At 33.3% G+C, this 57,671-nt stretch carries 50 protein-coding genes (1 of these 50 running past the window's edge); 41 read left to right on the forward strand and 9 right to left on the reverse strand.

All coding sequences use genetic code 11. From position 1 onward, the window contains the following. From rlmD to CAB05_RS17295, 6 genes are all read left to right on the forward strand, one after another. On the forward strand, positions 1-1,068 hold the 3' portion of the coding sequence (gene rlmD / locus CAB05_RS17270; RefSeq protein WP_088002131.1) for a 23S rRNA (uracil(1939)-C(5))-methyltransferase RlmD. Its footprint begins 312 nt before the window's first position; only the last 1,068 of its 1,380 coding nucleotides appear in the window; its start codon lies beyond the left edge, outside the window; the stop codon is at positions 1,066-1,068. A gap of 298 nt (positions 1,069-1,366) precedes the next feature. Beyond that, the gene (locus CAB05_RS17275) at positions 1,367-2,350 is read left to right on the forward strand and encodes a tRNA dihydrouridine synthase (protein ID WP_088002133.1); all 984 of its coding nucleotides are present in this window, start codon (positions 1,367-1,369) and stop codon (positions 2,348-2,350) included. 266 nt (positions 2,351-2,616) lie between these two features. Then, positions 2,617-3,300 carry a response regulator transcription factor gene (locus tag CAB05_RS17280; RefSeq protein WP_096777895.1) on the forward strand — a complete coding sequence of 228 codons (684 nt, stop codon included), beginning with the start codon at positions 2,617-2,619 and terminating at the stop codon, positions 3,298-3,300. 910 nt (positions 3,301-4,210) lie between these two features. Beyond that, entirely contained in the window at positions 4,211-5,278 is a 1,068-nt protein-coding gene (locus tag CAB05_RS17285; RefSeq protein ID WP_088002136.1) for an ATP-binding protein, read from the forward strand. Positions 5,279-5,522: 244 nt separating this feature from the next. Then, positions 5,523-6,218 carry a Na-translocating system protein MpsC family protein gene (locus CAB05_RS17290; protein ID WP_088002138.1) on the forward strand — a complete coding sequence of 232 codons (696 nt, stop codon included), beginning with the start codon at positions 5,523-5,525 and terminating at the stop codon, positions 6,216-6,218. Positions 6,219-6,300: 82 nt separating this feature from the next. Continuing rightward, complete coding sequence (locus CAB05_RS17295) at positions 6,301-6,996, forward strand: Na-translocating system protein MpsC family protein (protein ID WP_235821552.1); 696 nt, start codon at positions 6,301-6,303, stop codon at positions 6,994-6,996. Between the two features lie 275 nt (positions 6,997-7,271). On the opposite strand, the gene CAB05_RS17300 is transcribed toward CAB05_RS17295, so the two are convergent. After that, entirely contained in the window at positions 7,272-8,714 is a 1,443-nt protein-coding gene (locus CAB05_RS17300) for a DHA2 family efflux MFS transporter permease subunit (RefSeq protein ID WP_371870409.1), read from the reverse strand. Positions 8,715-8,993: 279 nt separating this feature from the next. Here CAB05_RS17300 and CAB05_RS17305 point away from each other — a divergent pair, with 279 nt between their 5' ends. From CAB05_RS17305 to CAB05_RS17325, 5 genes are all read left to right on the forward strand, one after another. Next, positions 8,994-9,599, forward strand: a complete 606-nt coding sequence (locus CAB05_RS17305) for a TetR/AcrR family transcriptional regulator (protein WP_088002142.1) — start codon at positions 8,994-8,996, stop codon at positions 9,597-9,599. Between the two features lie 211 nt (positions 9,600-9,810). Next, the gene (locus tag CAB05_RS17310) at positions 9,811-10,200 is read left to right on the forward strand and encodes a hypothetical protein (RefSeq protein WP_088002144.1); all 390 of its coding nucleotides are present in this window, start codon (positions 9,811-9,813) and stop codon (positions 10,198-10,200) included. Positions 10,201-10,627: 427 nt separating this feature from the next. After that, positions 10,628-11,359: an SIMPL domain-containing protein gene (locus tag CAB05_RS17315; RefSeq protein WP_088002146.1), complete on the forward strand. Its 732-nt coding sequence runs from the start codon at positions 10,628-10,630 to the stop codon at positions 11,357-11,359. Positions 11,360-11,688: 329 nt separating this feature from the next. Next, positions 11,689-12,552 (forward strand): PGAP1-like alpha/beta domain-containing protein, encoded by an 864-nt coding sequence (locus CAB05_RS17320; protein WP_088002148.1) that lies wholly within the window; start codon positions 11,689-11,691, stop codon positions 12,550-12,552. Between the two features lie 509 nt (positions 12,553-13,061). Beyond that, complete coding sequence (locus CAB05_RS17325) at positions 13,062-13,667, forward strand: TVP38/TMEM64 family protein (RefSeq protein ID WP_088002150.1); 606 nt, start codon at positions 13,062-13,064, stop codon at positions 13,665-13,667. Positions 13,668-13,780: 113 nt separating this feature from the next. Here the strand turns inward: CAB05_RS17325 and CAB05_RS17330 are convergent, their stop codons facing one another. Next, positions 13,781-14,272 carry an Lrp/AsnC family transcriptional regulator gene (locus CAB05_RS17330; protein ID WP_371870408.1) on the reverse strand — a complete coding sequence of 164 codons (492 nt, stop codon included), beginning with the start codon at positions 14,270-14,272 and terminating at the stop codon, positions 13,781-13,783. A 236-nt stretch (positions 14,273-14,508) separates the two neighbouring features. On the opposite strand from CAB05_RS17330, the gene CAB05_RS17335 reads away from it, so the two are divergent. From CAB05_RS17335 to chbG, 10 genes are all read left to right on the forward strand, one after another. Further along, complete coding sequence (locus tag CAB05_RS17335; protein ID WP_142283126.1) at positions 14,509-15,408, forward strand: DMT family transporter; 900 nt, start codon at positions 14,509-14,511, stop codon at positions 15,406-15,408. 59 nt (positions 15,409-15,467) lie between these two features. Continuing rightward, positions 15,468-15,599: a cupin domain-containing protein gene (locus CAB05_RS22515; protein ID WP_371870406.1), complete on the forward strand. Its 132-nt coding sequence runs from the start codon at positions 15,468-15,470 to the stop codon at positions 15,597-15,599. Between the two features lie 65 nt (positions 15,600-15,664). After that, positions 15,665-16,372, forward strand: coding sequence for a M48 family metallopeptidase (locus CAB05_RS17340; RefSeq protein ID WP_088002156.1), 708 nt, complete (start codon positions 15,665-15,667; stop codon positions 16,370-16,372). Positions 16,373-16,860: 488 nt separating this feature from the next. Continuing rightward, the gene (gene abc-f / locus CAB05_RS17345) at positions 16,861-18,804 is read left to right on the forward strand and encodes a ribosomal protection-like ABC-F family protein (protein WP_088002158.1); all 1,944 of its coding nucleotides are present in this window, start codon (positions 16,861-16,863) and stop codon (positions 18,802-18,804) included. Positions 18,805-19,178: 374 nt separating this feature from the next. Beyond that, positions 19,179-20,108, forward strand: a complete 930-nt coding sequence (locus CAB05_RS17350) for a DMT family transporter (protein WP_308464612.1) — start codon at positions 19,179-19,181, stop codon at positions 20,106-20,108. Between the two features lie 287 nt (positions 20,109-20,395). Beyond that, positions 20,396-20,701 (forward strand): PTS sugar transporter subunit IIB, encoded by a 306-nt coding sequence (locus CAB05_RS17355; RefSeq protein WP_088002162.1) that lies wholly within the window; start codon positions 20,396-20,398, stop codon positions 20,699-20,701. Positions 20,702-20,722: 21 nt separating this feature from the next. Then, positions 20,723-22,039: a PTS cellobiose transporter subunit IIC gene (celB, locus tag CAB05_RS17360; RefSeq protein WP_088002164.1), complete on the forward strand. Its 1,317-nt coding sequence runs from the start codon at positions 20,723-20,725 to the stop codon at positions 22,037-22,039. Positions 22,040-22,261: 222 nt separating this feature from the next. Beyond that, positions 22,262-22,585 (forward strand): PTS sugar transporter subunit IIA, encoded by a 324-nt coding sequence (locus tag CAB05_RS17365; protein WP_088002166.1) that lies wholly within the window; start codon positions 22,262-22,264, stop codon positions 22,583-22,585. A 12-nt stretch (positions 22,586-22,597) separates the two neighbouring features. Then, entirely contained in the window at positions 22,598-23,929 is a 1,332-nt protein-coding gene (locus CAB05_RS17370; protein WP_088002168.1) for a 6-phospho-beta-glucosidase, read from the forward strand. After that, complete coding sequence (gene chbG, locus CAB05_RS17375) at positions 23,926-24,630, forward strand: chitin disaccharide deacetylase (protein ID WP_088002170.1); 705 nt, start codon at positions 23,926-23,928, stop codon at positions 24,628-24,630. The genes CAB05_RS17370 and chbG overlap by 4 nt, the downstream gene beginning before the upstream one ends. A gap of 153 nt (positions 24,631-24,783) precedes the next feature. Here the strand turns inward: chbG and CAB05_RS17380 are convergent, their stop codons facing one another. Beyond that, positions 24,784-27,810 carry an efflux RND transporter permease subunit gene (locus CAB05_RS17380; protein ID WP_088002172.1) on the reverse strand — a complete coding sequence of 1,009 codons (3,027 nt, stop codon included), beginning with the start codon at positions 27,808-27,810 and terminating at the stop codon, positions 24,784-24,786. A 281-nt stretch (positions 27,811-28,091) separates the two neighbouring features. On the opposite strand from CAB05_RS17380, the gene anmK reads away from it, so the two are divergent. From anmK to CAB05_RS17430, 10 genes are all read left to right on the forward strand, one after another. Further along, the gene (anmK, locus tag CAB05_RS17385) at positions 28,092-29,240 is read left to right on the forward strand and encodes an anhydro-N-acetylmuramic acid kinase AnmK (protein ID WP_088002174.1); all 1,149 of its coding nucleotides are present in this window, start codon (positions 28,092-28,094) and stop codon (positions 29,238-29,240) included. A gap of 38 nt (positions 29,241-29,278) precedes the next feature. Next, a complete protein-coding gene (locus CAB05_RS17390; RefSeq protein ID WP_088002176.1) occupies positions 29,279-30,379 on the forward strand; it encodes a DUF871 domain-containing protein in 1,101 nt (366 codons plus the stop codon). Between the two features lie 212 nt (positions 30,380-30,591). Then, positions 30,592-30,897, forward strand: a complete 306-nt coding sequence (locus CAB05_RS17395) for a PTS sugar transporter subunit IIB (RefSeq protein WP_088002178.1) — start codon at positions 30,592-30,594, stop codon at positions 30,895-30,897. A 36-nt stretch (positions 30,898-30,933) separates the two neighbouring features. Continuing rightward, positions 30,934-32,232: a PTS sugar transporter subunit IIC gene (locus CAB05_RS17400; RefSeq protein ID WP_088002180.1), complete on the forward strand. Its 1,299-nt coding sequence runs from the start codon at positions 30,934-30,936 to the stop codon at positions 32,230-32,232. Between the two features lie 211 nt (positions 32,233-32,443). Continuing rightward, positions 32,444-32,731 carry a hypothetical protein gene (locus CAB05_RS17405; protein WP_088002183.1) on the forward strand — a complete coding sequence of 96 codons (288 nt, stop codon included), beginning with the start codon at positions 32,444-32,446 and terminating at the stop codon, positions 32,729-32,731. A gap of 34 nt (positions 32,732-32,765) precedes the next feature. Beyond that, positions 32,766-34,085: a 6-phospho-beta-glucosidase gene (locus CAB05_RS17410; RefSeq protein ID WP_088002185.1), complete on the forward strand. Its 1,320-nt coding sequence runs from the start codon at positions 32,766-32,768 to the stop codon at positions 34,083-34,085. A gap of 45 nt (positions 34,086-34,130) precedes the next feature. Continuing rightward, positions 34,131-34,451: a PTS lactose/cellobiose transporter subunit IIA gene (locus CAB05_RS17415; RefSeq protein WP_088002188.1), complete on the forward strand. Its 321-nt coding sequence runs from the start codon at positions 34,131-34,133 to the stop codon at positions 34,449-34,451. 88 nt (positions 34,452-34,539) lie between these two features. Further along, positions 34,540-35,460 (forward strand): N-acetylglucosamine kinase, encoded by a 921-nt coding sequence (locus CAB05_RS17420; RefSeq protein ID WP_088002190.1) that lies wholly within the window; start codon positions 34,540-34,542, stop codon positions 35,458-35,460. A gap of 60 nt (positions 35,461-35,520) precedes the next feature. Further along, a complete protein-coding gene (murQ, locus tag CAB05_RS17425) occupies positions 35,521-36,405 on the forward strand; it encodes an N-acetylmuramic acid 6-phosphate etherase (RefSeq protein ID WP_088002192.1) in 885 nt (294 codons plus the stop codon). A 273-nt stretch (positions 36,406-36,678) separates the two neighbouring features. After that, the gene (locus CAB05_RS17430) at positions 36,679-37,539 is read left to right on the forward strand and encodes a MurR/RpiR family transcriptional regulator (RefSeq protein WP_088002194.1); all 861 of its coding nucleotides are present in this window, start codon (positions 36,679-36,681) and stop codon (positions 37,537-37,539) included. Between the two features lie 41 nt (positions 37,540-37,580). On the opposite strand, the gene CAB05_RS17435 is transcribed toward CAB05_RS17430, so the two are convergent. From CAB05_RS17435 to CAB05_RS17445, 3 genes are all read right to left on the reverse strand, one after another. Continuing rightward, complete coding sequence (locus CAB05_RS17435) at positions 37,581-38,918, reverse strand: (Fe-S)-binding protein (RefSeq protein ID WP_088002196.1); 1,338 nt, start codon at positions 38,916-38,918, stop codon at positions 37,581-37,583. After that, positions 38,915-40,327, reverse strand: a complete 1,413-nt coding sequence (glcD, locus tag CAB05_RS17440; protein ID WP_088002198.1) for a glycolate oxidase subunit GlcD — start codon at positions 40,325-40,327, stop codon at positions 38,915-38,917. Before glcD ends, CAB05_RS17435 begins: the two co-directional genes overlap by 4 nt. Before the next feature lie 86 nt (positions 40,328-40,413). After that, the gene (locus tag CAB05_RS17445; RefSeq protein WP_088002200.1) at positions 40,414-41,529 is read right to left on the reverse strand and encodes a CdaR family transcriptional regulator; all 1,116 of its coding nucleotides are present in this window, start codon (positions 41,527-41,529) and stop codon (positions 40,414-40,416) included. A gap of 343 nt (positions 41,530-41,872) precedes the next feature. Here CAB05_RS17445 and CAB05_RS17450 point away from each other — a divergent pair, with 343 nt between their 5' ends. Beyond that, on the forward strand, positions 41,873-43,585 hold the full coding sequence (locus tag CAB05_RS17450; protein WP_088002202.1) for an ABC transporter ATP-binding protein: 1,713 nt from the start codon (positions 41,873-41,875) through the stop codon (positions 43,583-43,585). Between the two features lie 92 nt (positions 43,586-43,677). On the opposite strand, the gene CAB05_RS17455 is transcribed toward CAB05_RS17450, so the two are convergent. Then, positions 43,678-44,457: a nitroreductase family protein gene (locus CAB05_RS17455; RefSeq protein WP_088002204.1), complete on the reverse strand. Its 780-nt coding sequence runs from the start codon at positions 44,455-44,457 to the stop codon at positions 43,678-43,680. A 689-nt stretch (positions 44,458-45,146) separates the two neighbouring features. Between CAB05_RS17455 and asnB the strand changes: the two genes are divergently transcribed. Beyond that, positions 45,147-47,054, forward strand: a complete 1,908-nt coding sequence (gene asnB, locus CAB05_RS17460) for an asparagine synthase (glutamine-hydrolyzing) (protein WP_088002206.1) — start codon at positions 45,147-45,149, stop codon at positions 47,052-47,054. A 187-nt stretch (positions 47,055-47,241) separates the two neighbouring features. Here the strand turns inward: asnB and CAB05_RS17465 are convergent, their stop codons facing one another. After that, positions 47,242-47,682 carry a YhfM domain-containing protein gene (locus CAB05_RS17465; protein ID WP_503487625.1) on the reverse strand — a complete coding sequence of 147 codons (441 nt, stop codon included), beginning with the start codon at positions 47,680-47,682 and terminating at the stop codon, positions 47,242-47,244. Positions 47,683-47,886: 204 nt separating this feature from the next. On the opposite strand from CAB05_RS17465, the gene CAB05_RS17470 reads away from it, so the two are divergent. The 5 genes from CAB05_RS17470 (at position 47,887) to CAB05_RS17495 (ending at position 53,397) form a co-directional block, all read left to right on the forward strand. Next, entirely contained in the window at positions 47,887-48,147 is a 261-nt protein-coding gene (locus CAB05_RS17470; RefSeq protein ID WP_088002208.1) for a hypothetical protein, read from the forward strand. Between the two features lie 376 nt (positions 48,148-48,523). Then, positions 48,524-48,979, forward strand: coding sequence for a helix-turn-helix domain-containing protein (locus CAB05_RS17475; protein ID WP_088002210.1), 456 nt, complete (start codon positions 48,524-48,526; stop codon positions 48,977-48,979). Between the two features lie 566 nt (positions 48,980-49,545). Beyond that, on the forward strand, positions 49,546-50,397 hold the full coding sequence (locus CAB05_RS22520; RefSeq protein ID WP_088002216.1) for a CPCC family cysteine-rich protein: 852 nt from the start codon (positions 49,546-49,548) through the stop codon (positions 50,395-50,397). 171 nt (positions 50,398-50,568) lie between these two features. Continuing rightward, positions 50,569-52,698, forward strand: coding sequence for a HelD family protein (locus tag CAB05_RS17490; protein WP_088002218.1), 2,130 nt, complete (start codon positions 50,569-50,571; stop codon positions 52,696-52,698). A 228-nt stretch (positions 52,699-52,926) separates the two neighbouring features. Further along, complete coding sequence (locus CAB05_RS17495) at positions 52,927-53,397, forward strand: DinB family protein (RefSeq protein WP_088002220.1); 471 nt, start codon at positions 52,927-52,929, stop codon at positions 53,395-53,397. Positions 53,398-53,566: 169 nt separating this feature from the next. Here CAB05_RS17495 and CAB05_RS17500 read toward each other — a convergent pair whose 3' ends face one another. Further along, positions 53,567-54,493, reverse strand: coding sequence for a bifunctional helix-turn-helix transcriptional regulator/GNAT family N-acetyltransferase (locus CAB05_RS17500; protein ID WP_088002223.1), 927 nt, complete (start codon positions 54,491-54,493; stop codon positions 53,567-53,569). A gap of 187 nt (positions 54,494-54,680) precedes the next feature. Between CAB05_RS17500 and CAB05_RS17505 the strand changes: the two genes are divergently transcribed. The 3 genes from CAB05_RS17505 (at position 54,681) to ypeB (ending at position 57,504) form a co-directional block, all read left to right on the forward strand. Then, a complete protein-coding gene (locus tag CAB05_RS17505; RefSeq protein WP_088002225.1) occupies positions 54,681-55,241 on the forward strand; it encodes a GNAT family N-acetyltransferase in 561 nt (186 codons plus the stop codon). Between the two features lie 196 nt (positions 55,242-55,437). Beyond that, the gene (gene sleB, locus CAB05_RS17510) at positions 55,438-56,151 is read left to right on the forward strand and encodes a spore cortex-lytic enzyme (protein WP_088002227.1); all 714 of its coding nucleotides are present in this window, start codon (positions 55,438-55,440) and stop codon (positions 56,149-56,151) included. A 12-nt stretch (positions 56,152-56,163) separates the two neighbouring features. Next, entirely contained in the window at positions 56,164-57,504 is a 1,341-nt protein-coding gene (ypeB, locus tag CAB05_RS17515; protein WP_088002229.1) for a germination protein YpeB, read from the forward strand. The last annotated feature ends 167 nt before the right edge of the window (positions 57,505-57,671 follow it).

The following is a 57,671-nucleotide window of genomic DNA, read 5'->3' on the forward strand; positions in this document are numbered from 1 at the left end:
ATCGTCGTTCAAGCGATGGAAAAGTACGCGAAGGATTTATTAGAAAAAACACCAATTAGAGAAACAATTGGCATGGATCATCCATGGAATTACCGTAACAAAAGCCAGCTTCAAACTGGACTGGAAAAAAACAAAATCATTGCTGGTTTGTATTCTCAAAACTCGCATAATGTTGTAGACATCGGCCATTGCCCAATTCAACATGAAGATTTAAATAAAGTAACTGGTAAAGTGAAGAAAATCTTAACGCGATTAAATATTCCGGTTTATAATGAACGAAAAAATAAAGGTGTAATACGTACAATTGTAGCTAGAGTTGGCTTACGTACTGGTCAAATTCAATTAGTTTTAGTTACTGGCGCAAAGGAATTTCCTCAAAAAGCTGAATTAATTAGTGAAATTAAAAAGAGAATGCCTGAAGTAACAAGCTTAATGCAAAATATTAACAATCAAATGACTTCAGTTATTTTTGGACGTGAAACTGTTTATTTAGCAGGAGAAGAAGTCATCGAAGAAAAACTTGGTGATCTATCATTCGAACTATCAGCTAGAGCATTTTTCCAGTTGAATCCAGAACAAACTGTAAAACTATACGATGAAGTGAAAAAAGCAGCGGCTTTAACCGGAACAGAAAAAGTAGTAGACGCTTATTGTGGCGTAGGAACAATTGGACTATGGCTAGCAAAAGACGCAAAAGAAATTCGTGGAATGGATATCACAAAAGAAGCCATCATTGATGCGAAACAAAATGCCTTAAGCCACGGCTTTACAAATACGCATTACGAAGCTGGACATGCAGAACAAGTTTTACCGAAATGGTTAAGAGAAGGATGGAAACCAGATGTAATCATAACTGATCCACCTAGAACTGGCTGTGATGAAGAATTTTTAAAGACGGTATTAAAGATACAACCTAAGAAATTCGTTTACGTATCATGTAATCCTTCAACATTAGCTAGAGATTTAAAGGTGTTAAGTTCAGCATATGAAGTGAAATATTTACAGCCTGTTGATATGTTTCCGCACACTAGTCATGTAGAATGTGTAGCTCAACTTGTTTTAAAGTAAGGCAGCAAGCCCTTATGGGCGCTGCCTTTTATTTCATTAATAAAGAATCTAGAAAATGATACTGTACCACTAATATTAGTAATAATGTGATTAACTAAAACGGTCAGCAACTTATGTTGGATCTAACGTTTTAAAACGTATGGGGAATGAAAGTGGAGGAAACACTTTCATTAATTGACAATCGATACACAACTAATCAATCAGTAAATAATAATTAAAAGCATAAATTTCTTACTTTATTACTTTTGAAATAAGGGGTTAACTTGGAATCCCAAAATGAGAGGATTGGAATGTAAATATGAGTAATAATTTTTGGCGTGATTTACCACGACCTTTTTTTGTACTGGCGCCAATGGAAGATGTAACGGATGTTGTTTTTCGACATGTAGTGAGTGAAGCAGCCAGACCTGATGTGTTTTTTACAGAGTTTACAAACAGTGAGAGTTATTGCCACCCAGAGGGGAAACAAAGCGTGCGCGGGCGTTTGACTTTTACAGAAGACGAACAACCAATGGTAGCCCATATATGGGGAGATAAGCCTGAATTCTTTAAGCAAATGAGTATTGGTATGGCGGAACTTGGATTTCGAGGATTGGATATCAATATGGGCTGTCCTGTACCTAATGTGGCACAGCATGGGAAGGGAAGCGGCCTGATTCGTCGTCCTGAACTTGCAGCTGAATTAATACAAGCAGCAAAAGCAGGTGGATTGCCTGTAAGTGTAAAGACAAGGCTTGGTTTCAGTGAGGTAAACGAATGGCGCGACTGGTTAACTCACATATTGAAACAAGACATTGCCAATCTTTCCATTCATCTGCGTACAAGAGATGAAATGAGCAAAGTGGATGCTCACTGGGAACTAATCCCGGAGATAAAGAAACTTCGTGACCAAGTGGCACCAAATACACTCTTGACGATCAATGGGGATATTCCTGACCGTCAAACTGGCTTAAAGCTTGCTGAACAATATGGTATAGATGGGGTTATGATTGGACGTGGTATTTTCCATAATCCATTTGCCTTTGAAAAGGAGCCAAAGGATCATAGTAGTAAGGAATTGCTCGATCTCTTAAGATTGCATCTAGATCTACATGATAAATATTCAAATTTGGTTCAGCGTTCGTTCAAGGCTCTTCATCGCTTTTTTAAGATATATGTCCGTGGATTTCGAGGGGCAAGTGAACTAAGAAATCAATTAATGAACACAGAATCAACAGACGAAGTACGTGCAATGTTGGATCACTTTGAGTCAAAGAATCTTGATGGCATAGAAGAACAGTAAGTAGAAATGGGCAATGAATCGATTTAAGATTCATTGCCCATTTTTCTTGTCTGTTAATGTTCTATTTATTTAATTGAGCTAAAATATGCGAAATTAGTTTTTCTGAAGAATAGGATAAGCCTTTAGTTTGCGAGTAAATGGCCCATATAATAGGTGTGATTAAGTAGAACTTAAAATATTCTTAATAATGATTAAATATATTTCAGTCCGTAAAGTATGTAAAATATATATTGTTACTTAAAAAATGTTTGGCTAGGGGGACAATAGTGTTATCGGATGTGGTCATTAATCAACTAAATAGACATAATATTGTTATTTTTGTAGAGAATTCACTATTTGTTTCGGGGATTCAAACAATTTTGGAAATCAATCATCTACACGCTCAAAAGATTAATATGGATGAACAGTGGTATAAACAGGATCTTTATAACTCCCTTTTGATTAGTCAAGTACCTTCGGATGAAATGGAAAAGAAAGTTCAAAAATTAATGCTTATTGATACATCGACAAAAATAATCATTATTAAAAATTCAATTAAATTTGAAGAGATTGAACGTTTTATTCATATAGGTATAAAAGGTATTAGCTTAAGTGATGTAGACGAAAAATATCTTGTTCACCTTGTGAAACGAGTTAAAGAAGGTCATATTATGATTGATGGTCGTTTTACAACTGAATTTTTTAAACAATATAGGCATTTTAAGGAGCTTAGTACTCAATTTAGTCCACCTGACGATACGTATTTAAAGGAATTATTAACAAATAGAGAGTTAGAAATTTTACATTTGCTTGTTAAAGGCTATTCAAATATACAAATTGGTGAAAATTTATTTATTTCAAATAAAACTGTAAAAAACCATGTAGCTAATATTTTACAGAAGTTACAAGTCAATGATCGATTAAATGCTGTGATTAAAGTATTGAAAAACAAATGGATCGGATTGAAATAAAAGCCTCGAATAATGAAACGAGCTGACTGTGACTCTAGGACCACTTATTTATAAGTGGTCTTTTTATTATGTAAGCACATGTATTGATAAACGAACGATGGCGCAAATTTGTTAAGTAGTACTTAAGACTTAAGTTAATTATTTTAAATAAAAAACATTTCGAATAAACGCAATAACAATCGATATAAATGATAGCCTAGTAAATTTTAATGTAACAGTTTACTACTTTTAAAAATATAAAACTACTTTCCTATAAATACATCGTAAGGAATGGTGTACAGATGACAGACCAAAATGACTACTTTTTTGAATGAGTCATTATTTGAAAATTTTTGAAATGACTTGGTTAATTTAAGAGCTTGAAGTTTTTGGATTGAAAAATCAAATGGAATAAGTGAAAGTGGCAAATAAAATAGTACATGAAGTTTAGTGAAAAAAGAATTGCTTATGTTGATTTGATGAAAGTTCTTCTATTAAATAGGAGAAAAATAATAATTTAGCACGTGTCGATTTATTTCTGAAATAATAGTTATGTGGAGTGTATGGAAGGAAAGGTAACCTTTATTAAACTTGTAACGTATTAATAAAATTGAATTGAATGCTAAAAAATTTGTTTTGAATGTACGCATCGATATACTATTGCTAAAATTCTAAAAATATAATATATTTAATATGGATATAGGGTTAATGCTCTATTCTAAATCAAAAAATGTATTAATAAATTCATATTTTTCGGTAACGAATTCTAGAATAGTATGCTAGATTTTAAAGCCACAGTAAGAAGTAGGATCACTCTGCTCTTATTGTGGCTTTTTTTATGTCAATTAAATAAAAAGAGGGGGGCTTCCTTATCGATACGCATGGAATCGACCGGAAAAGTGTTCTTTTAAAAGAATTTAGAGATACAAAAATGGATAAGGGCTTCTCCATCTTATCTAAAAATCATGATGCATATTTATTAATTGATTTACAAGGGAATATTGAATATGCCAGTGAAAATTGTGAACAACTTTTGGGCCATTCAAGTATAACCTTACAACAATCATCATTACATAAACTATTTGTAACAGAGTTTTTAGATCAAACACATACCTTTTTTAAATGTAGAGCTCAGGAGAAACTCGATAATTTTGATGCTCAGTTACAAGGAAAAGAAGGAAGGATCATTGACGTTAATATTACTGCTATGCCTATTTATTTTGAAAAGGATATGATCGGTTCGTATCTTGTCCTAAAAGATATTACGTTTGTAAAGAAACATAAACTTTCCATTGAACGGGAAAAAGAGTATCATACACTAATTAATAAATTATCTCGTTTGTCTGAAAAACACGCGATTGCTGGTCAGTTAGCTGCCGGAATTGCCCATGAGATAAGAAATCCAATTACAGCCATAAAAGGATTCTTACAATTATTAATGGGAGAAAACGATGGTAATAAATTATATTATGATATTATTTTTTCTGAGATTGATCGGATTGAAGTCATCTTAAAAGAATTAATGGTGCTTGCTAAACCTACAAAGCAAAAATATGAAAAAATACATCTTCAAGATATATTAGAGCATGTAATTACATTAATGGTTCCTCAAGCTAACTTAAACAATATTCAAATAGAAAAAGAGTTCAATTTTACAACTACGTGTATCCTAGGTGACAGTAATCAATTGAAGCAAGTTTTTATTAATTATATAAAAAATGCGATCGAGGCGATGCTTGACGGGGGAGTTTTGCGAATAAATGGAAGCATCATTGATGGTAGACAAGTTAATATCAGCATCATTGATCAAGGACCCGGCATTCCACTGGAGATTCTTAAACAAATAGGCCAGCCTTTTTTTTCAACAAAAGAAAATGGAACAGGGCTTGGAATGTTAGTCAGTAGACAGATAATAAAAGAACACAAGGGAGATATATACATAGAAAGCGATGCAAAAGGATCTTCCATCCATGTGAAATTGCCTGTATGTTCGTATTGAATCGTTAGTATTTCCTAATTTTTCATTTAAAATTGTTGTTATCCATGTATTATGGTGGTAATATATTACTTGTCTAATGTCTTGCTGTCATTAGTCATTTAATTCTGTAATTATGATGATTATAAATAAACGTTAAATAAATGTAATGGTAAATGGTGGAAACTATTTTTTTAGTCGTCTGAACTGTGGCCTAACTTCCTTTTTGTGAAGTTAGGCCTTTTTATTTTTTTTTAGGGGGATTTGAATGGTTGCAACACAAGAAGATTTGGTGTCTCTTAGCAGTATTTTTAGTAAAATCATAAAGCGTGGATTTGGAAAAGGTCCAGAAACTTGTTATGCGGTTTTAAGAGCAAACAGATTATATGTTTATATTGGTAACTTTATGACACCTTCTGAGGAAATTTTAACAAACAAACAAGAATATAACTTAGTAACGAAATACAGGTCCACAGTCATTACAAACTTGTCAGAAGAATTATTAAGGGAGGCATCAGACCTATTAGAAAATTCCTTTGAAACCCTGTATCAAGACTGGAACTATCATTCTAATTCAGGTATTTTACTATTAGTGAATAATAGTTATAATCCAGATGTTAAGATAGAAGACAGTTTTGAGAGAAAGTTATTTCAATTAGTTCGACAGGTGGGCTCAAAGTTTCATAAAATCCCAGTAGATCTTAAGGTCGTTAAGTATACTCAAAATATCTGTGCTATTGAATCGAAAGGCGTCATGAATCCACTAGATTATTTGCTAGTTGAGCAAGGGAAGTCTGAATTATTATTTACCAATGCTAGGGAAATAAAAAAAGGGTATTATCAGCATCGAGAATTATTTGAAGAAATGTTTAATCGGACAATAGAAGATTTATTTATGATGTGGGATTCTAATAGAAATAGAAGTTATTTAATATTCATATTTAACAAAGGATATACTAATTAAAGAAATAAAGATGATACTGCCTGGGCAAGCTAATGTTAGGCAGTATTTTTTTGTCTTTGTCGAAAGTGAGGTTGAAGCACTGATGTCAATGCCACTGCAACAAAAGCTAATGGAAATAAGTAGCTTAACAAGTAAATTATTAAGGAAAAATTTTGGGCGAGGACCTGTATCATGTTTTGCTTTTGCAAATTACAGGTTTCTTGTTTTTTACATACGTGGATTTATGTCTCCATTAGAATCTACTTTGCTTGAGCACGGAAATGGTGATAATGTTGATATTTCGCGATCTATCGTCATGAATACGGTAATTAATCAATTAAAGGGGATTCTTGAATTGGAATTTGAACAGGATATTGCATCCTTCTATCATGATTGGAACTATTCTCAAAATACAGGTATGATCACTGTCGAATTTGAAAACGAAATTACTCAGATTGTTGACCCGAATCAAGGTACTAATATTGAAATGAAACCTTTAATTGATGAAGTTGATAGAATTAGTATATTAGTACAAAAAAAACCTGAAAAAACAGAAGCCTACTTTATTTCACCTAAAATCTATTTAGTAAAACGAGATGGAATTTTAGTGCGAATTGAAAAAGCGTTGATTGCAAAGGGGTTTGAACAGACTTTGATGGTCACTAAGGATGAACTTGAAAAGTCATATCTACACCGTGATGGTCGCTTTGAAGAGATTTTTAGAGACTCAGTTGTAGATATTTTTGTGGATTGGGACTTTAATGAGGATAAAAGCATTATTTGTTTTGTTCTAAAGTAATGCACAAAAGAGTATAAAGCGAAATGCAGTAAAAAGGAATTCTATTAATATACTCACCATAAATTTTGGCTGAAATGCTCTAACTCGACTCTGCAAATACTCAGGATATGCTAATTGTAATGTACTTTTGCTGCCTAATTTAATCGGGGCATAGATAGCTTCATTTAATGAAAGTTCTCCTGATTTTTTTATGTGTCATAATCTCAAGCAATTTATTTTTGTCTAAACAAAGAGCCGCCTAATATAGGCGGCTCTTTGTACATAATATTTATCTGTTACATTCTCGCAGACTCTTTTAAAGTTACGTTGTTAGACTCAACTTCAGAAGCCTTTTGTTTGCGCTTGATAAAGAATGATAGTAATAAACTCACTATTCCAATTAACAGAATCACAAAGTATGCGTCATTAATTCCTTGGATAGCAGCTTCCATAATCATATGCTGTTGAGTTTCCCCTGGAGCTCCTCCAGCGGAAATTAAGTCTTTAAGATGATCTTTCGTACTATTTGTCATGACAGTAACTAGTAGAGCAGTACCTACAGCGCCAGCTACTTGTCTTATTGTGTTTGAAATAGCTGTGCCGTGTGCATTAAGGCTAGCTGGCAATTGATTTAACCCAGCAGTTTGTAAAGGCATTAGGAACATAGCCATCCCAATTCGACGAAGTGTTGACATTAAAATTAGAAAAGTATAACTAGTCGAGTCCGTCAAATCAATAAAGCCATAAGTTGAGACGATAATGATCGCAATACCGATAATGGTAAGCCATTTTGCCCCAAATCGATCGAAGAGCTTACCAACTACGGGACTGAGTAAGCCCATTAGAAGTGCTCCAGGAAACATAAGTAAACCAGACTCTAATGCAGTAAAACCACGTGCATTTTGAAGATACAGTGGAAGTAACATCATATCTGCATACATCATCATAGTGACACCAATATTTATAATGGTCGTCAAGGTAAACATATTAAATTTAAAAGCACGTAGATCAAGTAGTGGATTTTGAGAAACTAGTTGTCGCCAAGTAAATAGGACCAGCGAAATGATTCCAACAACTAGTGAAATAACCACCTCATTACTTGACCAACCAGCGTTGCCAGCTTGGCTAAAGCCGTACATTAAAGTACCAAATCCAATTGTTGAAAGAATTACACTAATAAAGTCTACCTTGGATTGGACGGTTTCCGAAACATTTTTCAGATAAATAAAACCACAAAGGATAACAATAACGGCAAAAGGAATCATACCATAAAACATTGCTTGCCAAGGGAATGTTTCAAGAACATAACCAGTTAGAGTTGGTCCTATTGCAGGGGCAAAAATAATAGCTAGACCAACCATGCCCATAGCGGATCCTCTCTTCTCAGCAGGGAAGATCGATAAAACAACATTCATGAGTAGCGGCATAATGATACCAGCACCAGCTGCTTGAATTAAACGCCCAGTTAGTAATACTGGAAAATTGGTAGCAATTGCTGAAACAATCGTTCCAACAAGAAAAATAATCATCGAACTTTGGAATAATTGACGAGTGGTAAATCTTTGCATTAAGTATGCTGTGATAGGAATTAATACCCCATTTACCAACATATAACCCGTTGTAAGCCACTGGGCTGTTGAAGCTTTAATGTCAAAATCATTCATTAATTCTGGAATGGCAACACTCATGATTGTTTGATTAAACGTTGCAAGGAAAGCACCTATGATCATAACAAACATGATGGGACCTTTTTTGATAGAGTGGTTAATCGTTGCACTCTTACTCAATTTCATTCATCCTTTCATGTCTATCCTAGATAGATTTAATTTACACTATGTTGTATAATTAACATTGTATAAATGAGATTATAATGACAATTGAACGTGATGACAATCTACAAAAAAAGTTGAAATGTAATTTACTTTACATAAATTAGTTCTCTGTTGTTTATCAGTGGAAAATACGACGTTACATTTTGAAATGTAGTATAGCAATTGTTAAGAAAGGAATGAAGAGATATGATCGAAAATAAAAAGTCTCCAACAGACCCTCGTATACTGCGTACACGACAATTAATTAAAAATGCACTTGTTGAGCTACTTGGCGAAATGGATATAAAAAAAATAACAGTTAATCGATTAGCAGAGCGAGCAACCATCAATCGCGTTACCTTTTATCTTCATTATCGCGATATTCCAGATATGTTGGAAAAAATGGCGGACGATATGATTGAGGAATTTTCAATGGTTATTAAAAATACGCCCGCAGTGGGGCATACATCATCTGGAGAGGGAAATTGGAAAATACTCGAAAATATACTTGAGCATATAGCAAAAAACGGAAATTTCTATAAGATCATTCTTGCCTCAAAGCAAATCCCGATATTTAGAGATCGTCTATTGTCGTTCTTAAAGGACATGATTGTTACGAAGATTGATGAAAGTAAAAGTCACCCATATCTTCTATCCCAAGGTATTAAAGTAGACATTTTGATTTGGTACAATTCCTCAGCTTTAATTGGTACGATTATTTCTTGGCTACAAAATGACATGCCTTATACTCCAGCGTTTCTGACCCAGCAATTTTCTTTACTTCACCTTAGGGGACTGAATAGGGAAAGTTAATAAACCTGTAAATGATTCCGTTATTGTTATAGAAACATTAGAAATAGAATAGAAATAATGAAACCAAATCTTAAAGTGATTTGGTTTTTTAGTTTGCTGATCTAATTGGGTTTGTTTATATGTAGTGCTTATCTATCTTGAACTTTTTAAACTTTGATTTTAAAGGAGAAAGGAAATTTATATAAAATCTACTATACAAGGGAGTGTGAATATGAAAAGGTATAAAGTCATTCTAACTGGAATCATCTGTTCTTTAAGTTTATTTAGTTGTGACGATACGGAAACAAAAACTGTAACCACTAAAAATCCAAATGCAGAAGAAATTTTACGACTTGATCGACACGCTGACATATTTCAATGGAAAGAGGTAATTTATCAAACCAATATTGATTGGGTAAATGAACTTAAATTGACAAAGAACAAATCAGTAGGAAAAATTACCTCAGTATCTACAAACGCTACAAATAAATCATTTAAAAATGGAATGGCAAACAACTTACCAATTGGAGCAAAAATATATAGCGCTAAAGAGAGAGAAGATATATTGATTGTTGAATTCAATGGAAGAGTCAGTTATTACTTAGCTCTTGTGGAAGGTTAGAATGTAAAAAGGAATTGTATTAAATGGAAAATAAAAGTCTTGTTTTATATATAGTGGGAATATAATACTTTCTTCTTTATGAATACGGTTTTTCTAATTTTAAAATAGATAGTTTTTCAAGAAGTCAATTGGAACGGAAGGTGCTCGACTCCTGTGGGAGTAGCAGGACAACTGAGACCCCACAGGCGCATTGCGCCTAGGAGGCTCAGCGCACGCTCCACGGAAAGCGAGCATCCTGGAGTGGAAATTGACAAACTTCCTTACCGAAAAGCATTACGAGATAGTTCTGACTGTTTATGCTCAAAAAAGAAAGTTCTAGTCTCTCTAGTGAGATGGAATTTTTTTTTGCGTAATGATATTCACCTAAAAATAATACAGGGCATACAATAATTGGGCACAGAAACATAGATGTATTTTATAAGAGGAAGTGATTAACATTTATTCATCTGTAAACTCAATTCCAAGAAATATGGGATATTCTTATTCAATCCCTCAATATCAAAGAGTTTATCCGACTCGTCATAATAATAGTGTAAATAACTCAATTAGAGTAACTGGAAAGGGAGAAGTTACTGTAAAGCCTAACCAGTCGTCTCTATTATTAGGTGTTATAGTCGATGATATGAAAGTACAAAATGCCCAACAACAGAATGCGGTCATTTCTAATCAAATCATTGAAGCACTAAAAAACATAGGGATTAATCAGCAGGATATTGAAACTTATTCATATTCCATCGATCGTATCGTTGATTTTCAAGATTCACAAGAAATATTCCGTGGATATCGTGTAAGCCATATTTTCAAGGTTATTGTTAAAGACATCGCTAGTGTAGGAAAAGTGATTGATGTTGCAACAGAAAATGGGGCAAATGTTGTGAGGAATGTATCTTTTGAAGTTTCAGACCCAGAACCTTACTATGTTGAGGCTCTACAAAAAGCCACATTAAATGCAAAAAGCAAAGCGGAAAGTATCGCTAAGTCACTAGGTTTAACCATCAATAGCGTTCCGGAATGGATAGTTGAAGAAAGTGTTCAATTACTGAGACCACAATACTCAATGCAAACAGCTGTATTGAGTGCATCGACGACTCCGATTCAGGAAGGTCAAATCAAAATTTCTGCATCGGTTCAAGCGTTGTTTAATTATATAAGTTTCTAGTGGAGATATTTTTCAAATCTAAACAGTTTGCTAGTTTCAGAAATGACTCTCTAATTATCGTTTTAAATGAGAAAAGGGAAGGATGAACTCAGCTACCCAAACCTTTTCTCTTATATTGTGATTTTAAATTTATGTTTTTAAAAAGAAGGAAACACTTCGAAAAAAGAGAACTCAATTTGAATATAGAGCGACGTGAGGTAGCCTCTAATAATGTAATGTCGTCCTCGTCTAAAACAATTATGACGTTTCTATTTCCTAATCATATAAATATTGAAAAGGGCTGATCAGTTAAAAGTGTGGACAAGTATAAGCATAATAGGGGGGAAGAAATGTTCAAGAAGCTGGGAATCGCAATTATTCATGGAATGGGGAATCAGAAGCAGGACTTCGCTGATGAAATGATCGTCTTAATTAAGAATAAATTCGCCCGAAAATTAGAATGTATCATATCAGACCCTTCCTCCTATCTAGTATTTCAACCTATACAATGGTCATCTGTCTTTGAGGAGAGGGAGGAGAAACTGTATAAAAATGTGGTTTTGGCGAACGATCTAGATTTTAAAGGACTAAGAAAGTTCACTATACAATATGTAGGTGATGTTATTGCATACCAACAAGTAGAGACCTCTAGACAAAACTATGAAAGAGTACATGAATTAATTGGTAAACATTTAAATATTATCTCAAGTAAAGCTGGAAATGATGTTCCTTTATGCGTCATTTCACATAGCTTAGGATCAGTTATTGCAAGTAATTATTTCTATGATCTGCAATATAAAAGAAATAGTGTATCGTGCATTGTCAATAAATCCTCACCTTTGGAAAAAGGACAAACTTTAACCTTATTTTATTCTTTGGGGACTGCGCTGCCACTTTGGAGTTTGCGATATCATAATTTTAACCGCCCGATCAATATTCCTTCAAGAGAGCTTCAACAATACTATCCTGGTTTGAAGGGTGAGTGGATTAATTTTTATGATAAAGATGATGTGTTAGGATATCCTTTAAGAGACGTCGATCAAACTTATCGTGACGCTGTTACTGAAGATAGACAAGTTAATATTGGTGGACTATTGACTAGTTGGAATCCATTTTGCCATACAGGATATTTTAAAGATATGGTAGTTATTGAAGAAATTGTAGAAGGATTAGTCCGAACCTGGAAACAGGTTAATAATATGGAGAAGAATTGATTTACTATATAAAACATGCTATTTATCCAAAGATAAAATAGTAATTTTGGTGACGGATTCGGTTCAGGTGAGAATCAATAGTAGATACTTTGGAGATGTCATTCGCATCTCTTTTTTTTGTATTGCTGTTTCATTCTGCAGGAGATCTTTCAGACGTGTTTAAATGATTGAACCTATTTATCCGACACATTTATATGAATGTGTTTAGTAAACAATAAATCTAGCAAATTTGATTATTGAACAGAAAAGGATACAATTGTAAAATTTGTAATGTAATAAAAAAGGGGTGTCTTTTTTTTTGCAAAAAAGATGGAAAAATTTGTTCGGAAAATAACTATCATTCCTTTCGCAAGATGTCGATTCTAATAACAATGTGGTTCTTTTTATATAAAAGAAAATTTTCGAGAAGAGCATAAAAAAAGAAAATGAGAAATATCATTATCTTGGAATTTACTAGTTTAGTAACGAAAAGTAATCATTAATATGGATTCAGTGAAGGGAGAACCTAAATGAAATTGCATATTGGCGAGTGGATATCATTTCATCAATTACAACATTTCGTACGGATACATGAAAACCTAGGTGTTCTAATCGCTTTTCTGATTCCATTTGTGGATTCTTTTTTGGGAATTATTCCACTTGGAGCAATATGCGCCACTAACGTTAATGTTTTTGGGTTTTGGACGGGATTTTTAGCAACTTACGTGGGTAGTGTTTTAGGTACTACTGGAATGTATTTCTTATTAAAAAAGACTGGTGCAAAGTGGATTGATCGCTTTATTCCTCAGAAAAAGAAAGAAAATGCTAGCATGGGATGGTTGAATAATAGTGGATTTGGTCCAGTATTCCTCTGGTTTTGTATCCCATTTTGTCCTTCTTTTATCACTAATATTTTTGCATCCATGTCTAAAATCAGACCGATTTTCTATATATCTGGTTTTACTATGGGTAAACTGGTTGCGTTGTTGCTCATTAGTTTCATTGGGCAAGATTTACATGATTTCATTGAAGAACCTATGGAAACGATTTTAGTTTTGGTTGCTATTTTAATTCTTTGGTTTGTTGGTAAAAAGGTTGAAAAGAAATTTATGACGCAGCGGGCTAATAATGAGTAAAATGACAAACGCTGCTTTAATTTAAGAAAAGATCAAAAAACATTGCCCTTTAAGCAATGTCTTTTTCTTTTGATAAAACCTAGCATATGAACCCAGTTACTTGTCGCAAGTATTTATTTTTCGCCTATATTTAAAGGCAGTGTGGTAGAACATTTTATTTCTCTTAAAGCTAAACTAGTTTGAATTCTAGTAATGCCAAGTTTGTTTAGTTTTCGAACAAAGCCCTCCAAGCCTTTTCGATCTTTATTGGCGACTTTTAATAAATAGTCATACTCCCCAGTTAATAAGTGGCACTCCAATACTTCGGGCATCGCTTCTAATGTTTTCTCCAGAACAGCTAATTCATCTGCTTGATGGATATTTGTGTTAATAAAAATAAAACAAAGTAAATCAAAACCAAGCTTTTCTTGATTTAAGATGGCGACTTGTTGTTTTATATATCCTTCACTTTCTAGTCTCTTTACTCTTGCATGTGTAGCAGGTGGGGACAAATTAACATACTTTGCTAATTCAGTATTGCTAGTTTGTGATACCGTTTGTAGCTTATCCAATATTTTTAAATCCACTTCATCTAACACTTTACTTTGGAAAGTTTCCAACTTCATCAACTCCATTTCAATTATTCCGTCATTGGCTCGATTTTTATATAAAAAATTAATTTTATTCAATAATATCATATCGAAACTTTGTTTTATTTTGAATTTTTATCATTATACAAAATAATTCAAGTGTAATGATAAAATTATGTAAAGATTGTAACTAAAAGATTAAGTTTCATTGAGGTTAAATGAATTATAGATAAAGAATTTGAGTGGAGGAATGGGATGTGCCGATATTTTATATGCTTTTGTTATTATTAACTAGTTTAATATGGGGAGGAAATTTTGTAGTTGGAAAAACACTTGTTGGTCATGCTTCTCCTATGACTTTAACAACTTTAAGATGGGCAATTGCAATTTTGTTTCTTTTTCCATTGGTATTGTGGAAAGAAAAGACGTTTTTTCCTCCGCGTAAAGCTATCTTTCCATTAATTATTATGGGAATTACAGGTGTTGCACTTTTTAATCTTTTTCAATTTTGGGCTCTGGAAAAGACATCTGCGACTAATGTAGGCTTGATCTCAACCTTAAATGCAATCTCAATCGCCATCTTTTCATCCGTATTTTTAAAGGAGAGATTAAATGTATTACAACTATTTTCTATGCTTTTATCATTTTTTGGAGTAGTACTTGTTCTGACAAAAGGTGATATAAGTTTAATATTTTCATTGAAGTTTAATGTAGGTGATGTGTTTATGCTCATCGCAGTGTGTATTTGGGGATTATACTCAGTTTGCAGTAGATGGGCAACTAAAACCGTATCACCGATAATGGCTACTTTTTATTCAGGGGTATTTGGATTGATCATTCTTATACCTTTTAATCTTACTGATTTCACGATTACAAAAGTTGATACTGTATTTGTTGGATCTATTCTATATACAGGAGTCATCTCGACAGTCCTGTGCATGATTTTTTGGAATATTGGTGTTCAAAAAATCGGTGCAATCACAGCAGGTATTTTTTTAAACTTCAATCCAATTTTCACTGCCATTTTAGCGTTTTTCATATTAGATGAAAAACTGTCCTGGATTCAGGGGATTGGTAGTGTTATCGTAATTATAGGATGTTATTTATTCACATACTTTAAAACTAATAGGATTTTAAAAAATAAAATCGTTTTAAAGGATGCAGTGTCATAAACCCAGATGAGTTATTTTTGGTATTAGAGGGTGTATGATTAATAGATTTTAAGGATAATGTGACCGCAATTGTAAAACCTAATGAAACTTTATTAATCCCAGCAGGAGTTATTCATAGAACAATAGCAAAGCAAGGAGCAGTCATTCTTTGTTTTGAAGATAAGGATGCTGATACAGTAATAGTAGAATAGTTCTTTAACTTACTGGTTATAAATGTTTGTAGATTAAGGTATAAACGGTTACTAAAGGTGATGTCATGATACATACTTACTTAGGTGAATCAATTAGTTTTGAGATCAGTTTCAAAAAGCGTAAATCCATCGGGATTTATATAGATATTTATGGGAATGTTGAAGTTCGTGCGCCAAAAGGGACAACAGAAGAGAGCATAATTAAATTAATAGAAGAAAAGTGGACATGGATTTTAGAAAGTTCAAAAGAGATGAAGGACCGTTTCGAAGGACCTCAAAAGAAAGAATATGAGTATGGTGAAAAGTTTCTTTATTTAGGAAATAGCTATCCAATTCAAATTTTTCAAGACGAAACCAAGGATCAGGACTACGTAAAGTTTAAAGACGGTACGTTACGAGTATTTGTGAAGAAACTTGAAGATGAAAAGATTAAGCAAGCTCTGAAACGATTTTATTATCAGCAGTGTAAAACATTAGTAGAAAGTGGAATCAAGTATTATCAAAGTAATTTTAAAGTAAAGCCTTCTGCTATTCGTATCACTGATAGTAAAAAAAATTGGGGAACATGTGATTCAAATCGCCAATTAACATTTAATTGGAGGCTTGCAATGGCACCCCAAAATGTGATTGAATATGTAATCGTCCATGAAATGTGCCATATGGTTCATATGAATCACGACAGATCTTTTTGGAGACTTGTGGGTAAAATAATACCGGATTATAAAGAACGTGAATATTGGCTAGCAATCTCTAATTGGAAAATGACTGTTTAGCGCCTATTTACAAAAAAATAGAAAAGTGAGATAATATAAAAAATTTCGAGGAGGGAAGTAAGTTTATGGAACCAACAAATTGCTAATATTAATTTATTTAAAAATTAATATGAATTTTGTACTGAGTGAAAATTAGCCTGATTAAATAGGTTTATTTGTTATGCTCTTTATGGAATTAAGGCAATTTAGAAGGTAACTTACTTACTAAAATCGAGATTATAATTTTATGGGATATTTCTAATTAGAAATGCCTAATCAGGACCGATATATAGGCCTGGTCTATAGTATACGGCATCAGTGTGTGCTTTTTATGCACGTGATTTGCTAAATACTGCGAAAAAAATTATATTCATGAGAATGTTAAGACTGTAAGAAGTAATCCTCTTCTTATGGTCTTTTTTGCTTTGAAAATTAAATAGTAATGAAGTTCTTCTTTATCTTGTCCATAAAATGCGTAACAAGATTATGGATGAAAGAAGGAATTTTGTATGTTTGAATTAAAATTAAATGGAATAAAAAAATTTATGGACGCTACACTTGTTCTTAAAAATATAAGCTTTGAAGCCTATGAAGGAGATAAGATCGGAATCGTAGGGGTAAATGGAAGCGGTAAGAGTACAATTCTCAAATTAATCGCAGGAATTGAACCAATGCATTATTACCCTGGATATCCTCAAACCTCGAGTTATGGATACGATGAAGGATTAATAAACATGTCTAGGGGCGCAACATGTGCTTACCTTGAACAAATGCCGGTATATCCTCAAGGTTTAAAAGTAATTGATGTATTGAACTTAGCGTTTGAGGAAATTGATTCAATTGAGTTACAAATGCGTGAATTGGAAGAAAAGATGAGGGATTTGGTAGATATAGCTTTGGAAAAAGCTTTAAAAAAATATAGTGACTTAGTTCAGCTGTTTGAGGTTAAGGGAGGATACGAACGAGAAGAAAAGTTAAGCAAGGTTTGCACAGGTCTGAAATTCGGTGAAAGCTTTTTAAATAAAAATTTTGATTTATTAAGTGGTGGAGAAAAAACGACAGTAGTGCTTGGGAAGCTCTTAATTAATGTTCCTGATATTTTATTACTCGATGAACCAACAAATCATTTGGATATGGATTCGATCGAATGGCTTGAGGGGTATTTAAAGAACTATAAAGGAATTGTATTAATCGTTTCGCATGATCGATATTTTCTTGATAATGTAGTAAATAAAATTGTAGAAGTAGAGGACATGGAAGCCATTTCCTATAAGGGGAATTATTCATCCTTTGTTAGTCAAAAAGAGGAAAATATGAGGATTCAATTTGAGCATTTTAGAGAACAACAAAAAAAGATTAACGCTATGGAAAAGACTGTGACAGATTTAAGAGACTGGGCTATGAGAGCTGATAATAACAAGTTCTTTAAAAGAGCTGCCAGTATCCAAAAGAAACTCGATAAAATCGATAGAATTGACAAACCGGTGTTTGAAAAGAAAAATATGAAATTAGATTTTAAAGCAACGGAACGATCTGGAAAAGAGACAATTAAAGCAATAGGGTTATCAAAAAGCTATGAAGATAAAGTCATCTTTAAGGATACAAATTTAATGGTTCAATTTGGTGAAAGAGTTGGACTCATCGGATCAAATGGAAGTGGAAAAACAACTTTTTTACGGATGCTTTTAGGTGAAGAACAACCAGACACTGGTGTTGTGGAGTTAGGTGCGAATGTGAAGGTGGCATATTTACCACAGAAGATAACGTTTAAAAATGAAGAATTCACTGTACTTGAATGCTTTCGAGAAGATATTTCAATAGTCGAAGGTAAAGCAAGAGAGTATCTATCAAAATTCATGTTCTATAAGAAAAGTGTCTTCAAGAAAGTAAAGAACTTATCTGGCGGTGAAAGAATTAGGTTAAAGCTTGCAATGCTGCTTTTTCAGGATATAAATTTACTAATACTTGATGAACCTACCAATCACCTGGATATAAAATCAATCGAAACATTTGAAGAAGCACTTGAAGATTTTAAAGGAACGATATTTTTTATTTCACATGATCGCTATTTTATTAACAAAATCGGAGACCGAGTGATAGCTGTTGAGAGCAATACTTTTAAGAGCTATCTTGGAAACTACGATGATTATAGAAATGAAAAGGAACAATTAATACAGCATGTACAAGAGACAAAAGAGTCACAAAAAAATAATGACAAAAACAAGAAACCCATAATTCATCATAAACCATTTAAAGATGAAGTAGTCGAGGCTAAAACTTTAGCTAAAATTGAAAGTCTTGAAACGAAAATTAAAGAGTTAGATTTAGCCATGTTAGCTGAGCAAATGGATTATGAAGAGCTTAATAAGCTTTTTTGTAGAAGACAAGATTTAAATAATGAATTAGATTCAATTATGGACTTGTGGTTGAATAGTCATGTGAATGAAAGTTGAAATGTAGGATTTAATTAAAAATGAATATAGTAAGAAGCGAAGCCTAGAGGGAAGGTTCCTCTAGGTTTTTTCTTTGGTTTACAATGAGTTTTGATTTTTAATCAATTTGAAAAAATTATATGATTTAGTAATTGTTTCAAATTGAAACAATGAATTTTATGTTTGTGCGGTAAATTATATATTCCTAGAAAAAATTAAAATTTTATTGATGAATTCGTATTCATGAGAGCTTGAGATGTGTTATATTGATACGTATAATAAATTTCCTGACAGAAAAGTTAAGATTTTTTCTGTCCGTTTTTAACATTGAATAAGCGAGAGAACATCATTCTGGTGATCTCTTTTTTCTTTGATTAATAGTTATATAGAAAGAAGTGGAGAAGTTGAAAAAGCAACATATTTATCTCATCCTATTTTGTATTATGGTAGTATGGGGATTAAATGTTATAGCCACAAAGATTTTAGTGGCAAATTTTATGCCAGTTACGATGACAGCATTTCGTGTTTTTACAGCTGGAATGAGTGTCTTTATTATTCTATTTTTATTTAAAAAAGTTCGTAAACTGACAAAAAAGGAGTTTAAATACGTCTTTTTTGCAATGTTGCTTAATGTTGTCGCACATCATTATTTTTTATCGATCGGACTATCTCAAACTTCAGCCTCTAATGGAGGACTTATTCTTGGAATGGGTCCACTTTTAACAGCATTATTATCTGTTTTCTTTTTGGGTAGTGTTTTGACTTTCGTAAGGATTTTAGGTGTGCTTTTTGGATTTGCTGGTGTTGCATTTATTGTTTTACAAAGCGGTGGAGGCTTCCATGGTGTATCTCACGGAGATTTCTATGTATTCTTAGCAATTTTGGCTCAAGCTGCAAGCTTCGTTTTAATTAAAAAGGTTTCTAGTACATTGGACCCACGCTTAATGACAGGTTATATGCTTGTGATGGGATCAATTATTTTATTTGGAATCAGTCAAATTGTTGAACCGAATGGAATGGCAAGCATGCTCCATCATTCAACTGGAATATGGGCAGTTTTCTTCTCGTCTGCAATCATTGCAACAGCGATCGGTCATATGCTTTATAACTATGCACTTGGTGAAGTTGGAACGACTGAAGCTTCTGTCTTTATAAACTTAAATCCGTTCTTTTCATTAATTGGTGCAGCACTCTTTTTAGGAGAGAAAATTGTGTTAACACAAATCATTGGATTTGTTTTAATTTTGATTGGCGTTGTGTTTGGTTCAGGAGCATTCGAAGAAATTTCACGTAAAATAAAAAGAGATCAACAGATGCATGTTTAAAAGGATGAAAATAAATTAACAGTAAAAGAGAAATCATTTTATGATTTCTCTTTTTTGTTTTTTAGTTATTTTTACTTATTGATTTTTATGAAATAGGTTAGTGAAGCAAAAAAAAATATTTTGAATTTGTCCTAATATTTTGAAAAGTGAATATATATTAATTGAGATTAATTTCAAAAGAGAGAGGGGTCATTTAAAACCTAGTTATCTTACTAGGAATAGAGAGAGAATGATAATTTGGCTACTTTTTGAAAGCGTTTTCCAGAATGTGAGAAAGGGGGGATTGAATGAACATATTATTATGTTGTGCAGCTGGGATGTCAACGAGTTTGTTGGTTACCAAAATGGAGGCTGCTGCTAAATTAGAAGGAATTGAAGCTAAAATTTGGGCGGTTAGTGCAAATGAAGTGAAAAATCACCTTGAAGATGCGGATGTCCTACTTGTAGGGCCACAAGTTCGTTACCTGCTTCCTCAATTAAAAAAGACCGGTGAGGAAAAAGGAATTCCAGTAGATGCCATTAATCCCGTTCATTATGGGATGTGTAATGGGGCAGAGGTTTTAAAATTTGCAAAGAATCTGATAGGTTCATAATTCAATATAGGGGTGATTAGTGTGGCCAAATTTACGCAAATGTTAGAAGAGAAGGTAATGCCAGTTGCTGGCAAAATTGCGGGTCAAAAACACTTACAAGCTTTACGTGATGGACTAATTTTAACGATGCCTCTCATTATTGTTGGATCTATTTTCTTAATTTTAGGTTTTATTCCAATAGATAGCTATCCACAATTTATGGCAGATACATTTGGTGCTGACTGGTTAACAAAATTACTTTATCCAGTAAATGCTACGTTTGATATTATGGCTCTAATTGCAGGGTTCGGGATTGCTTACCGACTCGCGGAACATTATAAGGTGGATCCGTTAAATGCAGGTGCAGTTTCAGTTGCAGCTTTCATTCTTTCAACTCCTTATTTTACATTGTTTACGCCAGAGGGAGCAGATGCTGCAATTCATGTTGGTGGCGTATTACCGATGGCCTTTTTAGGTAGTAAAGGATTGTTCGTTGCCATTATTATTGCCTTATTTTCAACTGAAATTTATCGCTGGGTTATCCAGAAAAATATTGTTATTAAAATGCCAGATGGTGTACCACCAAGTGTAAGTAAATCATTTGTGGCGTTATTCCCAGCATTTTTAGTCATCCTTGTTGTATGGGTTATTCGATTACTGATTGAAAAAACTTCATTCGAAACTTTACACAATGTCGTTGGAAAGCTTTTACAAGAGCCATTAGGAGCTCTAGGTGGGACTTTAGTTGGTGGATTAATTGCTGTTCTGTTAATTCAACTTTTATGGTCAACAGGTTTACATGGTGCAAGTATCGTAGGTGGAGTTATGGGACCGATATGGTTAGCAGCAACTGATGCAAACCGTTTAGCACTACAAGCTGGTAAAGAAATGCCAGAAGTTATTACTCAACAGTTTATTGATATCTTTATTTATATGGGCGGATCTGGCGCGACATTTGCATTTGCCATCATGATGTTACTATTTGCTCGAAGTCAGCATGCTAAGCAATTAGGTAGGCTATCAATTGGACCAGGTATCTTCAATATTAATGAACCAATTACCTTTGGTGCTCCTGTTGTAATGAATCCACTGTTATTAATGCCATTTATTTTAGCACCATTGGCATTAGTTGTTACAACTTATATCGGAATGACCACAGGCTTTGCGCCAAAGACTTCAGGAATTGCTATTCCATGGACTACTCCTCCTATTATTGGTGGATACCTTGCAACTGGTGGTAACTGGAGAGGTGCTGCAATGCAATTAATTAACCTTGCTGTTTCATTTGCAATCTACTACCCATTCTTTAAAATGTGGGATAAACAAAACTTTGAAACAGAAAAATCAGCAGCTAACTAAAAATAAAATACAGGAGCTTGCCCTATGGCAAGCTCTAGGTGTTTAAACAAAATAAAATTCTCAGACTGAATGAAATCGCTTGTCTTTCTAGTCGCGAAGATAGATGAAGGACGGCAACATTCAAGCTAGAAAGCGAGCGTTTTTCACCGGTCTCAGGAGAGTGCACTATGGCATGTTATTGACATTATGAATCTTTTAATCTAATAGAAGGCGGGAGTTCAGGTGACAAAAGAAGAGTTGTACAACCTTTCCTTTCAATTAATACTGCATAGTGGTAATGCTAGAAGCTTTGCAATGGAAGCTATATATGATGCAAAGGATTTACATTTCGAATTGGCTCAGGAAAAGCTTTCAGAGGCCGATCGTGAATTTAGTCAAGCACATCATTTTCAGACCCAGCTTATTCAAGCTGAAGCTGGAGGAGAGGATTTCGACATTCCGATTATTCTAATCCATGCACAAGATCATTTAATGACAGCAATGACTTTAAAAGATTTAGCAAGAGAAATTGTTGATCTTCGTAAGGATATGAATGGTCAATCATAAGGAGGTTACATAATGAGTAAATCAATTAAAATCACGACGATTGGTGGAGGGTCAAGTTATACACCAGAGCTTGTAGAAGGTTTTATTAAACGTTATGATGAACTACCATTACGTGAGCTTTGGCTTGTTGATGTAGAGGAAGGTAGAGAAAAGCTAGAAATTGTAGGTGATTTGGCTAAACGTATGTTTCAAAAAGCGGGGCTACCTGTGGAGGTTCATTTAACGTTAGATCGAAGAGCCGCATTAAAAGATGCAGACTTTGTAACAACTCAATTCCGGGTTGGCTTACTTGAAGCAAGGGCTAAAGACGAAAGAATTCCTTTGAAATATGGTGTCCTTGGTCAAGAAACAAATGGCCCAGGAGGTTTATTTAAAGGTCTTCGAACGATTCCAGTTATTTTAGATATCGTTAAGGATATGAAAGAGCTTTGTCCAGATGCATGGCTAGTTAACTTTACAAATCCTGCAGGCATGGTGACTGAAGCTGTTCTGCGTTATACAGATCACCATAAAGTAGTTGGATTATGTAATGTTCCAATTGGTATGGAAATGGGAATTGCAAAGCTTTTAGACGTAGAACATTCACGTGTTCGTATTGATTTTGCCGGGTTAAATCATATGGTTTATGGATTAGATGTGTATGTAGATGGAGTGAGTGTAAAAGACAAAGTAATCGATTACTTAACTCATCCTGAAAATTCGAGCTTTGTTAAGAATATTCAAGGATATGGTTGGGAGCCAGAATTTATCAGTGCATTAGGCGTTCTACCATGTCCATACCATAATTATTATTATAAAACGCGGGAAATGGTTGCAAAGGATCTTAAGAGTGCTGAAACTGATGGCACACGTGCTGAAGTCGTTAAGAAATTGGAAGATGATTTATTTGAACTTTACAAGGATCCGAATCTTTCAATTAAGCCACCGCAACTTGAAAAACGTGGAGGAGCTTATTATAGTGATGCTGCAGTTCGATTGATTTCATCAATTTATAATGATAAAGGTGATATTCAGCCAGTTAATACAAAAAATAATGGTTCAATTGCGAGCATTCCAAATGATTCAGCAGTAGAAGTTAGCTGTGTCATAACGAAAGATGGACCAAAGCCAATTGTTATGGGAGATTTACCAGTTGCTGTCCGTGGACTTGTTCAACAAATTAAATCGTTCGAACGAGTTGCTTGTGAAGCAGCCGTTGAAGGGGATTACAACAAGGCAATCCTTGCGTTAACAATTAACCCACTAGTTGCTTCAGATAAAGTTGCAAAACAAATTGTTGATGAAATGTTAGAAGCACATAAAGCACATTTACCTCAATTTTTTAATGAGGTGAAAACTCGATGATTAAACTAATTGTAAATGCTGATGACTTTGGTTATTCAAAAGGTATTAATTATGGGATTATTGAAGCTCATAGAAATGGAATCGTAAACTCTACGACGATGATGATGAATATGCCAGGTGTAAGTCATGCTGTAGATTTAGCGAAAGAAAATCCTAATCTGAAAGTTGGAATTCATCTAGTTCTCACTTGTGGAAGGCCACTATTAACAGATGTACCGACTCTTGTAGATCAAAACGGATTCTTTAAAAAAAATCGTGACATACTTGAATCAAATATATCACTTGAAGAACTTGAAAGAGAATGGACAGCACAAGTTGAAAAATTTTTAGAATCAGGGCTGACATTGACGCATATCGATAGTCATCACCATGTTCATACTGTACCTAAATTTTTACCTATTGTTCAAAAACTATCAAAAAAGTATAACCTAAGTGTAAGAAGAGTATCAGATCATGCTATAGAAGGTGTACCGCCATTTAGTGATGTATTTCTTCATGAATTCTATGGTGAAGGTGCGACTTATGACTATTTTGAGAAAATAGTAACACAAGTCCAAGATGGGCAGACTGTCGAAGTTATGTGCCATCCAGGGTATCTTGACCACGAGGTATTAAATAACTCTTCATATGCAAAAGATAGGGTTACAGAGGTTGAAATTCTAACTTCTATTAGTCTTCCAAACCAATTTGTCTTAGCTTAATCTACAAAAATATGAAAAGTATCTATAAGTATAGACAATAGTAAAAGAAGCATTTAGTTCATGTTTCTTTTGCTATTTTTTTGTTATATTAGACTGCATTTGATCTTAAAAAAAATAAAACCAGCCCTTATAAAAGAGCTGGTTTTTGTGACTTTAGACAGTAGCTGATTTATGTGTTTCTTTATTGTTACGTTGTTTTTTTGATTTTCTAAAATGTAATAATTCATATACTACTGGAATGACAATTAACGTTAATAGAGTTGAGACTGTAAGCCCACCAACAACAACTACTGCTAAACTTTGAGATACGAGACTGCCAGTTTCTGCTTTTTTAAATAATAGTGGAAGCATCGCACACACAGTTGCGACTGCAGTCATTACAATTGGTTTCATACGTGTAATCGCCGCATCTATGATTGCTTCTCTTAAAATCATGTGTTTTTCTTTTTGTTTTACGCGATCTAATAATACAATCGCATTTGTAACAACAATACCGATTAGCATAAGTGCACCTAATAGGGCTGTTGGTTCTACTGCAATTCGACTAATAACTAGACCAAGAACAGCGCCAATAGCAGCTAGTGGTAACGAGCACATAATAGCAATAGGGGCACGGAATGTTTTAAATGTAATAATCATAATTAGGAAGACTAATCCAATCGAAACAAGCATGATCATATATAAATCTGAGAAGTCTTCTGATTGCTGAGCAAGTGCTCCTCCAATATAAATGTTCACATCATCTGGAATATCCATTCCTTTTGCTTTTTTATCTCCAAAAATAACTTTGTTTATATTTAGATTAATTTCTGATAGTTTATTAGGCTTCACTTCAGCTGTTACACTTAAATAAGTATCGCCATCTTTATGAAATAGATTAGTAGGTTTTTCCACTTCTTTTAAAGTAGCTATCGATGATACGGGAACCATACCTGTTTTCGTCATGACTGGGATATTATTAATATCATTCTTTGATTTTGGTTCTAAAATCGGTTCAAGAAAAACGTTCGTTGATTTGTCATTAATCGAAACTGTCCCTAGTGGTGTACGATTTAGCATAGCAAATAGTTGCCCAGATAATTGCTCGACATTACCTTTAGTAGGATCGACATCTAATGAATAGACAGTTTTTTTGTCTTCTTGATTTGTTGTTACTTTCTCAACACCATTTATATCTACTAGTTTCGTTTTTATTTCACTTGCTGTTTTTTCTAGAGCGTTTAGATCATTTCCAACAATATCTATTGTAACTTGTGTTTTAGCACCGCCAAACATAGTAGTTGCTGCGGCAAGCAATTCTGCATCAGAATATCCATTCTTTTGAGCATTGATTTTTTTTACGATCTGATCGGTGTCCTTTTTATCTTTTAAAGTAATATAGTAAATTGCTTGTGTAGGAGAGCGGACATCTCCATATTTTGCAGCATCTTCATTACTACCTAATTGTGTGAATACGCCTTTTACTTCTTTTTGATCTAAGATGAACTTCTCTAGTTTAAGTGTATTTTCTTTTACAGTTTCTACTGGTGTATCGCTAGGATAAGTTAATGTTGTTTGTACAAAGTCTGCAGAAGAGTTATCTGTAGCACCTTTAGGCATTACAAAATAAGTACCGATCGATCCTACGAATAATAGTAATGAGACTACGATTACGACCCATTTATGATTTAACGACCAAGTAAGTAATTTTTTATATCGAACAGATGGTTTATGTTCAGGTAATTTAGCATTTTTAAGAAAGAACGCACCTAATAATGGAACAACAGTCAGTGCAACAAGTAATGAAGCTAATAATGAGTAAGTGATTGTTAAGGCGAATGGCAGTACAAAATCTTCAAGACCAGTGCTGATGATTCCAATTGGTAAAAATACTGCAACAGTCGTTAAAGTAGATGCTGTTATCGCGATTCCAACTTCTTTCGTAGCATCAATAATCATGTCTACTGAGAAACTTTCCTTTTGCATTCTTCTAAAAATATTTTCAATAACAACGATACTATCATCAACTAGTCGGCCAACTGCTACGGCTACACCGCCTAATGTTAATACATTTAATGTGATTCCAGATTGTGATAGTAAAAATAATGTTAAACATAATGAAAGAGGTATAGATACAATTGTAATCAGTGTAGAACGAATATTTCTTAAGAAGATCATGATGACTATCGTTGCAAACAATGCACCTAGTAATACTTCTTTAATCATTGCATGTACTGATGTTTTTACCATATCTGCAGTTGCAATCATAACTGAAGAGTGTAAGTTATTATATTTCTTATTTAATTCTTTTGTTGCTTCTCTTACTTCCTTCGTAATGCTTACCGCGTTTGAATGGCTATCTTTCGTTACAATTAACAATAATCCGTCCTGACCATCGACTCTTGTAATATTCTGTTCAGGCTTTTTTATTTCTACATTGGCGATTTCACTTAATTTTACATTTTCACCAACTGTGAGATTTTTCAATTTGTCGAGTTGATCAATTTTTCCAACAACATTTATATTACTAGTTTTTTCATTAATAATTTTCTCTCCAACTGATATCGTTGAATTTTGTCCACGAAGAATACCCATAACACTTTCTAATGATACTTTCTTCTGTGCCATTTTAGCATTATCAATTTTTACAGAAACAAATGATTTTTCTGTTCCGTAAGTTTGAACATTTGCTACACCTTTAATGTCTTTAAACAATGGGATTAATTTTTTATTTGCAAAATCGATATTATTTGGAGTTAATCCATCGTCAAACGTTACAGAGACGTCAGCGATCGGAATCATAGAAGTATTTAGTTGAACGATTGTCGGTTTACTTACACCTTGAGGTAAATTAATGTTACTTAAAGATTCTTGAACTTCTTGTTTTGCGTCTTTCATGATTGTACCTGATTCGAAATACAAATCAATTTTTGAAAAACCGTTACTAGTACTTGAGTAAATATGTTTCTTGCCTTTTACTCCAGTCACTGCGTTCTCAATTGGAGTTGTTACTTGTTCTTCCATTGTTTTTGAGTCAGTACCTTGCCCCATTACAATGACTGACACAACTGGTTGGTCTGCAGCTGGTAAAAATTCCATTGGAAGTTTGGCATAGCTTAAGATACCAACTAGTAAAATGAGAACTGATAAAAAAGTTATGGCCGCTTTATTGTTAAAGGCCCATTTTGTAAACCAAGACATGGAAAGCATCCCCCTTTTTTGGTAAAAATAACCAGTAGCACAAGGTGAATCGTAACACACTAATTTTAAAAACAAAATACATTTTAGTGTGAATTTACAAAATATTTACGGGCAAAAATCGACATCTACATAAATTTTTTTTGTTGCTATTCTGGTTTAATTATCTTTTAATGGCACCATTTATCAATCTACCTTACATCAATTTTGTTATTGTTTTCTTTTACAAAACACAGTTTCTGTTTTAAGGTATTAGTTATAAAAATAAAAAGGAGTGAGGATGATTGGGATTTGCAGTAGGATTAATGTCTGGAACTTCGCTAGATGGGATCGATGCAGCTTTAGTAGAATTAAAGGGTAGTGGTCTTGAGACAGAAGTAAGACTGATAGATTTTATGACAATCTCCATTGAACAAAGTTTATTAAGAGAAATTGAAGATGCCATAACCTTGAAATCTTCAAATGCACAGCATTTATGTAGTTTAAATTTTAAGCTAGGGTACGCATTTGCAAATGCTGTTAAACAAATTTGTGAAAAAAATCAGTTTTCATTAAAAGAATTAGATTTTATCGGATCACATGGTCAAACAATTTATCATCAACCTGAATTAGAGGGACAATTTATTCAATCTACTCTACAGTTAGGGGAACCAGCGGTCATTGCCTATGAAACAAGCACAAAGGTCGTTTCAAATTTCCGTGTAATGGATATGGCAGCAGGTGGGTATGGAGCACCTTTAGTTCCGTATTCTGAGTTGTTACTTTACCAAAACAAATCTAAGTCACGTTTACTTCAAAATATTGGTGGTATTGGGAATGTGACAGTTATACCTAAAAATGCAACAGTTGATCAATTGGTAGCTTTTGATACTGGACCAGGCAATATGATCATTGATGAAATTTGTAAGCGTTTTTTTTATGTTCCCTACGACGCAAACGGTGATTTGGCTGCGAAAGGTACAGTACATGAGAGATTGCTAGAAAGATGTATGAGTATACCTTATATTTTGGCTCCTATACCTAAAACTACTGGTAGAGAGTTATTCGGATCACAATTTGTAGATCAAATATTGGCAGAATTTAAAGAGGTTTCAACATATGATTTAGTGGCTACGATGACAATGTTTACAGCTAAATCAATCGCAGAAAACTATAAACAATTTATATTTCCAAAGCAGTCTATTGATGAGGTCATCGTTAGTGGTGGAGGTAGCCATAATAAAACATTATTGCGAATGCTTCAAGATTTATTAGGAAACGATTGTAAAGTATGTACCCAAGAAGATATTGGATATTCTTCAGATGCGAAGGAAGCAATTGCTTTTGCGATATTAGCGAATGAAACATTGCATGGAATTCCAAGTAATGTACCTAGTGCAACTAAAGCCGGGAGATCCGTGATACTTGGAAATATAACACCTGTACCTTATTAAAAAAGCAACTCATGAAAGAACATATAGGAGGAAATATTGTGAAAAAATTAGGTGTCTCAATTTATCCCGAACATTCAACGGTTGAAAAAGATAAAGCTTATATTAAGTTGGCTCATAAATATGGCTTTAAACGAATTTTTACTTGTTTATTATCAGTTGATGGTGATCAAGACCAAATCATGAAAGAATTTAAAGAAATTATTGATTATGCAAATAGTCTTGAAATGGAAGTAATGGTTGATATAGCGCCACGAGTATTTGGTAAATTAGGTATTTCTTATAATGACCTATCCTTTTTTGCGGAGTTAGGTGCATATGGAATTCGATTAGATCTAGGATTTACAGGAAACGAAGAATCAATTATGACATATAACCCTTATGGACTAAAAATCGAAATTAATATGAGTAATGCAACAAAATATCTTGAAAACATATTAGCGTATAAACCAAATCAATCAAATTTAATTGGATCGCATAATTTTTATCCACATCGCTACGCAGGATTAAGTTATCAACATTTTGTAAAATGTAGCGAAGAGTTTAAAAAACATGGTATCCGTACAGCGGCATTTATTAACTCACAAGCAGCAACTTATGGTCCATGGCCAGTTTCAGAAGGACTTTGCTCATTAGAAATGCATCGTAATTTATCAGTTGTAACGCAGGCAAAACATTTATTTTACTCTAATTTAATTGATGATGTCATTATTGCTAATGCATATGCTTCAGAAGAAGAATTTAAACAGCTTGCCGATTTGAATAATGATGGAAAAGACTTGTTTACTATGAGTATTAACCTTTATGATACGATTACACCTTTAGAGAAAAAAATCGTTTTAGACGAATTTCATTTTTATCGTGGAGATGTGTCAGATTATTTAATTCGTTCAACTCAATCACGCGTTAAATATAAGTCAGAAGAGTTTAAACCCACTTATACGCCTAATATTCGTAGAGGAGATATATTAATTGAAAATGAACTTTACGGTCAATATAAAGGTGAGTTACAAATAGCACTTCAAGATATGGAAAACTCAGGTAAAACAAATGTTGTTGGTCGAATTGCAGAAGAAGAAATTTTCTTATTGGATTTCTTACATCCTTGGAGCAAGTTTCAATTTAAAGAAATCAAGCTTTAATTGGATGATGATTAAAACGGTTTAGTAAAAAAACTTGAAATAAAATTTTAGAATGGATATTTTTTTAAATATTTTTTAAAATTTTATTTCAGTTTTTAAACTATTGGATTGAAATTTTATTTTAAGCAGAATATAATAAGGTAATAGAAAACGTTTTCAATATTTTGTCATTTTTATAGTTTTACAATCTAGATCTAGGAGGAATGAAAAAGATGAAAGTATTATTTGTATGTGCAGGCGGAATGTCTAGTGCAATCGTTGTAAACGCTTTAAAAAAAGAGGGCGAAAAAAATGGTTTAAACTTGGAAGTTTTAGCTGTTGGTACACAAGAGTTCGCTTCAGAAGTACAAAATGGATGGGATGTTGCTATGGTGGCACCACAAGTAAGACATCGTTTTGATAACTTTAAAGCTTCTGCAGATGAAGCAAATGTACCTTGCTCGGTAATTCCACCTCAAGCTTATAGCCCACTTGGTGGTCCAACACTCTTAAAATTAGTTCAAGAATTAGTTAAATAAGGTAATCATAATTTACTAGATTAAGGAGAAGTGAGAATGGATAAGTTTGTTGCATTTTTAGAAAACAATCTATCAACACCTATGGCAAAACTATCTGAACAAAAGCATTTACGTGCGATTCGTGATGGTGTAGTTTCTGCGTTACCGTTTATCATCTTTGGGAGCTTATTCTTAATTATCGCATTCCCTCCAGTGCCAGCTGACTCTGCAATTGCTGAATGGGCAGCAAAACATATTGCAGAAATACTAATTCCATACCGTTTAACAATGTACATAATGACCTTATATATAACTTTTGGTATTGGATATAGTTTATCTCAAAGTTATAAGTTAGACCCACTTTCTGGTGCACTATTAGCAGGTGGAGCGTTTTTATTCACAACTGGCGTAAAAATGGTTGAAGAAGTAGGATTTGTTTTACCTATGGCTAATATGGGTGGTCATGGACTTTTCGTTGGTATGATCACGTCTATTTTTGCGGTCGAAGTATTACGACTATGTAAAACGAAAAATATTACGATTAAAATGCCGGATTCAGTTCCAAGTTCAGTAGCACGTTCTTTTGAAGCACTTATTCCTGTAACAGTTGTTTTAACAGTAATGACTTTGATTACGGTTGTATTCCAAGTTGATACTCACTCACTAGTAGATAAAGCAGTTGCTCCGCTTATTAAAGCTGGGGACTCATTACCAGGTGTATTAATTCCTGTATTTTTAATTACATTCTTCTGGTCATTTGGTATTCATGGTGTGTCTGTAGTTGGTGCAGTAGCACGTCCAGTTTGGGAAGTTTATTTAGCAAACAACTCTGCAGCTGTAGCAGCGGGTAAAATTGGATCTCAGTTACCACACGTAGCTCCTGAAACTTTCTTCCAATGGTTCATCTGGATTGGTGGTTCAGGTGCAACTTTAGGATTAGTGATTGCCATGTTAATTGCTGGGAAATCTAGCTATTCTAAGGCTTTAGGAAGAACAGCAATTGTACCAAGTATTTTTAACATTAATGAACCTGTAATTTTCGGTATGCCGATTGTTTTAAATCCTGTATTAATCATTCCGTTTATGATTACGCCATTAATCGGTGCAACGATTGCTTACGTTGCAACTACTGCAGGTTTAGTTAATCCAACCTATGTAATGGTTCCTTGGACGCTACCAGCGCCAATTGGAGCTTACTTATCAACAGGTGGAGACTGGAGAGCAGTTGTTTTAGTAATCATCAACATTACATTATCAATTGTGATCTACTTACCATTCTTTAAAATGTACGATAAAAAATTATTAGCTCAAGAAAATACGGTTGAAGTATCTAATGGTGCAAATATTCCATCATAAAATTATAGTAAAGGGAGTTTGGGACAGATGCTCCAAACTTCCTTTATTTCACATTAAGAAAGTATAAATTGGCAGCGAAGAAGAATCAGTCGACGTAGAAGCAAATTCTAGGAATCAAGTATAAGTGCAACTACGCCTCTGTCTTCGCCTAAAATGCTTGCCAGTCGGCGAGTTTTCTTTATTTACTAGAATTTAAGAAAGAGGTTGAATCATGGATACAACAAAAAAAATCCATTTTTTTAGTTATAAGAGTGCTTTTCTATTTTTTATCTTTATTCTTGCTTTTAATCTTATCTTTAATCCTGTTTTTCAACTAATTGGGATGACGAAGGAATTTGCCCTTTTTATCACAAATAGTTTGGGGCTAAGCATTGGTTTAACAACTATTATTGTGTTCATTGAAGGTAAGTTTAAGAATAAGAAACAATCGTTTACATTATTTTTTTCATTACTAGTTTTCTGTACAATAACTTGTTACATTGTTGTATTTAACTCTTGATAAAATATTTTTTATAAAAGAAGGTGTACTTACTATGAATAAACGTAATGGACTAAAAATTGTAACAATTGGTGGAGGTTCTAGTTATACACCAGAATTGGTTGAAGGCTTTATTAAGCGATACGAGGAATGTCCAATCAGTGAATTGTGGTTAGTCGATATTGAAGAAGGAAAAGAGAAATTAGAAATAGTTGGGAACCTGGCAAAGCGAATGGTCGAAAAAGCCGGCGTTCCAATGGAAATTCATTTAACTTTAAACCGAAAAGAAGCATTAAAAAATGCTGATTTTGTAACAACACAAATGAGAGTTGGTCAGTTAAACGCTCGTATTAAAGACGAAAAAATACCGCTAATGCATGGCATGATCGGTCAAGAAACAAATGGTGCAGGTGGTTTGTTTAAAGGGTTAAGAACAATACCAGTACTATTAGAGATTGCAGAAGAAATGCAAAATCATTGTCCAAATGCGTGGTTAATTAACTTCACGAATCCTGCTGGGATGGTTACAGAAGCATTGCTACGTTACAGTAACCATAAAAAAGTGGTTGGCGTATGCAATGTTCCAATCAATATGCATATGACAATTGCCAAACTTTTAGATGTGGACCTAAACCGAGTTCATATAGACTTTGCTGGATTAAATCATATGGTTTATGGACTTCATGTATATGTAGATGGACAAGAAGTAACGAATAAGGTATTAGAATACCTTGCAAATCCTGAAATTCAAATGACAATGAAAAATATTGCTCCATTACCTTGGCAAAAGGAGTTTTTACTTTCTTTAGGTGTGTTACCGTGCCCATATCATAGGTATTACTATAAAACTCAACAAATACTAAATGAAGAATTAGAAGCATTTAAAACAGGTACAACTCGAGCAGAAGTAGTAAAGAGACTTGAAGATGAGTTATTTGATTTATATAAAGACGAAAATCTTTCAATTAAACCGCCTCAGCTAGAAAAACGAGGTGGGGCTTATTATAGTGATGCAGCATGTAGCTTAATTTCATCAATCTATAATGATAAAAAGGATATTCAAGTATTAAATGTCCGAAACAATGGATCGATTCAAGGAATACCAAATGAATCTGCAGTTGAAGTAAGTTGTGTTGTAACAAAACAAGGACCAATTCCAATTTCGATAGGAGAATTGCCACCTGAAATAAACGGACTTGTACAACAAATTAAATCCTTTGAACGAGTTGGTGCTGAAGCTGCGGTAACTGGATCGTATGAAAAAGCTTTATTAGCGCTAACAATAAATCCTTTAGTTCCAAGTGATGAAGCTGCAAAGATGGTATTAGATGAATTATTACAAGCACATAAAGCGTATTTACCAAAATTTTTTTAAAGGATTATTTTCTAAAAGAAAAACAACTTAGTTAAGAATAGGAGAATGAACATGAATAATGAACAAGAAATTTTTGAAATTATCTCACATGGTGGAAATGCAAGATCGTTAGCATACGAGGCTCTTGAAGCAGCTGAAAAAAATAATTTTGAAGAAGTAGATCGTTTAATCAAAGAATCACACAAGGAAATTGGTTATGCACATAAAACTCAAACAACTTTAATTCAAGCTGAGTTAAATGGTGAACCTTGTGAAAAATCTTTATTAATGATCCATGCTCAAGATCACTTGATGACAGCAATGAGCGAGCAAAAATTAATTGAACATATTATTCGTTTACATAAAAAATTAGCAGAGAAGAATTAGTTTGTAAGTTTCTATTTAAACGAAAATACGTAGATTGCTATTCATAGTGATTAATATAATAGGTTAACTTCTACGTTAGGAGGCAGCTATGAAGAAATACATAATTAGTCTTGATGGTGGAGGAACAAAATCAGAGGCAATTGCTTATGAGCTAGACGGCACGATCATTGGTCAAGGCTATTCTGGATTTAGCAATATATTAATAAATGAACAAGATGCGATAAAGCATATTATCGAAGCAATTGAAAATTGTCTATGTAACTTAGAAAAAAAGGACTGCTTATTTCTATTTTTGGGATTAGCTGGTTATGGCGGAGTTAAAGATCGGAAGCATGTAGAAAAAGCATTGTATGATAGATTTCATATTCCATTCAAAATAGTGAATGATGCACAAATCGCTCATGCGGCTTTATTGGATGGTAAAGATGGTGTTTTAACAATTGCTGGAACAGGGTCAGTCAGTCTAGGATCGAATCTAAACCGCTTCGTGACAACTGGGGGTTGGGGACATTTATTAGGAGATGAAGGAAGCGGTTATTGGATTTCAATGGAGGTTTTCAAAAAAATTACTCGTGAATTTGATGAGGGCTTACCTCTTAGTAACTTATCTCGAAAACTCTTAAACCGTTTAAAATTAAACGAAATTGATGAGATAAAACGATATATTTATTATGAAACAAAAGGTGTGATTGCTTCAAACGTTCCTTTTATTGTAGAAGAAGCTGTGATGGGTGATTTGTTTGCAAAAGAAGTATTGGAAAGAGCAGGTCAATTATTAGCAAATATAACTCTCCAAGCTTTAAAGAATTTAAGTCTTCATTCATCGCCAAGAGTTGCTATCAAAGGAAGTATATTACAGCAAGTTTCATTTGTTCAAAATGCATTCGTTGATGCAATTCGTGAAAAGCATCCTACAGTAGAATTTTGTATGAAAGACGTTTCTTCTACTTATGGGGGCTATTTATTAGCGTTGAAGGAGATTCAGAAAAGGAGCTTAAGTAATTCATAGGCTAGGTATTTATAGTGAAATGACTGAAGTAATATTCAGTAGTGGATAGAGGGTGCAAAAATGTTAGAACATTTAACAACTGAAAATCGAAATAATCGTACAGAAAACTTAGACCAGCTTTCAATTGAACAGTTTTTAACGATAATGAATGAAGAAGATCAGAAGGTAGCTTTAGCAGTAAATGAACAAATACCGGCAATATCAAATGTTGTTCAAATTGTCATAGATTCAATGCGGGTAGGTGGACGCTTAATATATGTTGGTGCTGGAACAAGTGGTCGAATTGGATTGTTGGATGCAGTAGAGTGTCCTCCTACATTTGGTACAAATCCAAGTGAAGTAATTGGATTAATTGCTGGAGGAGATTCTGCATTTATTAAAGCAGTGGAAGGCGCAGAAGATAATGAAGTTTTGGGAAAAGAAGATTTAACGAAACAATCTCTTACAAAAAATGATGTTGTGATAGGAATTGCTGCATCAGGTAGGACGCCTTATGTAATTGGTGCTCTACGGTATGCAAATGAAGTAGGGGTAAATACTGTAGCGATTGCATGTAATAAAAACTCAGAAATCGGAAAAGTAGCAAAGTATAAAATTGAAGTAGATAATGGCCCTGAAGTTTTAACTGGCTCTACAAGACTTAAAGCAGGTACTTCTCAAAAATTGATTTGTAATATGATTTCAACAGCTTCCATGGTTGGAATTGGAAAAGTTTATAAAAACCTTATGGTTGATTTGCAATTAACAAATTTAAAATTAATTGATCGAGCAAAGCGTATTATTATAGAAGCAACTGGTTGCGACTACGACACTGCAAGTAAGTATTTAATAGAATCAAAAAATGAAACGAAAGTAGCGATTGTTATGATTTTAACTGGTATGAATTATGATAATGCTATAAATAGTTTACGTAATGCCAAAGGGTTTATTAGTAAAATAGTATAAGACTATGGAGTGGAAAGTGACAATCTAGCGATTATTCTTGCTAGTATGTCACTTTTTGTATTAAAGAGATATGAGCGTTGAAATAGTGTTAAGTTTCATTAAGTCGATCTTCAGGGAAAATGCATCGTTATCGGCAACTCATTATGCTTTATGATATAATAATGAATCTAAATAATTACCAAAAAGACTAGTTAAAGGTTTTACCGTTTTAATTGTGAGATATATCTTATATGAAACACTATTCACTATGTAGAGAGAGTTGAGTTTGATTAAATGAATGCGTTAAATGGCGGATTAATCATGTTAAAGGAAATGTTACATAAACTACCTCCATCTGAGCGAAGAGCTGCTAATTATATTTTAGAAAATCCAGATAAATCCATACAATTTACAGTGTTTGAGCTTGCAGAAAAAAGCCAAACGAGTACCTCTGCTATTATAAGATTATGTCGTTCTATCGGGGTTAAAGGTTTTCAAGAATTGAAGCTTCGAATCGCAGGAGATATTATCACAACAAAAGAAACGGGATCTAGAGATATCCATTCAGGTGAATCGATTAGTACAATCATCCAAAAGATGACAAACAATAGTATTCAATCAATAAAGGATACAAGCGATATATTAAATGTAAGTGAATTAGAAGAAGCTGTATTAGCCTTAAGTAAGGCTAGAAATATATATTTCTTTGGTGTAGGTGGCTCAATGGTTGTGGCACTTGATGCACAACAAAAGTTTTTACGTATTAAAAAATATACCTCTGCTTTTGCTGACCTTCATCTATTGGCTGTCCAAATTGCTAATCATGAAGAAAATGATGTATTAGTAGGGATATCATTTTCAGGAGAAACAACTGAGGTGCAAAAAGCATTTAGACTAGCAAAAGAAAATGGTGTGAATACAATTAGTATTACTGGATTCGGTTCAAACTCTGTATCTAATTTAGCGAATATTAAATTGTTTAATTCACCAAACAAAGAAGCAACTTTTAGAAGTGGCGCAACTTCTTCAAGAATGGCTCAATTACATGTCATAGATATATTATTTATGGCCGTTGCTACTCAGGAATATGATAAAACAATTCAATATGTTGACCAAACTCGAACGGCTATTAATTCATTACAAAGCAAAAAATAAAAAAACTCCTTTATAGTTACGGAAACTATAAAGGAGTTTTTTTATTGTTGATCATCATATTGTGCTGCTTGTAAAAGTAAATCAACTATATGAACGACTTCAGTTCTATGAGCCTGTTGCTCTCTTTCGACACCAAGCTTCATTTGAAGTAAGCAACCTGGGTTTGCAGTAACAATTGTAGTTGCTTGTGAATGTTTAACTTGTTCCATCTTATAGTCTAGAATCTGCATAGACATTTCCGACTCAACAATATTATAAATTCCAGCTGATCCACAGCAACGGTCTGCATCCTTCATCTCATGATAAATAATATTTTCAATCGATTGTAAAAGAATTCTTGGAGCGGAAGCGGTTTTCATCACATTTCTTAAATGACAAGAATCTTGGTAAGTAATAATTTGAGTAGGTAGCTTTAATTTTACTTTTTTATGAAAATCTACTTCTACTAAAATTTGAGATATATCTTTTAATTTATTTTTAAATGATTGTGCGCGGTTCTTCCACATTGGATCATCTTTTAAAAGGTGATCATAATCAATAAGAAATCCACCACAACCACCTGCATTTGTAATGATGTAGTCTACTTCAAGGTTTTCAAAAGCTGCAATATTTTTTTTAGCCATTTCCTTAGCAATGTCTTTTTCACCACTATGTCCATGTAATGCACCACAGCATGCTTGGTCATTTGGAATGACAATCTCACAGCCAGCTAACTGTAAAAGCTTCATAGTGGCATTATTTGTTTCCAAGAACATAGTATCCATTAAACAACCTGAGAAAAATGCTACGCGGCTAATTTTAGATTGTATAGCTGGTAAATAATCAGGGCGTGATTTCATTTGTTTCATTGAAGGAACAGTTGGTAATACTTTTTCCATTGCTGATAAGTTATTAGGGATTAGCTTCATAACACCTGATTTTCTAGCAATTTTTTGTAATCCTGTTCGCTGATATAACCCAAGAAGTCCAACTGCTAATCTCATGCGATTTTGGTGAGGAAATAAATCTTTGAAAACAAACTTACGAACAACACGAGTAGGAAGAGAATGTTTTTTGTGTTGTGCAATGATATCTCTTGCTTCTTCTAGTAAATGACCGTATTTTACGCCAGACGGACAAACAGGCTCACAAGCGCGACATCCAAGACAAAGTTCTAGTGTACGTTCAACATCTTCATCAGGTTCGATTAAGCCATCAGTTACTGCCTTCATTAGTGCAATACGACCTCTAGGAGAATGTGATTCTTTTTGTCCCGATTCAATATAAGTTGGACAGCTTGGTAAACAAAATCCACATCTCATACAGTTTAATAACTCATCTTCATTCATTCTTACTTTAAATTGTTCTTGAAGTTTTTGCTGTTCTTGTAGTGTTGTCATTTTGACACCACCATTCGTTTTCTAGAATCTTTTGCAAATACTTTTCCGGGATTCATAATATTATGTGGATCTAATGCTGTTTTAACAGCAAGCATAGCATGAATACCTTCTTTTCCTAATTTTAATTCGAGATAGGGTGCTTTTACGATTCCTACGCCATGCTCTCCCGTTATAGTTCCACCTAATTCAATTGCTTTTTCAAAAATTTCAGCAAATGCCATTTCAACTCTTTCCATTTCTTCATGATCTCGAGCGTCAGTCGGGCAGGTAGGATGTAGATTTCCGTCACCAGCATGGCCAAATGTACAAATTTTAACTTCATACTTTTGCGCGATTTCATTTATTGCTTGAACCATTTCAGCAATTTTTGATCGAGGTACGGTTGCATCCTCTAAAATAGTTGTTGGTCTTAATTGAGCAAGTGCCGAAAGTGCTGAGCGTCGAGCTGTTCTTAAGGCAATTGCTTCGGCTTCAGTTTTTGCCACACTTACTGGGATGCATTTTTCTTTCTCACAAATGTTCTTTATCAGTTCTATGTCTCTGTTAACAACTTCTTGTGGACCATCTTGTTCAATTAATAGCACTGCTTTCACGTCAGTTGGTAAGCCAATCTGAGCAAAATTTTCTACAACCTCTAAAGTAGGTTGGTCCATAAATTCTAGTGAGGTAGGAATAATTTTGCTAGCAATAATCTTTGATACTGTTCTAGCAGCATCTTCTAAACTGTCGTAAAGAGCTAGCATTGTTTTTTTCGTTTCAGGCATAGGAATTAATTTTAAAGTAGCTTCAGTAATAATCCCAAGTGTACCTTCAGAACCAACAAATAAACGAGTAAAATCATAACCAGCTACATCTTTAGCGAGCTTTCCACCAGTTCTAATGATATCTCCATTTGCTAAAACAATTTCAAGCGCAATGACATAATCTCTTGTTACACCGTACTTTAAGCCACGTAGTCCACCTGAATTCTCATTAATATTTCCACCAATTGTAGAAATTTTCATTGAGCTTGGATCTGGTGGATAAAACAATCCTTTTTCTTCTATTGTATTGATCATATCAAGTGTAATCACGCCTGGTTGAACGGTAATCGTTAAATTTTCTTCATCGATTTCAAGTATCTTATTTAAATGCTTAAATAATAGAACGATTCCACCATTGGTTGGACATGTGCCACCACAAAGGTTTGTACCAGAACCTCTAGGAACAATTGGAATTTTATTTTCGTTACAGATTTTAATAATTTCCGATACTTCTTTTGTCGAACGAGGACTGATGATTGCATCCGGCAAGGATTGAAGATTCGGTGTTGCGTCATAGGAATAAACAAGTCTTTCCATTTTAGAATCATCAAAGTTTGCTTCACCTACAATTGCAATTAGCCTTTGAGCAATTTCTTTTGACACCATAAATATTCCCTCCCTATTATCTTATCTAAAGTATAAATAGAAATAGGTCGTATTTACTATGGAGATTTCTATAGAAAAAACACCTGTTATAGGTGTTTTTTTGTAGAATCATCCAATAGGTTAATTCCGATATAAAATTTGCTTAAATCATGGATTTCTCTTGGGTTTAAGTTGGTTAATTCAGTAATCTTATTCAGACGATAAAGAAGTGTATTGATATGAATATGCAATGAATGTGCAGTGTTTTTTAATGATTGATTATGTTTAATGTATTCTTCAATTGTAATAAAAAGTTCTTTTTCGTTAATTATAGGTGCAATCGTTCTTTCAATAAAAGTACTTTTCGTTTCGTTTGATAGATCTTGCAGAATCAAATCAATTGTGAGATCTTCATCAAATACAATTGAATTCGTTTTACTGGATACTTTTAGCGCTCGAACTGCTTGATGATATGATTTACTCAATTGTTTAGGCTGGGTTGGTTGACCTACACCAGTCGCAATTTTTAAGTGTAAGCGACTTTGTACGTAATTCAGGATAGATTCGACAAGCTTAAGATTTTGCGATTTTGTATAAGATTGCTCAACTCTACATAATACAACTAGACGATTATTTCCCCAGCGAATAAATAATTCATCACTTTGTCTGTTGTTCCAATCGAAAATAATTTGCCTTGTATCTGAAAGCTTACTTTGATGCTCCCATTCAAAAATAAGTATTTGTCTTTGAAGGGTTAAATCAATATTAAGCATTTGTGCACGCTCATAAAAAGAATCATCCCATTCATCTTGCTGGATCCAATCAAATACGAATGCTTCAAGCCCTCGTTGTGTGAGTTCGATTTGATCAGTATAGTAATTTTCACTAATTAGTAGTTCGGTCATTCGTCTCAACATTTCTCCAAAAGGGGAAATTAAATCTGGCTCACCAGTTATTCCAATTACACCGATGATTTCATTTTGAAAGAAGACAGGTAGATTGATTCCAGCCTTTACACCTTTTAATCGTTTTTCATCTTCAGTTGTGATGATAAAAGTTGTTCCTTGCTTAATGGCAATCAATGCTCCCTCGTGAAAAGTACCTGCGCGAGCTTGATCTGTACTTGCAATAATGACTCCATTAGTATTGATTATAATGATATCCTCATGGATTAGTTTTTTAACTTCATTAATTATTTTTGTAGCTAATTCATCTAAGATCATGATGTTTGTCTCCTGTCACGATAGTTAGTGTAATTATAAATAAAATGTATGTAAAATAAAACATTTCTTTAACAAGAAAAATTAGCGTAATCATAAGCTTGTGTTTACATCTCAGATACATATATTTGGAATACTACAGTGAATCTTCAACGCTTTTTTCAAGCTCAATAAATATTCTCGTAATCTAGTTTCTTCTAATAAAATATACTTTTCTCACTCAATATTAAATTTTCCATATTTCCACATTTTAGCTGATTATATAGCACACTTACTTGACATGTGATAATGTAATATCATCTACCAAAGTATGAAATGTAACAGAGATGGGGTGTGTAGTATTTCTATGATAAAACGATTTTTTAAATATTATATTCCACACAAAAAACTATTTTATATAGACTTTTTTTGTGCGGTACTTGTTGGATTAATGGAACTTGGATTTCCTCTTGCTGTCTCGTGGTTTATTGATCAGCTTCTACCTGAGGGGAATTGGAGTTTAATCATTGCGGTAAGTGTTGGACTTCTAGCACTCTATTTAATTAGTTCGGGAATGCAATTTGTTGTTAACTATTGGGGACATAAGTTAGGGATTAATATTGAGACTGACATGCGTCGAGAGTTGTTTAATCATGTACAGCGTCAGTCATTCCGTTTCTTTGATAATACAAAAACTGGACATATTATGAGCCGAATTACGAATGACTTAATGGATATCGGAGAATTAGCGCATCATGGACCTGAAGATTTATTCATTGCAATCATGACGTTTATCGGTGCATTTTGGATTATGCTTGCAATTAATGTGAAATTGGCACTAGTAGCCATCATAATTGTACCGTTTCTTGTATGGTTGATTTCATATTCGAATATGAAAATGAATGCTTCTTGGAGTCAAATGTATGGAAATATTGCAAATGTAAATTCCCAAGTGGAAGATAGTGTTTCAGGGGTTAGAGTTGTCCAATCATTTACAAATGAACAATACGAAATGAAGCGTTTCAACAAAAATAATCAATTTTTCCGTAAAACTAAATTGAGAGCTTATAAAGTAATGAGCTGGAATCTGTTAGGAATATATGTTTCAACTCGACTGATGACGCTTGCCATCTTAGTTTTTGGAGCATGGCTTAGCTTTACAGGAATATTATCTTATGGTGAGTTAGTTGCCTTCATACTGTATTTAAACATCTTATTTAAGCCAATTGATAAAATCAGTGCACTTCTTGAGCTATATCCAAAAGGAATGGCCGGGTTTAAGCGATTTACAGAACTAATGGATTCAGAACCAGATATTGAAGATGTACCAGATGCAATCGAAGTTTCTTCATTAAAAGGAGATATTCGTTTCCAAAATGTTACTTTTGGTTATGAAAACAAACGCACGATCTTAAATGATATGTCTTTTTCGATTGAAGCTGGGAAAACAGTTGCTTTTGTTGGTCCATCTGGAGCAGGTAAAACAACAATTTGTTCATTAATTCCACGTTTCTATGATGTATTAGAAGGATCAATTTCAATTGATGGAATCGATCTTCGTGAAATGACAAAGAAATCCCTGCGTTCAAATATTGGTATTGTTCAACAAGATGTTTTCTTATTTACAGGTACTTTGAGAGAAAATATTGCATATGGAAAATTAGGAGCTTCTCAGGAAGAAATAGAAGAAGCAGCTAGAAAAGCTCATCTGACAGATTTAATTGCTTCATTACCAGATGGGTATGAAACGCAAATAGGTGAAAGAGGATTAAAGCTTTCTGGTGGTCAAAAGCAAAGGTTGGCGATTGCTAGAATGTTCTTAAAAAATCCGCCAATTTTAATATTAGATGAAGCTACTTCAGCACTTGATACTGAAACGGAAGCAATTATACAAGAAGCTTTAAATGATCTAGCAAAAGATCGAACAACTCTTATAATTGCACACCGTTTAGGTACGATTAAAAAAGCTGATCGTATTCTTGTTATAACTGATGAAGGAATTGCAGAAGATGGTACGCATAAAGAGCTACTTTCTCAAGAGAATGGGATTTTTGCTAAGCTGCATGCGCATCAGCATTGATTATGATATTTTAGTTAAACTAACAAAAAAGTCGATTTCCAATTATGGAAATCGGCTTTTTTCATTGAGAATGTACTTAAAACATACATTCCTCATTCATTATTCATATAATTCTGTTTCTCCAAGTAATCTAAAACCGTCTTCGAAAATTGATGATGAGATTCTTGCGTATATTTGGCAATTGTATAAATTTGAGCTAAATTCTTTAACCCTAATTGTTCTGTCATTTCCTTTAGCTTAGGGATGTCCATGTAGCGTTTCCAACCCTTTTCATCTCTGTCCTTGTAAATTTCTAGGATTTCTTCGTTTGAATAATCATGGTACTGTTCATAATGAACTAACCCATGACGCGGAAGTCGATCACGCAATGGAGGATTTTCTTTTGGATAGCCTAAGGAATAGCCCACAATTGGCACGACATTTGGCGGTAAATTAAGAATTTCGCCAATTTGATTACAATTTGCGAGTGTAGAGCCCATATAACAAAGACCTAGTCCAGCATTCTCTGCCGCCAAAGCACAGTTTTGTGCTACCAAAGTTGCATCAATGGCACCAATCATAAAACTCATAAAATTATCAAAATGTACTGGTGCATCATTCAGTGTAAGCCATTTTCTCATTCGATTAAAATCTGCACAAAAAGTTAAAAGTATGGGAGCATCAATAACCATTGATTGATCCATATGAGCGGTATATAATTTTTTCTTCAGTTCTTTGTCTTTCGTGACAATAATGGAATAAGATTGCATATTGCCACTAGAAGAAGCGCGAATACCAGCATCTAATATTTGTTCCAACAATTCTTGACTGACATCCTTATCCTCATATTCTCGTATAGATTTGTGCCCGTGTAAAACATCGTTTAATTCCAAAACTATCACTCCCTATATAAAAGGTTTATTAGAAATAGGCTCTGTTAAAAAAAGAATGTTGATTTCCATTCCAGGTACTTCGCTTTCCATGGGGCGTGACCCTGAGCCTCCGGGGTCTCAAGTTTCCCGCATCTCCCATAGGAGTCTACGCACCTTCCATTCCAATTACTCTTGAACCAGCTATTCTCTTTTCATACTCTTAATGTATTTATCTAAAATCAACAATTAATATTAACAGAGCCTAGAATTAAAAAGAAAATCATATCCAAAGGATCGAGTAAGACTCTCTTATTTTGTTTTATTCTGAATAGTCAAATTATAGTGTAAAACTACCATAAAATCCATTTTTGTTGTAAGTTATTCTCATTTTATTAGTAGATTAATGTATAAAAGATAGTTTACTAAAGTTCCTTTTTTAATAAGATGAGCTAACTTAAAGCATGGAAACCAATGGCTGCATTTTTTGTCCGAATAGATTAACCTATTCAATTAAAAGTAAATTATTCCTACCTAAAAAGTTTTATTTTATTAGAAAAGTAAATAAAACCGATATTTCGGTCATAGAAATGACATAACTTGTTTCATAAAGTTTACAACTTTACCTTATTTGTTTATCGTTTCGAAACATTTAAAAACTACTCTTATTAAGAAATAGAGCAATTTATGAATGATAAATGGGGTAGATAATAATGTGTGGATTCATTGGGATTTTATCTTCAAGTAGGAATGATAAAATTAATAGAAAATCAATTAAAGAATATAATAGAATAATTAATCATAGAGGACCAGATGATGAAGGATATTATCATGACGAATATTTATCACTCGGATTTAAGCGATTAAGTATTATAGACATCGAAAACGGTCACCAACCATTAAATTCCTTAGATCAAAGATATTGGATTGTTTTTAATGGAGAAATTTATAACCATAAACAGTTAAAGAAAGAACTTGAAAAATTGGGATATCAATTTGAAACGAACTCTGATACTGAGGTACTACTGTATGGATTTATAGAATGGAAAGAAGAAGTGTTACAAAAACTTCGAGGAATGTTCTCATTCTTAATATGGGATTCTATTACACAAACCTTATTTGGAGCACGAGATCCATTTGGAATTAAACCTCTCTACTATTATGAAACAGAAAATGACATTGTATTTTCCTCTGAAAATAAAGTTATTGATAGAGTAGTAGAGGATTTAAATGGAAACTTATTAAAAATAGATGAAATTGCATTACAGCATTATTTATCATTTCAATATGTTCCAGAACCAAATACAATTTATTCCGAAGTTAAGAAAATTGAACCTGGTACTTATTTCATAAAAAAACTGCATCAAGAAATAATGATAAAACCTTATTGGAAACCATCCTTTGCTCCAGCTGTTCATTCCAAGGAAGTTTTGATCAAAGAGATTAGGGATGTACTAATAGATTCTGTAGCTATGCACATGAGAAGTGATGTTCCTGTAGGTGCATTTTTGTCGGGGGGGATTGATTCAACTGCAACCGTTGCAATTGCTCGTCAAATAAATCCTAAACTTAAAACATTCTCTGTAGGATTTGAGGATAAAGGTTTCAGTGAAATCGATGTTGCAAAAGAGTCAGCATTAGCGTTAGATGTTGAAAATATTCATCGGTTTATTTCTCCAAAAGAATATATCGAAGAATTACCAAAAATCATTTGGCATTTAGATGACCCCATAGCGGACCCAGCAGCAATCCCACTGTATTTTGTAGCTAAGGAAGCTAGAAAGCATGTAACTGTTGCACTTTCTGGCGAAGGGGCAGATGAATTATTTGGTGGCTATAATATATATAAAGAACCCAATTCTTTAAAAATGTTTGAATATCTCCCTACTAACTTAAAACGAGGGCTAAAACATTTGTCCACTATTATGCCAATTGGAATGAGAGGAAAGAGCTTTATAGAAAGAGGATGCATCCCTTTGGAAGAAAGATATATTGGGAATGCAAAAATATTTGAAGAAAATGAAAAGAAGAAAATCTATTTAAAACATGACAACTCAGTGAAATACAGTTCAATATTAGAACCTTACTATAACTTAGTTAAGAAGGAACCACTCGTCAACCAAATGCAATTTATTGATATGCATACTTGGCTAAGAGGAGATATATTAGTAAAAGCCGATAAAATGACAATGGCAAACTCAATCGAACTACGAGTTCCATTTTTAGATACTGAAGTATTTAAAGTTGCCTCTAAAATACCCGTCTCTTTAAAGATTTCCAATGGCACAACAAAGTATTTATTTAGAGAAGCAATGCGTGGAATCGTTCCTAATCATGTCATCGATCGAAAAAAACTCGGATTTCCTGTTCCAATCAGTCAATGGCTAAAAAACGAATTGTATGACTGGGCAATTAACCTTATTCATGAAAGTCAAACAGAATACTTAATTGATAAATTTTATATCATGACTTTATTAGAAGAGCATGGTCTAAATAAAAAAGATAATAGTAGAAAAATATGGACTGTATTACAATTCATGCTATGGCATCAAGTATTTATTGAAAAGAAATATACTTTTGAAGAGAAGAAGAAGGAAGTTAAATATAGTCAAATGGCATAAAAAAGATACGATATAAGCACGAGTAAAGAATGAAACTTATGATTAAGGTAAACTAAGGATTCTTATTAAACTTTGCATTTGATATGTAAAATCGATGGACTGCTTCGGCAGTCCTTTTTGATTTTAACAGATAGGAAAATGGTTGAAGTTCTGTGGACCTTTTTATATCTTACCTATTTGTTAAAGCTTATAACTTTCTACTAGTAAGGATTTTAAAAAGTTCTGATGAACTCTTCTTGTCTAATTGAACATATTTACTTTGGGCATCTATGACAAGCTCTACTTTATCTTTATTAGGACTAATCCAAAGCTCATATAAAACCGCTTTTGCCTCAGTATCTGGATTTTTAAACTGAAAAATAAATCTGTAATCGGCGATGCGTGCCATATCAACTTTTGCATTTTCCCAATCAGCTTTATCTAATATTTTTCTTACCTTTTTAACTTTCTCACTATTCTTTACAACTTTAAAATCTTCATAATGATTTGCTTCAACAATACGTTTTTCAACAATTATATTTTGTTCTTTAATTCCCATTTGGTTTGAACAACCCGTTATAAAAGTAGAGATGATGACAATTAACGTAATTAAATATTTCAAATTAATCCCCCTTATATATGAAGACATTGTTATAATTAAAATGACATTTTTTTCCTTTTATTTAAGCGTATCATAAAGAGCTATACATTTGGGGAGTAAATGTTAATGTAAACTCGGTGGAAGATTAATATATTATGTAGAACATAGTCTAAACGCAGGATGTTTTAAAATTACCATTTTTTATTTCTAAGAGTAAAGTAAAGAGAAGTTTAAAGATTGGGGCTTTTTATAATGAGATTAGATCTGTTTATTACATTTATTCTATTCGGTGCTTATACAAGCTTACTCTCAGAGATTGTAGCTGAATTCTTCAATTATTCACATATACTGATGTATGGACTCTCTGGAGGGATTATCGCTGGTTTCATTTTTCTAATGCTAAAAAATATATCTGGGATATCCCGTAAGACAATGAATATGAAATTAGCCTTAGTTATCATAATGTTTAACGGTGGTTTTTTTGGGATTTTAGGGAAATATCTTGGTCTATAAAAATACTTGTTTGTACATAATAGCCCTAGCACATACTTATCTAGTATGTGTTTTTTTAGTTTCATATTTAGTAACATAAAAACGAATTGTGAGTTTAGTATAATATGAAATATTGATAATGGATCAGATGTGAAAAACGAGGAAGTAGTATAAAAATAATAAAATACAGTATCACAATATAGAAATTACAAAATTAGTGGAGATTTTTTTCTGTATTTTATGTAATGAACTTTTGAAAATGAGGACAAATAAAATATGCGGATAGTGCTAGTTTTTTTATTAGCAACTATAGGTTGCATCTTGATGCGCCTATAACTATCTTTACTTTTGCTATGTACTCCTTCAATACTGGAAATAAGGAAAGGTGATGAATAAAATGATTTTTAGCGAACGATTAAAAAAGGAACGGGAAAAAAGAGGTTGGTCACAAACTGATCTTGCTGAAAAAATTCATGTTAGTCGTCAATCAGTTTCAAAATGGGAAACTGGTAAGAATTATCCGAGTATCGAAGTTATTATTGATTTGAGTGATCTATTCAGTATTACGATAGATGAAATGTTGAGGAGTGACGATGAATTGAAAGAAAAGGTAATTCGAGATAGTAAGAAATTGGCATATCCGAAATGGAAAATGTTCTTTGATAATGTAGTCCTAATAGGGACATTATTATTAGTAGCGAAACTAATTATTATAGGACTAAATCATTTTTTTGACACAAATATAATCATTCCAGATGGCTTACCAAAATTTCAATCCAATTTTTTACCATTAGCTTTAATGGTGATTGGGATCATTGGTTCGGAACAGTTAAAAAATAAATATGTTGATTAGTTAATGAAGGGTAGCTAAGGCTATCTTTTTTTAGTTTGTTCTGGACTCTTATTAGAAAATTAATTACAAACTTATATGATAGTTCTGTAACCAAATGTGATTTAATTAAATTATACAAATGATATTTAGGAGATTATTATGAATTCAATTTTTATCAAACTTAGCAATAGCTTATTTAAAAACAGGGTAAAGAAAATAGTAGTAATACAATTGATTTTGTTAATTCTTTTATTTATATTTTTTAGTTATTCCTTAAATTCCGGAATTGTAAATTATTTATATAACGCCTTTTTCCAAATTATTATAGCTTTTATAAACGTCCTATTTTGTATTGAACAATACATTCTGAAAAAGAAAGGAATAAGTATTACATACTTGATTTTAGCGATTCTTTTTGTGTATTCGGCAATCAAAAGTCTTAATTTATACTATTGATTAAAGAGTGATTATCACATACCTGGAGCAAAAAATATTGCAAAGATATAAGTGAATTTCATTTTTTACGTAATTAACAAATGTTTTAGTAGAAGAGTAAATGCATTCTTAAATGGAATAGGAGTAAAGATATGTTTCTAATAAAACAAGAACCTCTAGATATTGAGGATCCTCAGTTTGTATTCTTTGATGATGAAAAAAATACCATTGAATCTTTAGAAGGATTAAATAATCGTATATCAAACATAGAAAATATAAATCGCTATGTATTAACGGTCGAAGATGGTATGGAGTTAGTTCTGGATTTTGCAATTAACGATGAGTATATCTATTTTATTTATGATTATAGTAGAGAAAACACGGTTAAAGGTAATTTCAGAATCATTTTTGGTAATCCAGAAAATGATGAAAGTGGATGGGAAAAACTAAATAATGAAGGGTTATGGGTCCGAGTATATCATAATGATTGTGAGTCTTTTGAATTTTATTCCTCGGAGGAACTTTGCTTTGTTTTTTCAAATCCAAATAAACTAACAAATGATGAAATTTTAAAATTTTTAAATAAGATAGATACGAAAAAAGGAATCCCTTCTATTGATTATGTAAACGATGTCAATAATATGAGTTTTGTAGCTCATACAACATGGTGGAATCAGTTTAATAGAATAGAAAACAATGATCTGTATGTATTTATTTTATATACATTAAAGAAACTGAGCAAAAGGTACACATGTCCTTGTTGTGGCTATAAAACGTTAAGAGAGCTTAATAATTATGAAACTTGTCCTGTATGTAAGTGGATGGATGATGACATTCAATCGTATGATCCTGATATTTGTGGAGCAAATAAAGAATCTTTAAGAGAAGCTCAAATAAATTTTAAAGAAATAGGAAGAGCGTCTAAAACTTTTTTTCACTCAGAAAGCGAACCAACTACTAATTATGAAAAAGATATAAATTGGAAGCCTCTAACCGAGAAATAATTATAATGTTCAACTAACACAAGTTGAAGAATAAAGAGTTGCTACGGTAACTCTTTATTTTTATTCATACTATTTCTTTAAATTTTCTCTTTACTTTACTCTCATCTCTTTGATACAATTGCATTCCGTCTGAAAATTCGGTGTTCTATTTAAGTAGGGAGGTTAGGAAAAATGGAAACACAAGCATATGAAGAAGAACTTCAGCAGTTAAACACAATTATGAACGAAATTGACCGGCAGTTAACTAAGCTTGAAGGTGTCCCTATTTATACAGGGAGTGATGTAACAGAACAAGTATTAGAAGGGATACGAGAAACAAATCGTAGAAACCTTCGAATAGCCATAAATGAGCCATACTTTGGGCGAATGGATTTTCAAGAAGAAGGCAAGGAATCCGTTCCACTTTATATTGGGAAAATTGGTGTATCTGACATAGCGACCGAGGATCCGATGGTTATTGATTGGCGTGCACCTGTTGCTAGTATGTTTTATTCATTTACAGGAGGAGACGATCTCGCTTATTATGACTCTCCTGAAGGAATCATTGAAGGCTTAATTTATCTTAAGCGCAATATTGTAATCCGCAAAAAAAATCTCCAGCGCGTTGTAGATACATATATAAAAGGTAGCCAAAATGAATCCGTTACTGATGATTTTCTACTATATCGATTAAGCGAAAACAAAGATAATCGTTTAAAGGATATTGTTTCAACAATTCAATCCGAACAAAATGATATTATTCGTTCATCGAAAAACACTCCATTAATCATTCAAGGAGTTGCCGGAAGCGGAAAAACAACCGTTGCCCTGCATCGTCTTGCTTACCTAATTTATCAATATCGTGAAACGATACGTGCAGAAAAAATGATTATATTTGCACCAAATAATATGTTCCTCAATTACATTTCTAACGTGCTTCCTGAGCTGGGAGTAGGTGGTATTCAACAAACAACATTTACAGATTGGGCTTTAGCTATATTAGACTATGAAGTGGCTGCCAAAGATTCTTCAGAGAATCTGGATAAATGGTTCTCTACTGGTGTCGACCGTCCTAAAATAAACGAAAATACACCTGGTAAGTGGAAAGGCTCAATTCATTTTAAAGACTACATTGATCGTTGCATAGAAAGATATGAAGCATCAGCTGTTCCTGACAGAGATTTTGAACCATGGGACAAAATAAAAATCGAAAAAGAAACACTTCATCAATGGTTTAGTTACGAATACAAGCATTATCCATTGGCTAAACGAAGAGAACGTATTGTAGCGCGGATAAAAAAATGGATTGATGGTGAGCTAAAGAATATTGAAGAAACGAACATTAAAAAAGATAAAAAGAAAAAAGCAACTCAGTATCTAACTTCCTATATGAAGCAATGGCCTAAGCATACGGCTCTTTCATTCTATAAATCCCTATTTGTACTAACTGACAAATCAACACTGGCAGACAGTATTCCGGCAGAGATTATGAAGACGACTGCAATGAACTGCAAAAAGAAAGAGGTAGACCTAGAGGATCTCGCTCCGCTTGTCTATATTCACAACCGTCTGTATGGCATCGAGGCCCAGTACAAATATCATCATGTCATTATTGATGAAGCGCAGGATTTTTCACCTTTTCAAATTGGATTATTAAAGCAGATGGCACAAGGGAACTCATTTACCATCTTGGGAGACTTATCGCAAGCCATTCATGAGTATCAGGGTATCAAAAGCTGGGACGAATTCTTAGAGATTTTCAACCATGATCAAGTTAAATATTACGAATTAAGCAGGAGCTATCGTTCTACAATGGAAATTATTCACTTTGCTAATGAAATTATTTCGAAAGCAGAAATCCCTGTTAGTTTAGCTAATCCTGTATTTAGGAGCGGCGAAAAAGTAAAAATGATCCAAGTAGAAGATACGAACCGGATCAATTTGATTATCAAAACCATCGAGCAACTTCAACATAATAAAATGGATACAATTGCGATCATTGGTCGTACTGAAAAAGAGTGTGCACTGTTACATGACGCACTGACAGAAGCAGGTATGTCTGCTACCTTTATTCACTCAAAACAACGGAAATATGAGGGGGGCATTTCAGTAGTTCCGGTATACCTTGCGAAAGGACTTGAATTTGATGCTGTATTACTTATGGATGTAGACGAACAGCATTACGAAGCCACAAATCAAGATGCAAAACTACTCTATGTTGGATGTACACGTGCTCTACACGAGTTATGGGTGCTATATTCTGGGCGTAAATCTCCACTAATTGAGGACATTGATGTGCAGTTATTTACGAGTATGATTTAATTACAAAGATCCTCTGGTTGGACACATTTATTAGACGTACCTTTTCAAAAAAAGAGTCACATTGAGTGGCTTTTTTTTCATGTTAAATAGTTTCGCTTCTTGTCCAGACTGAGGAATAAGTTAAACTAGATCGTTACAAAATGGAGGATGTTTAATAGTAATCTAGAATCTTCATATATGATGTCATGAATGTTTTCAAAATTATAAGTGTGTAAGGAGGGGATTACTTTGAATCGAATTGACCAACTTATAAACGTACTAGATTCAACGTATGATAAGGAAAGTTGGTATGCTCCACTGAAAAATGCCATTGAAGGAATCACCGCAGAACAAGCCACTTGGAAACCGAACGGTGAAGCCACTAAAACAATTTGGGAGAACGTTAATCATCTCATTTATTACAAAGAGAGACTAGTGGCGAACATAGAAGGCCGTGAATGGCCTCATAATCTCGATGGTGATCAAACATTTTATCTCACAGATCAATCAAAGGAAGAACAAGATTGGAAGAAAGTCGTTGATCGTGTCGAAAAAGCTCACAATAGTTTAAGAGATTTACTAAGTAAAGCTTCTATTGAAGAGCTCGACAAAAATTCTCTTGAAAGCAAACTACTGGATATATTTCTTCATGATGCTTATCATACGGGGCAAATTATTCAAATTAGAAAAATGCAAGGTTTATGGCCGTCTCATCGTTGATCAACCGAGAATCCATGTAAATCATTTATAACCCAAAAATTTCTTTTATACATAGTAGAAAAATGCATTGCTTCTGGGCAATGCCTTTTTCTCAAAATGATTATCTAATGAAATATTTTCTCCGCCTAAACCAAATGGGCAAGTAGCCTAGTTTGCTGTTTTAAATAAATCAAAGTGTAAGATCTAAATCCCATCTTTCTTCAATTAAAAGTGTATCTTTCCACTCATCATTAGGTTTTTCTTCAGTTAATGTAAATTGGTACTTTTTATAGAGATGGCGAGCTGCTTCTAATGTGCTAACTGTCCATAAAAATACATGATCATACTTCTGTTCCCTACAAAAGCCAAGGGCTGTCTCAATTAGATTTTTCCCAATTCCCATTCCTTGATAGTTTTCATTTAGAATAAACCATCTAAGTTGTGCAATTTGATCACTGAATTTAGTAATCGCAATTGATCCTACTATTTCTCCGTTTACTTCAGCGACCCATAATTCTCCACCATCATTATTTTTGAGGAAATCTGTTAAGCCCTTCATCACGTAATATTCAAAGATTTTTCCAAATTGATATGTTGGTGACGTATATATTTTTCCGTGTAGATAAGCAACGTAACCAACATCCCCAGGTGAAAAAGGACGAATACTGACTTTAGGTTTGATAGAGCTACTTTCTGTGAAAATCGTTTCAATTGTTTCCATAGAAGTAACTAGTTTAGTAATGCTATGCTCAGATATGTTTTTGATCATTGTGTCTACACCACTGTTTGCATTTTGAACTAAGTCATTATAAATATTAATTCCATGCTCGGTTAAATAAAGACTATATTGACGCTTGTCTTTAGTAGATTGCTTTTTAATCATGATTTTTTCATCTTCAAATCGTTGAATAATACGGCTCAAATACCCACGGTCAATCCCTAAGTTTTCTTGGATTTCCGTTGCAGTACAACCGTTTCTATAATGAATTTCTGTTATGACCCGAGCTTCTGTTAATGGAAAAGGTTTATGATAAATCTTCTGGTCAATCTTACCTAATAGATTTGCATAAAATCTGTTAAACTTACGAATTTTCTCTACAAAATGAATAGACCCCACGGATAATCTCCTTAATATTTTGAATTTTATACCAATTATCTATAATATAATACGGTTAGTTGACAAAGTCAACTAACTAAATGTGTTTCTATCTCACTTTTAAAACTCAAAATCGATTATAATCATTTATATGGAAGTTTATGGTATTTAATAAAATGACTATTTTATTGGGCGTGGAGAGTGCTAGATGAATATGAATGTTATTTTTAATGAACTACCTGTATTAAAATCAGAAAAAATCGTATTAAGTAAAATCGAAGTTGACCATATTGAAGCATTATTTGCAATTTATGATAATGAAGCAGTTTTTAAGTACTGTGGTATTATTCCAAAGCATAATAAGGCAACTGTAAAAAAAATGATTGAACATTTTGAGCGTGATTTCGGAAAGAAAACGAGAGTTAAGTGGGGAATATTTACAAACGATGAGTTAGTTGGAATCATTGAAGCTTTTGATTTTAATCAAAAAGTGAATATGGTGACAATAGGATATTATTTAGCTGAAGAATATTGGGGCTGTGGAATTGCAACAGAAGCGGTAAGTGTACTACTGGCATTTTTATTTAATGAAGGAAAAGTAAACAGAATTCAGGCAGAAGTAATGCTACAAAATGAACTATCTAAAAAAGTTTTACAGAAAAATGGATTTTTAAAAGAAGGTACACTTAGACAAGCAACAATATGGTCAGGAAAAGGAATAGTAGATTTAGAAATATACAGTATATTAAAAGAGGAATATCTTAAATAAGTAGAGTTAAATAGAAGAATTTTTATCAATATCCTAATTATAAACAAGATCTCAAGATGCAAATTGAGGTCTTTTTTTTGTATTGTTTTTTTTAAATTCCACCGAAAAATCAAAAGCTTTATAAGGTAATTACATAAATTGGTAATGTTTTGAAAAAAATACTTTTACATAGACTCATAATTTTAAGGAGGATAAAATGCGGAAACAATTTTTTTTAAAAGGTCCGTTGATTTATTTCATTATTTTCGTTTTGTTTTTTTTAGACAATGATCAAATCGTAAAGGTAAGTGCTTTTTCAAATCAAGTAATCCAAATGGGCGCAGTTGGTGAAGACGTAATTGAACTTCAATCACGACTAAAATATAACGGCTATTATACAAGTAAAGTAGATGGTGTTTTTGGTTATAACACATACTGGGCTCTAAGAAACTTTCAAAATAACTTTGGACTACCAGTAGATGGGATTGCTGGTGCGAAGACAAAGGCAATGCTAGTGAAAGCAACAAAATATGAAAAAACTGGCACGAGTGCTGGTTCAAACGTACCAAGTGGGTATTCACAAAATGATATCCAGTTAATGGCAAATGCAGTTTATGGGGAATCTCGAGGGGAGCCATATATTGGGCAAGTTGCAGTAGCCGCGGTCATATTAAACCGAGTTGGAAATTCAGCTTTCCCTAACACAGTATCAGGTGTAATTTTTGAACCAGGTGCGTTCACTGCAGTAGCAGACGGTCAAATCTATTTAACGCCAAATGAAACTGCTAAGAAAGCTGTATTAGATGCAGTAAATGGATGGGATCCAAGTGATAATGCACTTTATTACTTTAATCCTAAAACTGCAACAAGTGCTTGGATTTGGAGTCGCCCACAAATTAAAACAATCGGTAATCATATTTTTTGTAGATAGGAGGTAGGTTCTATGTTGAAAGGAATATTAATTGGTGTGCTATCAATTGGTCTAATTGGAACAGCTTTTTGGGGTTATTCAGAGCACAATGAAAAAAGAGCCGTTAAGATTCAGGCAGAAAATAATTATCAACGAGCATTTCATGAACTAACTTATGAAGTAGATTTACTTCATGATAAGATTGGTGACACTTTAGCAATGAAGTCAAAAACATCATTGTCTCCTGCATTAGTAGAAGTTTGGGGTCTCACATCACAAGCACATTCAAATGTAGGACAACTTCCTTTAAGATTATTACCTATTAATAAAACAGAAGAGTTTTTAAGTAATATTGGTGATTTTAGTTATCGGACTGCTGTTCGTGACCTTGATAAGGAGCCATTAAGTGAAAAAGAGTATGATACACTTCAAAGGCTATACGAAAATTCAGCTGAAATTCAAGGTGAGTTAAGAAAAGTACAGCATTTGGTCTTTGAAGATAAATTAAGATGGATGGATGTAGAGCTTGCATACGCAAAAGAACAAAATCCAAAAAATAATGCCATAATTGACGGATTTAAATCAGTAGAAAGTAGCGTTGCTTCGTACTCGGATGCAAATATGGACCCGGCTCTTACAAATTTCAAAGTGAATCGCAATAATCTTGCGAATGTAAAAGGTGAAAATATTACGAAAAGCCAAGCTAAAGAAATTGCAAGGAAGTTTCTTGAATTGAATGGTTCGGAGAAAATAAAAGTTAGTCGTACCGGAGAAAAGCTAAAGGATCATTATTATAGTTTAGAAATTACTGATCCAAAACAGAAAAATGAAATTTATATGGATATTACGGAAAAAGGTGGCTATCCACTTTGGGTGATTAGTAATCGTGAAATAGGAAAGCAAAAAATTGATTTAAATAAAGCTTCTCTAAATGGATTGAAGTTTTTAGAGAGAAATAAATATCCAAATATGGAGCTTTTCCAAAGTTCACAGTATGACACAATCGGTGTTTTTACGTATGTTTCAAATATTAATGGTGTTAGAATCTATCCGGAATTAATTACAATGAAGATTGCGTTAGATGATGGAAGTATTGTTGGATTTTCAGCTAAAAACTATTTAGCAGCGTACACGAAAAGAAAAATTCCAGAACCTAAAATTTCGATTGAGGAAGCACGTAAAAGCGTGAATTCTAATATGAAAATAATGGAGGAAAGAAAAGCCATCATATTAAACAAGTTAAACCAAGAAATACTTTGTTATGAATTTGTTGGCATAAGGGGTAACGACACCTACCAAGTCTTTATTAATGCAAATACAGCTGTTGAGGAACAAATTAAAAAACTTAATAATGTCATAGAAAACTTTGATTAATAAGATAGAAAAACCTTAGAACTTAACTAAGGTTTTTCTTTTTTTAGGCTCTATTTATATTAATTGTTGATTTTAGCTAAATATATTAAGAGTATGAAAAGAGAATAGCCGGAAGAGAGTAATTGGAATGGAAGGTGCGAAGACTCCTATGGGAGATGCGGGAAACT

The organism is Gottfriedia solisilvae, from assembly GCF_002128405.1.
In the GTDB taxonomy this organism is placed as follows: domain Bacteria; phylum Bacillota; class Bacilli; order Bacillales; family Bacillaceae_G; genus Gottfriedia; species Gottfriedia solisilvae.

Excerpts from the sequence above, each read along its gene's own strand:
- CAB05_RS17275 (WP_088002133.1), top strand. The coding sequence starts at position 1,367 with ATGAGTAATAATTTTTGGCGTGATTTACCACGACCTTTTTTTGTACTG.
- CAB05_RS17285 (WP_088002136.1), top strand. The coding sequence starts at position 4,211 with ATGGATAAGGGCTTCTCCATCTTATCTAAAAATCATGATGCATATTTA.
- CAB05_RS17290 (WP_088002138.1), top strand. The coding sequence starts at position 5,523 with ATGGTTGCAACACAAGAAGATTTGGTGTCTCTTAGCAGTATTTTTAGT.
- CAB05_RS17295 (WP_235821552.1), top strand. The coding sequence starts at position 6,301 with ATGTCAATGCCACTGCAACAAAAGCTAATGGAAATAAGTAGCTTAACA.
- CAB05_RS17300 (WP_371870409.1), bottom strand. The coding sequence starts at position 8,714 with ATGTTTGTTATGATCATAGGTGCTTTCCTTGCAACGTTTAATCAAACA.
- CAB05_RS17305 (WP_088002142.1), top strand. The coding sequence starts at position 8,994 with ATGATCGAAAATAAAAAGTCTCCAACAGACCCTCGTATACTGCGTACA.
- CAB05_RS17310 (WP_088002144.1), top strand. The coding sequence starts at position 9,811 with ATGAAAAGGTATAAAGTCATTCTAACTGGAATCATCTGTTCTTTAAGT.
- CAB05_RS17320 (WP_088002148.1), top strand. The coding sequence starts at position 11,689 with ATGTTCAAGAAGCTGGGAATCGCAATTATTCATGGAATGGGGAATCAG.
- CAB05_RS17325 (WP_088002150.1), top strand. The coding sequence starts at position 13,062 with ATGAAATTGCATATTGGCGAGTGGATATCATTTCATCAATTACAACAT.
- CAB05_RS17330 (WP_371870408.1), bottom strand. The coding sequence starts at position 14,272 with ATGAAGTTGGAAACTTTCCAAAGTAAAGTGTTAGATGAAGTGGATTTA.
- CAB05_RS17335 (WP_142283126.1), top strand. The coding sequence starts at position 14,509 with ATGCTTTTGTTATTATTAACTAGTTTAATATGGGGAGGAAATTTTGTA.
- CAB05_RS17340 (WP_088002156.1), top strand. The coding sequence starts at position 15,665 with ATGATACATACTTACTTAGGTGAATCAATTAGTTTTGAGATCAGTTTC.
- abc-f (WP_088002158.1), top strand. The coding sequence starts at position 16,861 with ATGTTTGAATTAAAATTAAATGGAATAAAAAAATTTATGGACGCTACA.
- CAB05_RS17355 (WP_088002162.1), top strand. The coding sequence starts at position 20,396 with ATGAACATATTATTATGTTGTGCAGCTGGGATGTCAACGAGTTTGTTG.
- CAB05_RS17370 (WP_088002168.1), top strand. The coding sequence starts at position 22,598 with ATGAGTAAATCAATTAAAATCACGACGATTGGTGGAGGGTCAAGTTAT.
- chbG (WP_088002170.1), top strand. The coding sequence starts at position 23,926 with ATGATTAAACTAATTGTAAATGCTGATGACTTTGGTTATTCAAAAGGT.
- CAB05_RS17380 (WP_088002172.1), bottom strand. The coding sequence starts at position 27,810 with ATGTCTTGGTTTACAAAATGGGCCTTTAACAATAAAGCGGCCATAACT.
- CAB05_RS17395 (WP_088002178.1), top strand. The coding sequence starts at position 30,592 with ATGAAAGTATTATTTGTATGTGCAGGCGGAATGTCTAGTGCAATCGTT.
- CAB05_RS17400 (WP_088002180.1), top strand. The coding sequence starts at position 30,934 with ATGGATAAGTTTGTTGCATTTTTAGAAAACAATCTATCAACACCTATG.
- CAB05_RS17405 (WP_088002183.1), top strand. The coding sequence starts at position 32,444 with ATGGATACAACAAAAAAAATCCATTTTTTTAGTTATAAGAGTGCTTTT.
- CAB05_RS17410 (WP_088002185.1), top strand. The coding sequence starts at position 32,766 with ATGAATAAACGTAATGGACTAAAAATTGTAACAATTGGTGGAGGTTCT.
- CAB05_RS17415 (WP_088002188.1), top strand. The coding sequence starts at position 34,131 with ATGAACATGAATAATGAACAAGAAATTTTTGAAATTATCTCACATGGT.
- CAB05_RS17420 (WP_088002190.1), top strand. The coding sequence starts at position 34,540 with ATGAAGAAATACATAATTAGTCTTGATGGTGGAGGAACAAAATCAGAG.
- murQ (WP_088002192.1), top strand. The coding sequence starts at position 35,521 with ATGTTAGAACATTTAACAACTGAAAATCGAAATAATCGTACAGAAAAC.
- CAB05_RS17430 (WP_088002194.1), top strand. The coding sequence starts at position 36,679 with ATGAATGCGTTAAATGGCGGATTAATCATGTTAAAGGAAATGTTACAT.
- CAB05_RS17435 (WP_088002196.1), bottom strand. The coding sequence starts at position 38,918 with ATGACAACACTACAAGAACAGCAAAAACTTCAAGAACAATTTAAAGTA.
- glcD (WP_088002198.1), bottom strand. The coding sequence starts at position 40,327 with ATGGTGTCAAAAGAAATTGCTCAAAGGCTAATTGCAATTGTAGGTGAA.
- CAB05_RS17445 (WP_088002200.1), bottom strand. The coding sequence starts at position 41,529 with ATGATCTTAGATGAATTAGCTACAAAAATAATTAATGAAGTTAAAAAA.
- CAB05_RS17450 (WP_088002202.1), top strand. The coding sequence starts at position 41,873 with ATGATAAAACGATTTTTTAAATATTATATTCCACACAAAAAACTATTT.
- asnB (WP_088002206.1), top strand. The coding sequence starts at position 45,147 with ATGTGTGGATTCATTGGGATTTTATCTTCAAGTAGGAATGATAAAATT.
- CAB05_RS17465 (WP_503487625.1), bottom strand. The coding sequence starts at position 47,682 with ATGTCTTCATATATAAGGGGGATTAATTTGAAATATTTAATTACGTTA.
- CAB05_RS17470 (WP_088002208.1), top strand. The coding sequence starts at position 47,887 with ATGAGATTAGATCTGTTTATTACATTTATTCTATTCGGTGCTTATACA.
- CAB05_RS17475 (WP_088002210.1), top strand. The coding sequence starts at position 48,524 with ATGATTTTTAGCGAACGATTAAAAAAGGAACGGGAAAAAAGAGGTTGG.
- CAB05_RS22520 (WP_088002216.1), top strand. The coding sequence starts at position 49,546 with ATGTTTCTAATAAAACAAGAACCTCTAGATATTGAGGATCCTCAGTTT.
- CAB05_RS17490 (WP_088002218.1), top strand. The coding sequence starts at position 50,569 with ATGGAAACACAAGCATATGAAGAAGAACTTCAGCAGTTAAACACAATT.
- CAB05_RS17505 (WP_088002225.1), top strand. The coding sequence starts at position 54,681 with ATGAATATGAATGTTATTTTTAATGAACTACCTGTATTAAAATCAGAA.
- sleB (WP_088002227.1), top strand. The coding sequence starts at position 55,438 with ATGCGGAAACAATTTTTTTTAAAAGGTCCGTTGATTTATTTCATTATT.
- ypeB (WP_088002229.1), top strand. The coding sequence starts at position 56,164 with ATGTTGAAAGGAATATTAATTGGTGTGCTATCAATTGGTCTAATTGGA.